Origin of the sequence: Phreatobacter cathodiphilus, assembly GCF_003008515.1 — a bacterium.
In the GTDB taxonomy this organism is placed as follows: domain Bacteria; phylum Pseudomonadota; class Alphaproteobacteria; order Rhizobiales; family Phreatobacteraceae; genus Phreatobacter; species Phreatobacter cathodiphilus.
Genome location: NZ_CP027668.1, coordinates 781,524 through 836,394, shown reverse-complemented (window position 1 = coordinate 836,394; position 54,871 = coordinate 781,524). Strand labels below are relative to the sequence as shown.

At 69.0% G+C, this 54,871-nt stretch carries 55 protein-coding genes, 1 tRNA gene and 1 pseudogene (1 of these 57 running past the window's edge); 27 read left to right on the top strand and 30 right to left on the bottom strand.

Annotated elements, in window-relative coordinates; all coding sequences use genetic code 11:
• Positions 1-150: 150 nt before the first annotated feature.
• The 6 genes from C6569_RS22360 to C6569_RS04110 all read right to left on the bottom strand — a co-directional run bounded on the left by C6569_RS22360 (position 151) and on the right by C6569_RS04110 (position 4,922).
• The gene (locus C6569_RS22360; RefSeq protein WP_281260390.1) at positions 151-282 is read right to left on the bottom strand and encodes a hypothetical protein; all 132 of its coding nucleotides are present in this window, start codon (positions 280-282) and stop codon (positions 151-153) included.
• 9 nt (positions 283-291) lie between these two features.
• Entirely contained in the window at positions 292-813 is a 522-nt protein-coding gene (gene ldtR, locus C6569_RS04130; RefSeq protein ID WP_425440709.1) for a transcriptional regulator LdtR, read from the bottom strand.
• A gap of 468 nt (positions 814-1,281) precedes the next feature.
• Complete coding sequence (gene mmsB / locus C6569_RS04125) at positions 1,282-2,169, bottom strand: 3-hydroxyisobutyrate dehydrogenase (RefSeq protein WP_106747649.1); 888 nt, start codon at positions 2,167-2,169, stop codon at positions 1,282-1,284.
• Positions 2,170-2,213: 44 nt separating this feature from the next.
• Positions 2,214-2,687 carry a DUF6163 family protein gene (locus C6569_RS04120; RefSeq protein WP_106747648.1) on the bottom strand — a complete coding sequence of 158 codons (474 nt, stop codon included), beginning with the start codon at positions 2,685-2,687 and terminating at the stop codon, positions 2,214-2,216.
• Complete coding sequence (locus C6569_RS04115; RefSeq protein WP_106747647.1) at positions 2,684-3,769, bottom strand: enoyl-CoA hydratase/isomerase family protein; 1,086 nt, start codon at positions 3,767-3,769, stop codon at positions 2,684-2,686. The genes C6569_RS04120 and C6569_RS04115 overlap by 4 nt, the downstream gene beginning before the upstream one ends.
• Before the next feature lie 13 nt (positions 3,770-3,782).
• Entirely contained in the window at positions 3,783-4,922 is a 1,140-nt protein-coding gene (locus C6569_RS04110; RefSeq protein ID WP_106747646.1) for an acyl-CoA dehydrogenase family protein, read from the bottom strand.
• A gap of 195 nt (positions 4,923-5,117) precedes the next feature.
• Between C6569_RS04110 and hemB the strand changes: the two genes are divergently transcribed.
• The 4 genes from hemB (at position 5,118) to C6569_RS04090 (ending at position 9,063) form a co-directional block, all read left to right on the top strand.
• Positions 5,118-6,164, top strand: coding sequence for a porphobilinogen synthase (hemB, locus tag C6569_RS04105; protein WP_106747645.1), 1,047 nt, complete (start codon positions 5,118-5,120; stop codon positions 6,162-6,164).
• Entirely contained in the window at positions 6,161-6,574 is a 414-nt protein-coding gene (locus C6569_RS04100) for a hypothetical protein (protein WP_106747644.1), read from the top strand. Before hemB ends, C6569_RS04100 begins: the two co-directional genes overlap by 4 nt.
• A gap of 9 nt (positions 6,575-6,583) precedes the next feature.
• Positions 6,584-7,837 (top strand): threonine ammonia-lyase, encoded by a 1,254-nt coding sequence (locus C6569_RS04095; RefSeq protein ID WP_106747643.1) that lies wholly within the window; start codon positions 6,584-6,586, stop codon positions 7,835-7,837.
• A gap of 467 nt (positions 7,838-8,304) precedes the next feature.
• Complete coding sequence (locus C6569_RS04090; protein WP_106747642.1) at positions 8,305-9,063, top strand: arginyltransferase; 759 nt, start codon at positions 8,305-8,307, stop codon at positions 9,061-9,063.
• Here the strand turns inward: C6569_RS04090 and C6569_RS04085 are convergent.
• The gene (locus tag C6569_RS04085; RefSeq protein ID WP_106747641.1) at positions 9,060-9,587 is read right to left on the bottom strand and encodes a cytochrome P460 family protein; all 528 of its coding nucleotides are present in this window, start codon (positions 9,585-9,587) and stop codon (positions 9,060-9,062) included. The two genes, C6569_RS04090 and C6569_RS04085, sit on opposite strands and share 4 nt — an antisense overlap.
• 191 nt (positions 9,588-9,778) lie before the next feature.
• On the opposite strand from C6569_RS04085, the gene C6569_RS04080 reads away from it, so the two are divergent.
• Positions 9,779-10,750, top strand: coding sequence for a Bug family tripartite tricarboxylate transporter substrate binding protein (locus C6569_RS04080; protein ID WP_106747640.1), 972 nt, complete (start codon positions 9,779-9,781; stop codon positions 10,748-10,750).
• A 4-nt stretch (positions 10,751-10,754) separates the two neighbouring features.
• Here the strand turns inward: C6569_RS04080 and parC are convergent, their stop codons facing one another.
• Together parC and C6569_RS04070 are read right to left on the bottom strand one after the other, a co-directional pair.
• Positions 10,755-13,004: a DNA topoisomerase IV subunit A gene (gene parC, locus C6569_RS04075; RefSeq protein WP_106747639.1), complete on the bottom strand. Its 2,250-nt coding sequence runs from the start codon at positions 13,002-13,004 to the stop codon at positions 10,755-10,757.
• A gap of 189 nt (positions 13,005-13,193) precedes the next feature.
• Complete coding sequence (locus tag C6569_RS04070) at positions 13,194-13,622, bottom strand: VOC family protein (RefSeq protein WP_106747638.1); 429 nt, start codon at positions 13,620-13,622, stop codon at positions 13,194-13,196.
• A 149-nt stretch (positions 13,623-13,771) separates the two neighbouring features.
• Here C6569_RS04070 and C6569_RS04065 point away from each other — a divergent pair, with 149 nt between their 5' ends.
• The 6 genes from C6569_RS04065 to cimA all read left to right on the top strand — a co-directional run bounded on the left by C6569_RS04065 (position 13,772) and on the right by cimA (position 19,088).
• The gene (locus tag C6569_RS04065; protein ID WP_106747637.1) at positions 13,772-14,281 is read left to right on the top strand and encodes a CreA family protein; all 510 of its coding nucleotides are present in this window, start codon (positions 13,772-13,774) and stop codon (positions 14,279-14,281) included.
• Between the two features lie 115 nt (positions 14,282-14,396).
• Complete coding sequence (locus C6569_RS04060) at positions 14,397-14,849, top strand: hypothetical protein (RefSeq protein ID WP_106747636.1); 453 nt, start codon at positions 14,397-14,399, stop codon at positions 14,847-14,849.
• A 179-nt stretch (positions 14,850-15,028) separates the two neighbouring features.
• The gene (gene cysS, locus C6569_RS04055) at positions 15,029-16,414 is read left to right on the top strand and encodes a cysteine--tRNA ligase (protein ID WP_106747635.1); all 1,386 of its coding nucleotides are present in this window, start codon (positions 15,029-15,031) and stop codon (positions 16,412-16,414) included.
• A 457-nt stretch (positions 16,415-16,871) separates the two neighbouring features.
• On the top strand, positions 16,872-17,348 hold the full coding sequence (locus C6569_RS04050; protein ID WP_106747634.1) for a GFA family protein: 477 nt from the start codon (positions 16,872-16,874) through the stop codon (positions 17,346-17,348).
• Positions 17,345-17,479: a hypothetical protein gene (locus tag C6569_RS22355; RefSeq protein WP_281260389.1), complete on the top strand. Its 135-nt coding sequence runs from the start codon at positions 17,345-17,347 to the stop codon at positions 17,477-17,479. The genes C6569_RS04050 and C6569_RS22355 overlap by 4 nt, the downstream gene beginning before the upstream one ends.
• Positions 17,480-17,486: 7 nt before the next feature.
• Entirely contained in the window at positions 17,487-19,088 is a 1,602-nt protein-coding gene (gene cimA / locus C6569_RS04045; protein ID WP_106747633.1) for a citramalate synthase, read from the top strand.
• A gap of 4 nt (positions 19,089-19,092) precedes the next feature.
• Here cimA and C6569_RS04040 read toward each other — a convergent pair whose 3' ends face one another.
• The 3 genes from C6569_RS04040 to C6569_RS04030 are packed head-to-tail and all read right to left on the bottom strand — an operon-like array spanning position 19,093 to position 20,270.
• Positions 19,093-19,380, bottom strand: a complete 288-nt coding sequence (locus C6569_RS04040; protein WP_106747632.1) for a type II toxin-antitoxin system RelE/ParE family toxin — start codon at positions 19,378-19,380, stop codon at positions 19,093-19,095.
• Entirely contained in the window at positions 19,377-19,619 is a 243-nt protein-coding gene (locus C6569_RS04035; protein ID WP_106747631.1) for a type II toxin-antitoxin system ParD family antitoxin, read from the bottom strand. Before C6569_RS04035 ends, C6569_RS04040 begins: the two co-directional genes overlap by 4 nt.
• A gap of 39 nt (positions 19,620-19,658) precedes the next feature.
• Positions 19,659-20,270: an LOG family protein gene (locus C6569_RS04030; protein ID WP_181313902.1), complete on the bottom strand. Its 612-nt coding sequence runs from the start codon at positions 20,268-20,270 to the stop codon at positions 19,659-19,661.
• A 210-nt stretch (positions 20,271-20,480) separates the two neighbouring features.
• Between C6569_RS04030 and C6569_RS04025 the strand changes: the two genes are divergently transcribed.
• Positions 20,481-22,445, top strand: a complete 1,965-nt coding sequence (locus C6569_RS04025) for an ABCB family ABC transporter ATP-binding protein/permease (RefSeq protein ID WP_425440698.1) — start codon at positions 20,481-20,483, stop codon at positions 22,443-22,445.
• Between the two features lie 8 nt (positions 22,446-22,453).
• The gene (locus C6569_RS04020; protein WP_106747629.1) at positions 22,454-23,188 is read left to right on the top strand and encodes a hypothetical protein; all 735 of its coding nucleotides are present in this window, start codon (positions 22,454-22,456) and stop codon (positions 23,186-23,188) included.
• Here the strand turns inward: C6569_RS04020 and C6569_RS22150 are convergent.
• From C6569_RS22150 to C6569_RS04005, 4 genes and pseudogenes are all read right to left on the bottom strand, one after another.
• Positions 23,185-23,445: a DUF2783 domain-containing protein gene (locus C6569_RS22150; protein WP_281260405.1), complete on the bottom strand. Its 261-nt coding sequence runs from the start codon at positions 23,443-23,445 to the stop codon at positions 23,185-23,187. The genes C6569_RS04020 and C6569_RS22150 overlap by 4 nt on opposite strands.
• Positions 23,446-23,460: 15 nt before the next feature.
• Positions 23,461-25,056: pseudogene (locus C6569_RS04015) on the bottom strand (FAD-dependent oxidoreductase); the annotation flags it as partial.
• Positions 25,057-25,132: 76 nt separating this feature from the next.
• Entirely contained in the window at positions 25,133-25,447 is a 315-nt protein-coding gene (locus C6569_RS04010) for a hypothetical protein (protein ID WP_106747628.1), read from the bottom strand.
• 55 nt (positions 25,448-25,502) lie between these two features.
• Positions 25,503-26,858 (bottom strand): DUF2865 domain-containing protein, encoded by a 1,356-nt coding sequence (locus C6569_RS04005; RefSeq protein ID WP_181313900.1) that lies wholly within the window; start codon positions 26,856-26,858, stop codon positions 25,503-25,505.
• A 188-nt stretch (positions 26,859-27,046) separates the two neighbouring features.
• Here C6569_RS04005 and C6569_RS04000 point away from each other — a divergent pair, with 188 nt between their 5' ends.
• The 3 genes from C6569_RS04000 to C6569_RS03990 all read left to right on the top strand — a co-directional run bounded on the left by C6569_RS04000 (position 27,047) and on the right by C6569_RS03990 (position 29,594).
• A complete protein-coding gene (locus tag C6569_RS04000; RefSeq protein WP_106747626.1) occupies positions 27,047-28,378 on the top strand; it encodes an aspartate aminotransferase family protein in 1,332 nt (443 codons plus the stop codon).
• Between the two features lie 20 nt (positions 28,379-28,398).
• On the top strand, positions 28,399-29,436 hold the full coding sequence (locus C6569_RS03995) for an amino acid ABC transporter substrate-binding protein (protein ID WP_106747625.1): 1,038 nt from the start codon (positions 28,399-28,401) through the stop codon (positions 29,434-29,436).
• Positions 29,437-29,519: 83 nt separating this feature from the next.
• A tRNA-Val gene (locus C6569_RS03990) sits at positions 29,520-29,594 on the top strand.
• Between the two features lie 92 nt (positions 29,595-29,686).
• On the opposite strand, the gene C6569_RS03985 is transcribed toward C6569_RS03990, so the two are convergent.
• From C6569_RS03985 to C6569_RS03970, 4 genes are all read right to left on the bottom strand, one after another.
• Positions 29,687-31,228, bottom strand: coding sequence for an amidohydrolase family protein (locus tag C6569_RS03985; RefSeq protein ID WP_106747624.1), 1,542 nt, complete (start codon positions 31,226-31,228; stop codon positions 29,687-29,689).
• Positions 31,229-31,289: 61 nt separating this feature from the next.
• Entirely contained in the window at positions 31,290-32,117 is an 828-nt protein-coding gene (locus tag C6569_RS03980; protein WP_106747623.1) for an ABC transporter ATP-binding protein, read from the bottom strand.
• A complete protein-coding gene (locus C6569_RS03975; RefSeq protein ID WP_106747622.1) occupies positions 32,107-33,051 on the bottom strand; it encodes an ABC transporter permease in 945 nt (314 codons plus the stop codon). The genes C6569_RS03980 and C6569_RS03975 overlap by 11 nt, the downstream gene beginning before the upstream one ends.
• Positions 33,052-33,059: 8 nt before the next feature.
• Positions 33,060-34,112, bottom strand: a complete 1,053-nt coding sequence (locus C6569_RS03970) for an ABC transporter substrate-binding protein (RefSeq protein WP_106747621.1) — start codon at positions 34,110-34,112, stop codon at positions 33,060-33,062.
• A gap of 533 nt (positions 34,113-34,645) precedes the next feature.
• Between C6569_RS03970 and C6569_RS03965 the strand changes: the two genes are divergently transcribed.
• From C6569_RS03965 to C6569_RS03950, 4 genes are all read left to right on the top strand, one after another.
• Complete coding sequence (locus tag C6569_RS03965) at positions 34,646-35,377, top strand: GntR family transcriptional regulator (protein WP_245898225.1); 732 nt, start codon at positions 34,646-34,648, stop codon at positions 35,375-35,377.
• A 92-nt stretch (positions 35,378-35,469) separates the two neighbouring features.
• Complete coding sequence (locus C6569_RS03960; protein ID WP_106747620.1) at positions 35,470-36,471, top strand: sialic acid TRAP transporter substrate-binding protein SiaP; 1,002 nt, start codon at positions 35,470-35,472, stop codon at positions 36,469-36,471.
• A gap of 109 nt (positions 36,472-36,580) precedes the next feature.
• Positions 36,581-37,135, top strand: coding sequence for a TRAP transporter small permease (locus C6569_RS03955; RefSeq protein ID WP_181313899.1), 555 nt, complete (start codon positions 36,581-36,583; stop codon positions 37,133-37,135).
• Between the two features lie 9 nt (positions 37,136-37,144).
• Positions 37,145-38,419 (top strand): TRAP transporter large permease, encoded by a 1,275-nt coding sequence (locus C6569_RS03950; protein ID WP_106747618.1) that lies wholly within the window; start codon positions 37,145-37,147, stop codon positions 38,417-38,419.
• Between the two features lie 77 nt (positions 38,420-38,496).
• On the opposite strand, the gene C6569_RS03945 is transcribed toward C6569_RS03950, so the two are convergent.
• A complete protein-coding gene (locus C6569_RS03945; protein ID WP_146144727.1) occupies positions 38,497-38,700 on the bottom strand; it encodes a hypothetical protein in 204 nt (67 codons plus the stop codon).
• A gap of 133 nt (positions 38,701-38,833) precedes the next feature.
• A complete protein-coding gene (locus tag C6569_RS03940; RefSeq protein ID WP_106747616.1) occupies positions 38,834-39,343 on the bottom strand; it encodes a hypothetical protein in 510 nt (169 codons plus the stop codon).
• A 195-nt stretch (positions 39,344-39,538) separates the two neighbouring features.
• On the opposite strand from C6569_RS03940, the gene C6569_RS03935 reads away from it, so the two are divergent.
• The gene (locus tag C6569_RS03935; RefSeq protein ID WP_106747615.1) at positions 39,539-40,696 is read left to right on the top strand and encodes an OpgC family protein; all 1,158 of its coding nucleotides are present in this window, start codon (positions 39,539-39,541) and stop codon (positions 40,694-40,696) included.
• A 3-nt stretch (positions 40,697-40,699) separates the two neighbouring features.
• Here the strand turns inward: C6569_RS03935 and C6569_RS03930 are convergent, their stop codons facing one another.
• Positions 40,700-42,394, bottom strand: a complete 1,695-nt coding sequence (locus C6569_RS03930; RefSeq protein WP_181313898.1) for a methyl-accepting chemotaxis protein — start codon at positions 42,392-42,394, stop codon at positions 40,700-40,702.
• Between the two features lie 180 nt (positions 42,395-42,574).
• Positions 42,575-43,255 (bottom strand): HAD-IA family hydrolase, encoded by a 681-nt coding sequence (locus C6569_RS03925; RefSeq protein ID WP_106747613.1) that lies wholly within the window; start codon positions 43,253-43,255, stop codon positions 42,575-42,577.
• A gap of 150 nt (positions 43,256-43,405) precedes the next feature.
• Here C6569_RS03925 and C6569_RS03920 point away from each other — a divergent pair, with 150 nt between their 5' ends.
• A complete protein-coding gene (locus tag C6569_RS03920; protein ID WP_106747612.1) occupies positions 43,406-44,878 on the top strand; it encodes an NAD-dependent succinate-semialdehyde dehydrogenase in 1,473 nt (490 codons plus the stop codon).
• Between the two features lie 147 nt (positions 44,879-45,025).
• On the opposite strand, the gene C6569_RS03915 is transcribed toward C6569_RS03920, so the two are convergent.
• From C6569_RS03915 to C6569_RS03905, 3 genes are all read right to left on the bottom strand, one after another.
• Entirely contained in the window at positions 45,026-46,561 is a 1,536-nt protein-coding gene (locus C6569_RS03915) for an ArnT family glycosyltransferase (RefSeq protein ID WP_106747611.1), read from the bottom strand.
• Positions 46,562-46,579: 18 nt separating this feature from the next.
• Positions 46,580-47,212: a LysE family translocator gene (locus C6569_RS03910; RefSeq protein ID WP_106747610.1), complete on the bottom strand. Its 633-nt coding sequence runs from the start codon at positions 47,210-47,212 to the stop codon at positions 46,580-46,582.
• A 223-nt stretch (positions 47,213-47,435) separates the two neighbouring features.
• Positions 47,436-47,837 carry an SH3 domain-containing protein gene (locus tag C6569_RS03905; protein ID WP_106747609.1) on the bottom strand — a complete coding sequence of 134 codons (402 nt, stop codon included), beginning with the start codon at positions 47,835-47,837 and terminating at the stop codon, positions 47,436-47,438.
• Between the two features lie 176 nt (positions 47,838-48,013).
• Here C6569_RS03905 and C6569_RS03900 point away from each other — a divergent pair, with 176 nt between their 5' ends.
• Entirely contained in the window at positions 48,014-48,364 is a 351-nt protein-coding gene (locus tag C6569_RS03900; protein WP_106747608.1) for an antibiotic biosynthesis monooxygenase family protein, read from the top strand.
• 30 nt (positions 48,365-48,394) lie between these two features.
• Here C6569_RS03900 and C6569_RS03895 read toward each other — a convergent pair whose 3' ends face one another.
• The 3 genes from C6569_RS03895 to C6569_RS03885 all read right to left on the bottom strand — a co-directional run bounded on the left by C6569_RS03895 (position 48,395) and on the right by C6569_RS03885 (position 50,944).
• A complete protein-coding gene (locus tag C6569_RS03895; RefSeq protein WP_106747607.1) occupies positions 48,395-49,387 on the bottom strand; it encodes a Bug family tripartite tricarboxylate transporter substrate binding protein in 993 nt (330 codons plus the stop codon).
• Between the two features lie 152 nt (positions 49,388-49,539).
• Positions 49,540-50,520, bottom strand: a complete 981-nt coding sequence (locus tag C6569_RS03890) for a hypothetical protein (RefSeq protein WP_106747606.1) — start codon at positions 50,518-50,520, stop codon at positions 49,540-49,542.
• A 19-nt stretch (positions 50,521-50,539) separates the two neighbouring features.
• A complete protein-coding gene (locus C6569_RS03885) occupies positions 50,540-50,944 on the bottom strand; it encodes a gamma-butyrobetaine hydroxylase family protein (protein ID WP_106747605.1) in 405 nt (134 codons plus the stop codon).
• A 156-nt stretch (positions 50,945-51,100) separates the two neighbouring features.
• On the opposite strand from C6569_RS03885, the gene moaA reads away from it, so the two are divergent.
• The 4 genes from moaA to C6569_RS03865 form a co-directional block, all read left to right on the top strand.
• Entirely contained in the window at positions 51,101-52,126 is a 1,026-nt protein-coding gene (gene moaA / locus C6569_RS03880; RefSeq protein ID WP_106747604.1) for a GTP 3',8-cyclase MoaA, read from the top strand.
• A 234-nt stretch (positions 52,127-52,360) separates the two neighbouring features.
• Positions 52,361-53,017, top strand: coding sequence for a hypothetical protein (locus C6569_RS03875; protein WP_106747603.1), 657 nt, complete (start codon positions 52,361-52,363; stop codon positions 53,015-53,017).
• Positions 53,018-53,114: 97 nt separating this feature from the next.
• On the top strand, positions 53,115-54,260 hold the full coding sequence (solA, locus tag C6569_RS03870) for an N-methyl-L-tryptophan oxidase (protein WP_106747602.1): 1,146 nt from the start codon (positions 53,115-53,117) through the stop codon (positions 54,258-54,260).
• A protein-coding gene (locus C6569_RS03865; protein ID WP_106747601.1) for a DMT family transporter crosses the window boundary here: on the top strand, positions 54,257-54,871 show its 5' portion. The gene runs 321 nt beyond the window's last position; the window shows 615 of its 936 coding nt (coding positions 1-615); it begins with the start codon at positions 54,257-54,259; its stop codon lies off the right edge, out of view. Before solA ends, C6569_RS03865 begins: the two co-directional genes overlap by 4 nt.

Genomic DNA, 54,871 nt, shown 5'->3' with positions numbered 1-54,871 from the left:
GACCAACTCAAGGCATTTCCTGCAGCGGAGCCCTGCGCAGGCGAGAAAGTCAGCCTGAAAGCGGCTGAGACGGGCCGATGTGGCGAAACCGGCGCACTCCAGGGGAGACGCCGGCATCGCAATTCGACAGGATGTGAGGCCTTGGGAAGGTCAGTTCCGCCGGTCGGCGCGGCCCTTCGCCAGCAACAGGGCTCCGGTGACGCCGAGCATGTTCTCGGCGAGCAGAAGAACCATGGCGAGGCCGGCGCCGAGCACCGCCCAGTTGGAGATCGTCGTCGTCATGGCCGTTCCTCAGAGCCGGTAGAGAATCTGGTCGGTCCAGAAGCGCTCCAGGCGGAGCAGCGACTTGTTGAGGGTCTTGAAGTCGTCGAGGGCGATGCCGCCGACCTGCTCGACCGTGCGGACGTGCTTGGCGTAGAGCGCCTTCACGATCTCGGCGATCTCGTGCCCCTTGGGCGTCAGGCTGATGCGGACCGAGCGGCGGTCGATGCGCGAGCGCTGGTGGGAGAGGTAGCCCATCTCGACCAGTTTCTTCAGATTGTAGGAGACGTTCGAGCCGAGATAGTAGCCCTTGGTGCGCAGTTCACCGGCGGTGAGCTCGCGGTCGCCGATGTTGAACAGCAGCAGCGCCTGGACGGCGTTGATGTCGGAGCGGTTGCGGCGGTCGAACTCGTCCTTGATGACGTCGAGCAGCCGGCGGTGGAGGCGCTCGATCAGCGTGAGAGCCTCCATATAGACCGGCGTGATGGCCTCGAAGCGCTCGAGACGTTCGGGTGAAATCGGCGGCGACGCGACGTCGCGCGCCTTGGTCATCATGCTCATGGGACGCCTCTTGTCCTGGTTGGCGCCGGGGCGTTTTTTGACCCTCGGCCGAGCGGCCCTGTTCACCGCTCGTGTGCCCTCAACCTAGACCGGCGAATTTTAAAAGCCCCCGAACAAACAGCGTGAAGGCGGCTTAACCATTACTTCCTCAACACGGGACTGCATTGATATCTCGGCAATATCTCGTTGTCTTTTCATCAACCTGAGCAATGTCGAGCAAGGTTCGGTAAAGGATCGCAAGTACCGAATTCCCGACACTTGGCCGACGATGTTTACATTTGATTCAATCGCGGGAAAGCGCTCGTCAACCATCGCCTGGCGATGGCGTCATTCAACTCGACGCAAGCGGTGAAACGTCCTGTTCAGCATAGGGCGATGACGTGGCGTCAGAGCGCGGTCAGGACCTTCCGCGCCGGGATCACCCCCGGCGCAGGTGACGTAAGGTCACGTCGTCCGGGTTCACTTGCCGCGGAGGAAGTTGACGATGCCGGAGAAGTCGGTACCGGCCTCGCCCTGGGCGGCATAGAGGCCGTAGAGGGCGGCGGCTTCGGCGCCAAGCGGCGTGACGGCGCCGGCGGAGCGCGCGGCGTCCTGGGCGAGCTTGAGGTCCTTCAGCATCATCGCCGCCGTGAAGCCCGCCTGGTAGCCCCGGTTGGCCGGTGAGGTCGGCACCGGGCCGGGGACCGGGCAATAGGTGGTGAGCGACCAGGACTGGCCGGAGGACTTGGAGGCGATGTCGAAGAGCTTCTGGGCGTCGAGGCCGAGCTTCTCGGCCAGCACGAAGGCCTCGGAGGTGGCGATCATGGTGATGCCGAGGATCATGTTGTTGCAGATCTTGGCGGCCTGGCCGTTCCCCGGCCCGCCGGCATGGACGATGGTCTTGCCCATCGCCTCGAGATAGGGCTTGGCCGCGGCGAAAGCCCGGTCCTCGCCGCCGCACATGAAGGTGAGCGTGCCGCCGCTGGCACCGCCGACGCCGCCGGAGACGGGCGCGTCGATCATGGCGAGGCCGCGCTCCGCGGCGGCCTTCGCCGTGGCCCGCGCGGTATCGACGTCGATGGTGGAGGAATCGATCAGCAGGGCGCCCGCCTTGGCGCCGGCGATGATGCCCTTCTCGCCGCCATAGAGGGCGCTCACCTCGCGCCCCGAGGGCAGCATGGTGACGACGACGTCGGCCTCGCGGACAGCCTCGGCGATGGAGGCGGCGCCCGTGCCGCCGGCCGCAACGTGGCGCTCGACGGCGGCGGGGCTGACGTCGGTGCCGACGACCCTGTGGCCGGCCTTGACCAGGTTGGCGGCCATCGGCCCGCCCATGTTGCCGAGCCCGATGAAGGCGATGGTGCTCATGAAGTCCTCCCGTCGTGTCTGGCGCCCGTGCGCAGCCGGGCCTCTCATTCGGTGAAGGCGTCGTCCGCCTGGCGGGCCGCCATCATGGCCGCTCCGGTGTAGAAGAGCAGGAGCACGGCGTCGGCGATGGTCGCCGGCAGCGAGCGCGCGGCGATCTGCACCCAGCCCTGCATGCCGCCGATCATGGCGAGATCGATGCCGATGGCGATGGCCGTGGCCAGGATCCAGACCACGCCGCCCCATGCGGAGGTGAGCCAGAGACCGACGCCGGCGACGAGTTCGATCACCGCGAAGAAGACGATGGAGGCCTGCATGCCCGGCGGCAGGTCCTCGAAGCCGATGCCCTCGGCATTGGGGCCGCCGCAGATCACCATCCACTGCATCAGGCCGCGACCGATGACGAGCACGGCCAGCGCCCGCATGAAGATGCGATAGATGCGGCTCCAGTCGATGCTCCGCTCCTCGGCATCGGCCTGGATCGGCGCGTCGCTGGCGGTGCGGAGCTTGGTCGCGCTCATCGCGGGATGACAGGCGGTACGAGTTCGCCCTCGCCAAGCGGCGCGAAGTGAGCCGCGATCATGGCGGGCGTCACCTCGGCGAGAGTCGAGGGGCGCCAGCGCGGCGCATTGTCCTTGTCGACGATGACGGCGCGCACGCCCTCGTAGAAGTCGTGGCCGCGGCAGATGCGCGAGACGATGCGGAATTCGGTCGTCATCGCGGCCTCGAAGTCGAGCGCGCGGCCGGCCCGCACCTGGGCGAGGGCGATCTTCATCGAGGTCGGCGACTTGGCCGCCATGGTGGCGAGCGTCTGGCCGCACCACTCGTCGCCGGCCGCCTCGGCCGCGGCGAGCGCCTCCATGACCTCCTCCACCGTGTCGAAGCGGAAGCAGGCGTCGATCGCGGCGCGGCGCGCGGTGACGCTCGCCGGCTGTGTGGCGACGTCGGCGAAGCCCTCCAGCACATGGTCGACCGTCTCGCGGCCGCAGAGGGCCTCCAGCACCTCGGTGAAGCGCTCCGAGGCCATGGCGTGGGTGGCGAGCCCGGTGGAGAGGGCATCGCCCTGCCGCATGCGCTCGCCGGTGAGGGCGAAATAGGCGCCGATCTCGCCGGGGATGCGCGGCAGGAAATAGGTGCCGCCGACGTCGGGGAAGAAGCCGATGCCGACCTCGGGCATGGCGAAGACGAACTTCTCGCCGGCCACCACGTGGCTGCCGTTGATGGAGACGCCGACGCCGCCTCCCATGACGATGCCGTCGATGAGCGAGACGTATGGCTTCGGGTAGCACTTGATGAGGATGTTGAGCTCGTATTCCTCGCGCCAGAACTGCAGCGCCTCGTCGTGGCGTCCGGCCTCGCCGAGATCGTGCAGCACGCGGATGTCGCCGCCGGCGCAGAAGGCCCGCCCGCCGGCCCCGGTGACGACGATGCGCGTCACGGCGGGATCGACCGCGAAGGCGTCGAGCGCCCGGCGCATCTCGCGCACCATGCCGAGGGTCAGCGCGTTCAGCGCCTTCGGGCGGTTGAGGATGATGAGGCCGGCCGAGCCGCGGCGCTCGATCAGGACTTCCGGGTCGGCCGGGGCTTGAATCGGTTCGCTCATGCCCTGCCCTCTATCACGCGCCGAGCAGGTCGCGCGAGACGATGACGCGCATGATCTCGTTGGTGCCCTCGAGAATCTGGTGCACGCGAACGTCGCGCAGCACGCGCTCGATGGGATGGTCGTTGAGATAGCCGTAGCCGCCGTGCAGCTGCAAGCAGCCGTTGACCACCTCGAAGCCGACATCGGTGGCGAAGCGCTTGGCCATGGCGGCAAGCGTCGTCGCCCGCGGGTCCTTCTCGCCGACGGCGACGGCGGCGCGGCGCACCATGAGGCGCGCGGCCTCGAGCTCGGTCGCGTAGTCGGCGATGCGGAAGCGCAGCGCCTGAAAATCCTTGATCGCCTGACCGAACTGCTTGCGGTCGCCCATATAGGCGATGGTGCGGTCGAGGCAGAATTGGGCGCCGCCGAGGGAGCAGGCGGCGATGTTCAGCCGGCCCCCGTCCAGGCCGGCCATGGCGATGCGGAAGCCCTGGCCCTCCTCGCCCACCATGTTCTCGGCGGGAACGCGGACATTGTCGAAGTCGACCACGGCGGTCGGTTGGCTCTTCCAGCCGAGCTTCTTCTCCTGGGCGCCGAAGGAGAGGCCGGGCGTGTCCTTGTCGACGACGAAGCAGGAGATGCCGCGCGCGCCCTCCCCGCCGGTGCGGGCCATGACGACATAGACGTCGGAACGGCCGCCGCCGGAGATGAAGGCCTTGGCACCGGTGATGACCCAGGAATTGCCGTCTCGGACGGCGCGGGTGCGCAGCGATGCCGCGTCGGAGCCGGCGCCAGCCTCGGTCAGGCAGTAGCTGGCGAAGGTGTTCATGGCGCAGAGGTCGGGAACGTAGCGACGGCGCAGGTCCTCGTGCCCGTAGGCGTCGATCATCCAGGCGGCCATGTTGTGGATGGAGATATAGGCCGTGGTGGAGACGCAGCCCTGGGCGAGTTCCTCGAAGATCACCGCAGCGTCGAGCCGCGTGAGGCCGGAGCCGCCGACATCCTCGCGCACATAGATGCCGCCGAAGCCGAGCGCGGCGGCGGCCCGCAGCGTCTCCTCGGGGAAGACCGAGCCGGCATCCCAGTCGCGGGCATGCGGCGCCATCTCGGCGACCGCGAAGTCGCGCGCCACCTGGCGGAAGGCTTCCTGGTCTTCGGAGAGGGCGAAATCCATCGGCAGGGGAACCCGGAACAACTGAATGGACCGGTTATGGGGCTTGGCAGCGTCGGGTCAATTCGGCCGGGCGGGGGAGCCCGATCGACCGAGGTCTCGTTGGAAGGAGGTCCGCGTGCGGCGGGACTGTTCCGAATAATTCCAGAGTGATATTCATATGTCATCAGCGGCCGCCCAGAGCCGCGGAGACCGGCCATGACCCTTCGCGCCCTTCACAAGCCCGCCGCGGAAGCCTCCAGCACCGCGTCGAAGCTCGACCTCGCCACGCGGCTGAGACGAAACCGCAAGAGCGAGTGGTCGCGCCGCCTGGTGCGCGAGACCGTGCTCACCACCAACGACCTGATCTGGCCGATCTTCCTGGTCGACGGCAGCGAGCCGCGCACCCCCATCGCCACCATGCCCGGCGTCGACCGCGTCTCCATCGACGAGGCCGTGCGCGAGGCGGAGAAGGCGGCGCGTCTCGGCATCCCCGCCCTCGCCCCCTTCCCCTATGTCGACCCGGCCCTGCGCGACCCCGTCGGGTCCGAGGCGGAGAACCATCGCAACCTCATGTGCCGCGCCATCCGCGCCATCAAGGCGGCGGTGCCGGAGGTCGGCCTGATCACGGATGCGGCGCTCGATCCCTATACCTCGCACGGCCATGACGGCGTGCTGACAGAGTGCGGGCGGGTGCTCAACGACGAGACGGTGGCCATCCTGTGCCGGCAGGCGCTGGCGCTGGCGGAAGCCGGCGCCGACTGCATCGCCCCCTCCGACATGATGGACGGCCGGATCGGCGCGATCCGCGCGGCGCTCGACGCCCGCGGCTTCACCGACGTGCAGATCATGAGCTATGCGGCGAAATACGCCTCGGCCTTCTACGGGCCGTTCCGCGACGCCATCGGCACGAGGAAGACGCTGATCGGCGACAAGCGCACCTACCAGATGGACCCGGCCAATTCCGACGAGGCTCTGCGCGAGGTGGAGATCGACCTCGCCGAGGGCGCCGACATGGTCATGGTCAAGCCCGGCATGCCCTATCTCGACATCTGCCGGCGGGTGAAGGACACGTTCGGCGTGCCGACCTTCGCGTATCAGGTGTCCGGCGAATACGCGATGATCGAGATGGCGGCGCGGGCCGGCGCCATCGACGGCGAGCGCGCCATGCTGGAGAGCCTCATCGCCTTCAAGCGGGCCGGCTGCGACGGCATCCTCACCTATTTCGCGCCGCGGGTGGCCGGGCTGCTCAGCGTCGCGGCGTGAGAAGCGGCATCGCCCTCGCCCTGGCCGCGCTGGCGGCCGGCGGCTGCGCGCCGGTGGTCGAGCCCGATCAGCTTGCGCTCTGCCGCGAGGTGCTTCCCGCCCTGCACGAGGAGGGCACGGTCATCCGCGAGAGCCGCTACGGCCCTCCCGCCGACGGCCCCGGCGTGCGCATCGACTATCTCGCCGAACGCAGAGGCCGTCCGCGCACGGTGCATGTCGCCACCTGCCGCTTCGACGGGCGGGACGGGCGGGGACGGCCGACGCTCGCGGCCCTCGCCACCGAGCGCGGCCCTCTGTCGGAGACGCGGTTCATCATTCTCAAGCGCTGGTGGCTCGAACAGGCGCCAGCCCCGTCGCTATCGGCGGCGAAACATCGCTCGGGCCTCGCGGAAAGCGCCGGGGCGGGCTAGACCTTGGCGATGACCGACGCGCCGGACACCGCCGCCTCCCGCCTCACCCATGCCGACGTGCGCGCGGCGCGCGACATCATCGCCGGCCGGGTCATGCGCACGCCGATGCTGCCGGCGCCGCCGCTCTCGGCCATCACCGGTGCCGAGGTCTTCGTCAAATACGAGAACCTGCAGGTCACCAACTCCTTCAAGGAGCGCGGTGCGCTGGTGAAACTCGCCTCGCTGACGGATGACGAGCGCCGCCGCGGCGTCATCGCCATGTCCGCCGGCAACCACGCACAGGCCGTGGCGCTGCACGCCAGCCGGCTCGGCATTCCCGCCACCATCGTCATGCCGGAGACGACCCCCTTCGTGAAGGTGGCGGCAACGCGCTCCCACGGCGCCACGGTGGTGCTCGACGGCGAGACGCTAGCGGAATCGCAGACGCGCGCCGAGGCAATCCGGACGGCGGAGAACCGCGTCTGGGTGCACCCTTACGACGACCTCGCCGTCATGGCGGGACAGGGGACCATCGCCTGCGAGATGCTGGAGGACGTGCCGGACCTCGACATGCTGGTCATCCCCATCGGCGGCGGCGGCCTGATCGGCGGCAATGCGGTGGCGGCCAAGGCGATCCGCCCGGCCATCGAGATCGTCGGCGTCGAGGCTGCCCTCTATCCCTCCATGTGGAACGCCGTCCACGGCGGCGACCGGCCGGTCGGCGGGCCGACGCTGGCCGAGGGCATCGCGGTGAAGATCGTCGGGCGTTCGACACTGCCGGTGGTGCGGGATCTCGTGTCCGCCATCGTGCTCGTCGGCGAGAGCGACCTCGAGCGCGCCGTCAATCTCTACCTCACCCGGCAGAAGACCATCGCCGAGGGTGCGGGCGCTGCCGGCCTTGCCGCCATGTTGGCCGAGCCGGAGCGCTTCCGCGGCCGCAAGGTCGGGCTGATCCTCTGCGGCGGCAATATCGACCCGCGCATCCTCGCCTCCATCATGGTGCGGGAGCTGGAACGGGAGAGCCGCATCGTCTCGCTGCGCATCACCATTCCCGACCGGCCGGGCGTGCTCGGCACGGTGGCGAGCCTCATCGGCCGTCTCGGCGGCAACATCCTGGAGGTCGAGCACCGGCGGCTGTTCCTCGACACGCCGGCCAAGGGCACGAAGCTGGACGTGACGGTGGAAACGCGCGACGGCAGCCACGCCCACGAGATCCTCGCCGCGCTGGAGGCCGAGGGCCTGCCGGCGGTCCGCATCGAGTCGGGCGGCGGCCGGCTCGGCTGAAAATCAGCGACGCATCTTGCGTGCGATGCAGGCTTCGATCTGCGGCTGCAAGTGACCCGGAAAGCGAGCTCCCGGGCCGCCAGTGAACCCGAACTCCGCCCAGCATTGGCGACGCGCCTGTTGCGGCGTCAGCGTACCGCCCTGCTGACGTGCCTGCATCTCGCGCTGGCCATGCGACGCCGGTATCAGGAGGAGATCTGCAGAAGCAGGAACTATGCCCGCCAATAGTCCGACGACAACCACTGGAGAAGCAATGCGGCGCATGTGACGTCCCTCGTTTCCGCTACGTTAAACTCAGAGAGCGCCCGTTCCATCCGCAAATTTCCGCATGTGGGAAAAGGTTCCGAGCGCACCGGCAGTGACGTGCATGTCACTTGCCCGGCCAGCCGACCGGCCTATCTTTCATGGTGTTCACGGCGAGTCTCGCGCACGGATCCGCCGCTCCTCTCGCTCGATCCCGAGACGTCTTGACCCAGCAACCGCGCGACACGCCCCAGTTCTATCTCACGGCCCCGACGCCGTGCCCCTACCTGCCCGGTCAGTCGGAGCGGAAGGTGTTCACGCATCTGGTCGGGCCGAAGGCGCCGCAGCTCAACGACATCCTGACCCAGGGTGGGTTCCGCCGGTCGCAGTCCATCGCCTACCGGCCGGCCTGCGAGACCTGCCGGGCCTGCGTCTCGGTGCGGGTGCCGGTGGCCGACTTCCGCCCCGGGCGCTCGTTCCGCAAGGTGATGCTGAGGAACGGCGATCTGGTCGGCGAGATGCGCCCGGCCATTCCGACGTCCGAGCAGTATTCGACCTTCCGCGCCTATCTCGACGCCCGCCACCGCGCCGGCGGCATGGCCGACATGACCGTGCTCGACTACGCCATGATGGTGGAGGACAGCCACGTGAAGACGCGGCTGGTGGAATACCGCAAGCGCGACGCCGACACCGCCATCAACGGCCGGTCGAAGGGCGACATCGTCGCCTGCGTGCTCACCGACATCCTCGCCGACGGGCTGTCGCTGGTCTATTCCTTCTACGAGCCGGAGGAGGCTTCGCGTTCGCTCGGCACGCTGGTGATCCTCGACCACATCGCCCGGGCCAAGGCCATGGGGCTCCCTTACGTCTATCTCGGCTACTGGGTCGAGGGCTCCGCCAAGATGGACTACAAGGCGCGGTTCCTGCCGCAGGAGCGGCTGATGCCGGAGGGGTGGGTGCGGGTGGACAGCGCCGGCGACTAGTCGATCGGCCGCGTCAGGGTCGAGAAGGTGTAGTCGCGCGCGCCGTGCGGCTTGTGGCAGGCGAAACAGGCCTCGGTCGGGACTGCACGGCGCTGGCCCGCTCCATCGAAGGCGCCATAGTCCCAATCGGCATTGCGGATCGCCTCGGGAACGAGGTCGCCCCAGCCGTGGCGCTTCTCCATGACGGCGATGGCGGTGATCCGCGCCGTCGGAACGAGGCGCCCGTCCGCCCCGGTCACGACGTTGCCGGCGGCGTCGGTCTCGGCGGCATGGTCCTCCATGACGATGACCGTGCCGTCAGGCAGGGGCCTGCCGGCGTCGCGCAGGCCGGCGGCGTTCGGCGACAGGTAGAGGAAGCGGATGATCTTGCGATCGGGCTTGTCGACCTTGTCGTAGAGCAGGAAGCTCGTGGCGTAGCCGGCGGGAACGGCGACGCGGGTGGTCTGGGCGAACTGGGCGAAGCCCGGCACGGCCAGACCCGCGAGGAGAGCGGCCCCGAGAACCGCAGCGAACCGACGGCGCATGACGTGTCTTCCCAAGGACGTTTGCCTGGATCGGATCACGTAACGTCACCGGCAGCAAGGACTCCGTCACCGGCGGTCTTCACGCTGCGGTGATCCCCCGGAGGGCCGTCCATCCGGCGACGCGGGCCGCGTCACATCGCTGTCAGGGGGGCGCGTTAGCGAAGATCGTCTCCCTCTGCCCGGTGCCCGCCATGCCTTCCCGTCGCCTCGTCCTCGCCGGCCTCTCCAGCCTGGCGCTCGCCACAGCGGCCCGCGCCTTTCCGGAGCGGCCTCTTCGGTTGATCGTGCCTTTCGCGCCGGGCGGCTCCACCGATGTCGCGGCGCGGCTCCTCGCCGAGGCGCTCGGGCCGGTCATCGGCCAATCGGTGATCGTCGAGAACCGCGCCGGCGCGAACGGGGCGGTGGCGTCCGATGCGGTGATCCGCTCCGAGCCGGATGGCCATGTGCTGCTGGTGGCCTCAGCCTCGACCCATGGCGTCAACCCCGCGGTGGCGCGCCGCCTGAGCTTCGATCCCGTAGCCGACTTTGCCCCCGTCACGATGATCGGCACCACGCCGCTGGTGCTGGTGACCTCACCGGCCTTCGGCGTGACCACCCTGGCTGCGTTCATGACGCGCCTTCGCGAGGAGCCAGGCAAGCACAGCTACGCCTCGGCGGGAGCAGGCTCGATCACCCATCTGGCGGGCGAACTCTTCAAGCTGAAGGCGGAGCTACCCGACGTCGTGCACGTGCCCTATCGGGGCGGCGGGCCGGCCATGCAGGCCGTACTGACCGGGGAAGTGGCTTTCACCATCGAGAGCCTCGCCTCGGCCGCCTCGCTGATCGAGGGCAAGCGCGTTTTGGCGCTGGCTGTTGGTTCGCCGACGCGCCAGGCTGTCCTTCGGGACGTGCCGACCTTCGCCGAGGCAGGCCTTCCCGGCGTCGAGCTGGCGACCTGGAACATGCTGCTCGCGCCGAAGGCAACGCCGCCGGAACGGATCGAGAAGCTCGGCCAGGCGGCGCGGACGGCGCTGGCCGGGGAGACGCTGCGGGCCCGGCTCGCCGCCGCCGGCACGACCGCCATCGCGGACGCCTCATCCGAGCAGACCGGCCGCTACCTCGCCGCGCAGATCGAGGGATTCCGCGCCGTGGTGAAGGCGGCGCAGATCGCGCTGGCGGACTGACCCTTCACCCGAACCTGTTGGTCTTCGGGAAGCCCTTCGGCGGCAGGCGGCCGGCCTCGGCACGGTTGCCGATCCACTCGGTGAGGTCGGCCTGCGAGACGGTCCAGGTGCGGTCGGAGGAATCCTTCCAGGTCAGGCCCTCGGCGAGGGTGAAGGTCTTCAGGTCGACCATCCCGCCCTCCTTGTACTTCTGCAGGCGGACGCCCTTGCCGCGGGCCATTTCCGGCACCTGGTTGAGCGGGAAGACGAGAAGCTTGCGGTTGAGGCCGACGATGGCGACGTGGTCGCCCTCGACGAAGCGCACGGCGGCGAGTTCGTCCGGGGTGTCGACCCCCATCACGCCCTTGCCCTTGCGGGTGTTGGCGACGAGTTCGTCCTCGGCCACCACGAAGCCGCGGCCCTCGCGCGAGGCAAGGAGGGCCTTGCGGCCGCCGCGATAGGGCACGACGTCGACGATGTCGTGCTCCTGTTCGAGATCGAACATGAGACGCATGGGTTCACCCGCGCCGCGGCCGCCCGGCAGCTTCGATCCCTCCAGCGTGAAGACCTTGCCGTTGGTGGCGAAGACCAGGAGCTTCGACGTCGTCTCGGCGAAGAAGGAGAGCTTGAGCCGGTCGTCGGTCTTGAAGGTGAGCGTCGACAGATCCTGGACATGGCCCTTGAGGGCGCGGATCCAGCCCTTTTCGGAGACGACGACGGTGATCGGCTCGCGCTCCACCAGCGCCTCGGCGATGGCGTCGATGTCGACCTCGGTGGCTTCCCCGAAGGTGGTGCGGCGCCTGCCGAGCTCCGTCTCCTTGGAGAACTGCTTCTTCACGTTGCCGATCTCCCAGGAGACCGTCTTCCACTGCAGCGCCTCGGATCCCAGCAGCTTCTCGATGCCCTCCTTCTCCTTGGTGAGCTCGGCGTGCTCCTTGCGCAGCTCGATCTCCTCGAGCTTGGCGAGGGAGCGCAGGCGCATGTTGAGGATGGCCTCGACCTGCACCTCGGTGAGGTCGAAGCGGGCGACGAGGGCCTTCTTCGGCTCATCCGCGGTGCGGATGATGTGGATGACCTCGTCGATGTTGAGATAGGCGACGAGGAGGCCGGCCAGCACCTCGAGGCGCTTGTCGATGGCGGCGAGACGATGCTGCGAGCGGCGGATCAGCACCTCGCGGCGGTGGTCCAGCCACTCGCGCAGCACCTCCTTCAGGCCGACGACCTTCGGCACCTTGCCCTTCATGAGCACGTTCATGTTGAGCGGGATGCGGCTCTCCAGCTCGGTGAGCTTGAACAGGCTTTCCATGAGCACGGCCGCGTCGACGTTGCGCGACTTCGGCTCGAAGACGAGGCGGATGTCCTCGGCGCTCTCGTCGCGCATGTCGGCGACGAGCGGCAGCTTCCGCTCGTTGATCAGTTCGGCGATCTTCTCGATGAGGCGGCCCTTGGTGACGCCGAAGGGGATCTCGGTGACGACGACGAGATAGGTGCCGCGGCCGGTGTCCTCCTGGTGCCAGCGGGCGCGCGTGCGGAAGGCGCCGCGGCCGGTCTCGTAGGCCTCCTCGATGGCGGCGCGCCCCTCGATGATGATGCCGCCGGTGGGGAAGTCCGGTCCCGGCACATGAGCGATGAGGTCGCGGGTGGTGCAGTCGGGATGGGCGATGATGTGCAGCGCCGCGTCGCAGATCTCGGCGGCGTTGTGCGGCGGAATGGAGGTCGCCATGCCCACCGCGATGCCCTGGCTGCCGTTGGCGAGGAGATTGGGAAAGGCACCGGGGAGGACGACGGGCTCCTCGTCCTCCTCGTTGTAGGTCTTGCGGAAGTCGACCGCGTCCTCGTCGATGCCGTCGAGGAGGAGGCGCGCGACCTCGGTCATGCGCGCCTCGGTGTACCGATAGGCGGCGGCGTTGTCGCCGTCGATATTGCCGAAATTGCCCTGGCCGTCGACGAGGGGATAGCGCTGCGAGAAGTCCTGGGCGAGGCGCACCAGCGCGTCGTAGACGGACTGGTCGCCGTGCGGGTGGAACTTACCGATGACGTCGCCGACGATGCGGGCGCATTTCTTGAAGGCCGTGCCGGGATCGAGCTTCAGCAGCCGCATGGCGTGGAGGATGCGGCGGTGGACCGGCTTCAGACCGTCGCGGGCGTCGGGCAGCGCCCGGCCCATGATGGTGGAGAGGGCGTAGGCGAGATAGCGCTCCTCCAGCGCGTCGCGCAGGTTGATGGTCTCGATGCCGTCGTCGGAGCCTGACGGCGGATTTATGCGCTCGCCCATGGATCAGGCCTCGCGAATCGGAATGAGGGACATGAACCCTCGATAAGCGGGGCGGAAGGTGCGAACAAGCGGGGAACGGCCGGGCGGCCTGTGGTCAGCGGGGATGGAGACGGCTCTTCGCCCGACCCGGTCCGTGTGATGGATCGCTTGAAGAGTGGCCCCTCCCCCTTGTGCGCGAAGGCCCCTCTCTCAGAATCTGATCTCGACCGACGGGGCGGACCGCACGTGTTCGCCGTGGTACACCGCCTCGATGTTGTTGCCGTCGGGGTCGATCAGGAAGGCCGCGTAATAGCCGGGATGGTATTTGCGCAGGCCCGGCGCGCCGTTGTCGCGCCCGCCGGCGGCGAGGCCTGCCTGGTGGAAGGCGTCCACCATGGCCCGGTCCTTCGCCTGGAAGGCGAGGTGATGGCGGCCGGTGAGCTCGCCGAGCGCCGCCTCGCTGTCGCGGGACGAGATGAACAGCTCGTCCGCCCAGAAATAGCTCTTGTCTTCGCCGCCGATGGGAATGCCGAGCGCGCCGAAGACGGCGCCGTAGAAGCGTCGGGAGGCCGCGAGGTCGGCAACCACGAGCTGGACGTGGTCGATGAGGCGGCCGCGATGCAGTTCCTGGGTTTCCATGGGTGATCTCCGACGAAAAATTCCGCCAATCGCGGATGGTGAGGGAACGGGACGGCCTCCGCCTCGTTCCCACCCGCGCGCAGTCAACGACATCGGCTTGCCAAACCATGGCGGCAGGGTCCCTATGACCGCCTCACCGGAGCCCTTCCATGCGCCGCCTTCTCGCCGCAGCCCTCGCCGCCCTGACCGCCCTTCCTGCCCTGCCGGCGCTCGCCCAGTCGCCGGAGCTGATCTTCCGCCGCTCGACGGTGTTCCGGCTGCTGTCGCCCAACGACAAGCTCGCCACCTACGGCATCGACGACCCGCAGGTGGAGGGCGTCGCCTGCCATTTCACCGTGCCGGAAAAAGGCGGCTGGGCCGGTGCCTTCGGCCTCGCCGAGGAATTTTCCGAAGCCTCCCTCGCCTGCCGGCAGATCGGCCCGATCCGCATCACCGGGCGCTCATCCCAGGGCGACGTGGTGTTCCGCGAGGGCCGCTCCTTCTTCTTCAAGCGCGTGCAGATCGTGCGCGGCTGCGACGCGCGCCGCAACGTGCTGGTCTACATGATCTATTCGGACAAGCTGATCGACGGCTCGCCGCAGAACTCGACCTCCACCGTGCCGATCATGCCCTGGGGCCAGCAGGCCGAGGTGGTCCGCTGCGGCGACTTCATTTCATGACAGGCGACGGCGCGTTTCCTGCGTTTCCGTAACGGCAGGCTGGACGCCGCCGGACGGAAAGGCGGCTGCGGCACAAGGTCGGGCGACGATGTCAGCCCACCTGCCGGAGCCCTCCATGTCGCGCCGCCTTGCCGCTCTCGCCGCCCTCGCCCTCCTGTCGCTGACCCCCGCCCACGCCAGCGGCGGCATTTCCTGCGAGGCCGAGGACCGCTCGGCGAAATTCACCATCGGAAGCCCGATCGGCCGGTCGACCGGTGGCGCCTTCTACCAGTTCGCGGGCGAGCTGGAGCTGCGCATCGCCAACGCCGCCGCCGACTTCCGGAAGGTGACCTTCACCAAGGACCACCTGACCCAGAGCTGGTTCGACGCGCGCGACCTGAAGATGCACGTCCATTTCGAGCGCGAGGGTGAGCCGCACGGCACCATCGACCTCACGGTGGAGGCCCGCGGCAATGCCGACGCCGAGACCTGGCGCGGCCGCTACGTGCTGAGCATCGGCGAAACGGTGAACGGCGAGTTCCGCAGCCGCCGCATCACCGGGCGCGTGTCATGTTCGGTCGAAGGGTGATGCTTGACGGCGGTGTCCCGTTCTGCGCTATCTCTGCCGCATGAACGGTTCGATCATCCTCATCGGGATTATTTGCGGCTGAGCGTCTTCGCTGGCCGGTCGCCGTTCTTTGCCATAATCCCCGAGCGCAAAAGACAACGCACCCGGCCAGCGGCGGATGCGGTCGTGCGGAGACGGCTATGGCGATCAGGCTCTACAACACGCTGACGCGGTCGAAGGACGTTTTCGTCCCGATCGATCCGACGAACGTGCGCATGTATGTCTGCGGCCCGACCGTCTATGACGACGCCCATATCGGCAATGCCCGGCCGGTGATCGTCTTCGACCTCCTGTTCCGGCTGCTGCGCCACGTCTACGGCGAGGCCCACGTCACCTATGCGCGCAACATCACGGACCTCGACGACAAGATCAACAAGCGCGCCCATGAGCGCGGCGTCACCATCCGCGCGCTGACGGAGGGCACCGCCGCCCGCTTCCACGCGGCGGCGGACGCGCTCGGCTGCCTCAGGCCGACGGTCGAGCCGCGGGCGACCGAGCATATCGCGGAAATGAAGGCGCTCTGCGAGAAGCTGGTGGCGGCCGGCCACGCCTATGTGGCCGAGGACCACGTGCTGTTCTCGGTGCCGTCCATGCCGGGTTACGGCGGGCTGTCGAAGCGGCCGCTGGACGACATGATCGCCGGCGCGCGCGTCGACGTCGCGCCCTACAAGCGCTCCGAGATGGACTTCGTGCTGTGGAAGCCCTCGCACGAGGCGCACGAGCCGGGCTGGGAGAGCCCGTGCGGCATCGCGCAAGCCGGGCGCCCCGGCTGGCACATCGAGTGCTCTGCCATGAGCTGGAAGCATCTCGGCGAGACCTTCGATATTCATGGCGGCGGCATCGACCTCGTCTTCCCCCACCACGAGAACGAGGTGGCGCAGACCACCTGCGCCTTCGGCCACCAGGTGATGGCGAACGTCTGGATGCACAACGGCTTCCTGCAGGTCGAGGGCGAGAAGATGTCCAAGAGTCTGGGGAATTTCGTGACGATCCAGGAGCTTCTCGACGGCTGGCAGGGCAAGGCCTGGCCGGGCGAGGTGCTGCGCCTGACCATGCTGAAGACGCACTACCGGCAGCCCATCGACTGGACGGTCAGGGCCATGGAGGAGAGCTGGAAGACGCTGGAGGGATGGTATCGGACGACGGCTGGCATCGCCGCCGGACCGGTGCCCGAGGCGGTCCTCGGGGCGATCGGCGACGACCTCAACACGGCGAAGGCCATCGCGGAATTGCACGCCCTCGACAAGCGGGGCGATCACGCCGGGCTGAAAGCTGCACTGGCGCTGATGGGCTTCGATGAGACGCGGGCGGGTGAGCTGTCGGCCGATGCCGATACGGAATCCGACATGAAGGATACAGCCCGCATCGACGACCTCATCGCCGCCCGCCTCGCTGCCCGCAAGGCGAAAAATTTCGCCGAAAGCGACCGCATCCGCGACGAGCTCGCGGCCATGGGCATCCAGCTCAAGGACGGCAAGGACCCGGCCACCGGCGAGCCGGTGACGACCTGGGAGGTGATGCGGTGAGCGTCCCGATGAGGCAGCACCCGTCACCCCCGGCGAGGCGCGCCAGCGCCGAGGGAAGGGGGTCCAGGGGCCAGAGCCATTGTTTCTGGCGGATCAAACCCGGCGCGCCGGGCGGCCCCGCCCTACGACACCTGGACCCCCTTCCCTCGCCCTTCGGGCTCGCCGGGGGTGACGGGCAGTGGATCGACCGGGTGTCGAAGGCCGACGACCAGATGGGAGAGGCTTCGATGGCTGCACCGGCCAAGTGCGTCCTTCGAGGCTCGGCTGTCGCCTCGCGCCTCAGGATGAGGGGCGTTTGTGACCTACACAACGGTGGCCCGGATAGCGGCCCGGCGCGGCGCCGACGCTGCCTTGCGTCGCGTGTCACACACCGCCCTCCTCATCCTGAGGTGCGAGCGCCAGCGAGCCTCGAAGGACGCACTTCATCGATGCCGGGCTGTTCAGGGAGTGCTTGCTCATGACCTCACCCTTCACCGGCGGATGCCAGTGCGGCGCCGTGCGCTTTTCCTGCGAAAGCCTCGGGCGCGCGTCGATCTGCCATTGCCGCATGTGCCAGAAGGCCTTTGGCAGCTATTTCGCGCCTCTCGCCAGCGCCCATGGCCTCACCTGGACCCGCGGGGCACCAAAGCATTTTCAGAGCTCGAGCGTCGTGCGCCGCGGCTTCTGCGGCGAGTGCGGCACGCCACTGACCTACGAGCACGCCCACGGTGTCGAACTGGCGCTCGGCGCCTTCGACGATCCGGCCGCCCTGCCCCCGATCATCCAGATGGGGCTGGAGGCGCGCATGCCCTTCCTCGCCGATCTCGTAGGGCTGCCGACACGCACGCCCGCGGAAGCGGAGAAGGTCGCCGGCTTCTACGCCTCCGTCGTCTCCTACCAGCACCCGGACCACGACACGGCCACCTGGCCGCCCGCCGGGAGACCCGCGGCGTGAGCGGGGAGACCGGCGGCGTGCCGCCCGACGCAGCGCGCGCCCTGAAGCGCATCGCCTTCTGGGTTGCCGTGAAATTCCTGTTCCTGATCGCGCTGACGCTCGCCGTCCTGCGCTGGAAAGGCCTGATCTGAGCCCGCCATGACCGAACCCCGCGAGCGCCTCTATCTCTTCGACACGACGCTGCGCGACGGCGCGCAGACGACCGGCGTCGATTTCACCCTGGACGACAAGCTGAAGATCGCCGCGCTGCTGGACGATCTCGGGCTCGACTTCGTGGAGGGCGGCTATCCTGGGGCCAACCCCACGGATACGGCGCTGTTCGGCACGAAGCGGCGGCTGAAGGCGACCTTCACCGCCTTCGGCATGACCAAGCGGGCAGGACGCTCGGCGGCGAACGATCCCGGTGTCGCGGCGCTGCTGGAGGCCGAGGCGGACGCCATCTGCTTCGTCGCCAAGGCCTGGGACTACCATGTGCACGTCGCGCTCGGCTGCACGCTGGAGGAAAACCTCGAGGGCATCGCCGACTCGGTGAAGGCGGCGAAGGCACGGGGGCGCGAGGTGCTGGTCGACTGCGAGCACTTCTTCGACGGGTTCAAGGCCAACCGCGACTTTGCCCTCGCCTGCGCCCGCACCGCCTTCGAGAGCGGCGCGCGCTGGGTGGTGCTCTGCGACACCAACGGCGGCACTCTCCCCGAGGAGGTCGAGGCCATCGTGCGCGAGGTCACGGCCGTGGTGCCGGGAGGCAACCTCGGCATCCACGCCCACAACGACACGGAGCAGGCCGTGGCCAATTCGCTGGCGGCGGTACGGGCCGGCTGCCGACAGATCCAGGGCACGCTGAACGGGCTCGGCGAGCGCTGCGGCAATGCCAACCTGACATCGCTCATCCCGACCCTGCTGCTGAAACCCGCCTATGCCGAGCGCTTCGCCATCGGTGTGACGGCGGAGAAGCTCACGCAGCTCACCAAGATCTCGCGCCAGCTCGACGAGCTCATCAATCGGCCGCCGAACCGCCACGCGCCCTATGTGGGCGCGGCGGCCTTCGCGACCAAGGCGGGCATCCACGCATCGGCCGTGCTGAAGGAGCCCGAGACCTACGAGCACGTTCCGCCGGAGACGGTGGGCAACCGCCGCCACGTCCTCGTCTCCGAACAGGCGGGCAAGTCCAACGTGCTGGCGGAACTCGAGCGCGTCGGGCTGACGGTGTCGAAGGACGACCCGCGCGTTGCCCGCATCCTCGACGAGGTGAAGGAGCGCGAGAGCCTAGGCTATGCCTATGAGGGAGCGGACGCCTCGTTCTTCCTCCTCGCCAAGCGCGTCATGGGCGAGGTGCCGGCCTTCTTCGCGGTGGAGCGCTTCAAGGTGAACGTGGAGCGCCGCTACAACGCCGCCGGCGACCTCGTCACCTTCTCGGAGGCGACCGTGAAGGTGAAGGTGGGCGATGAGGTGCTGATCTCGGCGGCCGAGGGCAACGGTCCGGTCAACGCGCTCGACGCGGCGCTGCGCAAGGATCTCGGCCGCTACCAGCGCTTCATCGAGGACCTGGAGCTGGTCGACTTCCGCGTCCGCATCCTCAACGGCGGCACCGGCGCTGTGACGCGTGTTTTGATCGAGAGCCGCGACGGGGCGGGCGACACCTGGACCACGGTGGGGGTCTCGGCCAACATCATCGACGCGAGCTTCCAGGCCCTGACGGATTCCATCACCTACAAGCTGGTGAAGGAGGGGGTGGGGGTGTGAGGCGCTAGAGGCTTTCCTCGACATCCATCCGCTGATGAAGGATGCGGATCACGACGATCGTTTCGGGCTGTAGCCGGTAGATGACGATATGTGATCCCGCCATCAGGATCCGCAGGCCCGACCCGACCGCCTCGGCTGATCGACCCAGTTCTGGAAACCGCAGCAGCCGCTCGATCGCCGCCTGCAGCATCCGCACATAGGCCACGGCACGATCGGTGCCCCAGGTGTCGGCCGAATAGTCGAAGATGTCGGAGAGGTCTTGCTCGGCCGCGGGGGTGAGCGCGAGCTTCATCCGCGCCCGGCCAGCTTGCTGGCGAGAAACGTCTCGAAGTCGAACGGGCGGGCCTCTCCGCTGGCTTCGCCCTCGGCCACCGCCGCCCGCAGCGCGGCAAGCTTCGCCTCGTGCTCCTCGAGCAGCCGCAGCCCCGCCCGAACCACCTCGCTGGCCGAGCTGTACCGTCCCTCGGCGACCCGCTGGTCGATGAAAGTCGCGAAATGATCGCCGAGGCTCACGGAGGTGTTCTTGGGCATAAGCCGACGATACCAAAAACTGGTATCGCTCTCAACGCCTCACATCTTCTCGATGACCACCGGGTCGTGCTCCTTGGCCAGCGCCTCCTGCGGCAGCTTCGCCACCTGCGCCTGGATGGTCGGGATGATGTCCCTGACCTCGTCGACGATGGAGTATTTCACCTGCAGGCCCGGACGGATGAAGCCCTCGTCCTTCATGTGGTCGAGGAGGACGCGCAAGGGGTCCCAGAAGCCGCCGACATTGGCGACGACGACCGGCTTGGCGTGCCGGCCGAGCTGCGCCCAGGTGAGCTGCTCGACCAGTTCCTCCAGCGTGCCGATGCCGCCGGGCAGCGCCACGAAGGCGTCGGCCTCGGTGAACATCCGCATCTTGCGGGTGTGCATGTCGGGAACGGTGACCACGTCGATGACGGCATCGAGCGGCATCTCCTTGCGCTTGAGGAAGTCGGGGATGATGCCCAGCACCTTGCCGCCGTTGTCGACCACGGACTTGGCGAGCGTTCCCATCAGCCCGATGCCGCCGCCGCCATAGACGAGACGAATGCCGGCCTTGGCCATGGCGGCCCCGAGGTCGCGCGCCGCCTTCTCGTGGACGCCGTCATGGCCGGAGCCGGAGCCGCAATAGACGCAGATGGAACGGATGGTCGCCATGGGGCACTCCGGCGGGTCAGGGCTGCCGCACGGGCGCCCGCGAGTCACGACGGCGACCATAGCAGGGGCGGGCCGCCGAGGTCAGCCCGGAACGGCCCCCCTGCCGGGACCAGCCATGCGCATTCGCGCGGCACCGGGGCTTCACCGGAACGGAAAGGAGATTATATCGGTTCCAGAGAATTGCGCCCGCTCCCCCAAGGACAGACCATCGTGACATCCCCTCACGCGCCGGGTGCGCCCGCGCCCGCGCAAAATGCCGTCTCCGCCGAGGGTGGCGCCCTGTCGCGCACGATCCTGCACCTGTGGCCGTTCATCTGGCCGCACGACCGCGCCGACCTGAAGCGGCGCGTCGCCTGGGCCATGGTGCTGCTGGTGATCGCCAAGGTGGTCACCATGGTGGTGCCCTTCACCTTCAAATGGGCGACCGATGCGCTCGCCGCGCCGCAGGCGGCGGATGCGGGCTGGTGGGCGGCGGTGCTGGCCGCGCCGCTCGCCCTCACCCTCGCCTACGGTGCCTCGCGCATCCTGATGGCGCTCGTCACGCAGATGCGCGACGGGTTGTTCGCCAAGGTGTCGATGCATGCGGTGCGACGGCTCGCCCTGCTCACCTTCGAGCACATGCACAGGCTGTCGCTCCGCTTCCACCTGGAGCGCAAGACGGGCGGCCTCACCCGCGTGCTGGAGCGCGGCCGCAACGCCATCGAGACCATCGTCAGGATGATCATCCTGCAGCTCATGCCGACCATCCTGGAGCTGGCGCTGATCGTCGGCATCCTCCTGTGGATGTTCGACTGGCGCTACGTGGTCGTCATCATCGTGACGGTCGCGGCCTATCTCGCCTTCACCTACTACGCCACGGAATGGCGGATCGCGATCCGTCGCGACATGAACGACAGCGACACCAACGCCAACGTCAAGGCGATCGACTCGCTGCTGAACTTCGAGACCGTGAAGTACTTCTCCGCCGAGGCCCGCGAGAAGGCCCGCTACGACGTCTCCATGGCGAAGTACGAGGCGGCCTCCACCAAGGCGCTGACCTCTCTCGCCGTGCTCAACGCCGGACAGGCGGCCATCTTCACCGCCGGCATGACGGTCGCCATGGTGCTCTGCGCCATCGACATCACCCGCGGCCGCAACACGGTCGGCGACTTCGTCATGATCAACGCCATGATGATCCAGCTCTACCAGCCGCTGAACTTCATGGGCATGGTCTATCGCGAGATCAAACAGGCGGTGACCGACATCGAGGCGATGTTCGCTATCCTCGGTCGCAACCCGGAGATCGTCGACCGGCCGGGCGCGCCCGACCTGAAGGTCGCCGGCGGCACGATCCGCTTCGAGGACGTGACCTTCGCCTACGATCCCGCGCGGCCCATCCTCAAGGGCGTGACCTTCGAGGTGCCGGCGGGCAAGTCGGTGGCCATCGTCGGTCCCTCGGGCGCCGGCAAGTCCACCATCTCGCGCCTGCTCTTCCGCTTCTACGACATCAGCGGCGGGCGCATCACGGTGGACGGGCAGGATATCCGCGAGGTCACCCAGGCGTCTCTCCGCCGCGCCATCGGCATGGTCCCGCAGGACACGGTGCTGTTCAACGACACGATCCGCTACAACATCCGCTACGGCCGCTGGGAGGCGAGCGACGCGGAGGTTGAGGAGGCGGCGGGCCTCGCCCAGATCCACGACTTCATCCAGCGCAGCCCCGCGGGCTACGAGACCGAGGTCGGCGAACGGGGCCTCAAGCTTTCCGGCGGCGAGAAGCAGCGCGTCGCCATCGCCCGCGCCATCCTCAAGTCACCGCCGATCCTGGTGCTGGACGAGGCGACTTCGGCGCTGGACAGCCACACGGAGCGGGAGATTCAGGAGGCGCTCGACCGCATCGCCCGAGACCGCACGGCCATCGTCATCGCCCACCGCCTGTCGACGGTGGTCAATGCCGACGAGATCATCGTCCTCGACGACGGCAGGGTGGCCGAGCGCGGCACGCATGGGGAACTGCTTGCCAAGGGCGGCCTCTATGCCGGATTGTGGAACCGTCAGCGCGAGGCGGCCGAAGCCGAGGAGAAGATCGCGGGTCTCGACCGCGGCATGCCGGCCAGATCCCAGGAATCTGCCCCGGTTTCGCCAGACAGTCGTGCTGACGTCTTCGTCAAGCCGCCGCGGGAGGCGGCGGAGTAAACGGCCCTATGGTCGAGACACGCGAGCGGCCCCTGTCGCTGTCCTATCGCCGGCCTGCGGACCGTTCGGAGAAGAACGTGCTGCGGGAGGTGCTGGATGGCCTGCGCCACGACCCGCAATCCGACCTCGCCGAGGTCGGATCGGGCTTCGGCCTGGGGCTCGTCTCCCTGCTCTTCATCGGCCCGGTGGCGCTGCTCGTCGCCTGGGCGCTGCAATTCGCCACCGGCGTCTCCTTCGGCACGGACCAGACCTGGCTTGCCGCCGCGCTCCTGTGGCTCGGCGGCTGGGGCGGGATGAGCGCCCTGCGCGTCGCCGCCCGTCGCGGCCGCACCACCGCCCTCCGCCGGGCCCTGTCGGCCGATCTCGCCGAGGGCGACGTGCAGGAGGAGAGCTGGCGCTTCGTCGAGGCCGTCGGTTTCCAAGAGGCGGAGACCATGCCCCTCCTCTACCTGCTGCGCGCCGACAACGGCTCGGTCGTCGCCTTCGAGGAGACGCGCCTGATCGGCCGGGAGCGCGGCGCCGGCGAACCCTTCGTCTCCGCCGCCCCGTCGGACGCGGTGCTGGTGCGCGGGGCGCGGTCGGGCATTCTCATCAGCGAGAACTATTCCGGGCCGGCCCTGCCGCTGCTCGACGTCCATCCCCTGAAGCTCGCGCGCGAGGACCGGCCGCCCCATGGCGGCGTCGTCGATCGCCCCTGGGCAGCCGTCGGCCCCTGGCTGTCGGGCCGCGGCACGGCGGGTTAGCCCGTCACCCTCGCCAGTTCCACCGCTTCGGCGAGCACGGCCTGATCACCAACCTGGTTGGCGAGGATGAGCGCCAGGCGCGCCTGGAAGGCGGCTGCCTCGGCCTCGGAGAGGCCGCGCTGGGCTGCGGCCAGCAGGCGGTAGGCCGCATCGGGATCGGCCAGGCGACTGGCGAGGGCGAGGCCGGTCGCGGGCTGGTGTTCACGTTCTGATTCAGGTGGCTGAGAGATTGATTCCGATTCATCAGCGCGGCCCAAGTCCTTGACGTGGAATCCCTTTGCCCGGCGGATCGCATCCTCGACCTTCACCGCATCGAAGCAGCGCCAGCGCGCCGTCAGGTGTCCGTCGGGGCGCAGGAGGAAGCAGGCGCCCGGCGTCGCGTCGAAGCGCGTGGCGAAGAGCCCCTTCCCGTCCAGCACGTCCCGGCCGACGACGAGCATGTCGCAGCCGGCGGGCGGAACTCCGACCTCCCCCACCGCGATCAGCAGGAAGCGGCCGGTGGCGAGCGCCGTCAGATGCGTGGCGCCACCGCCGGCCAGGAGCAGCGGCACGTCCGGCACCGGCGCGCCGAGACGGGCCGTGCCGGACCAGGTTTCGCCGTCTGGCGTGGAGAGCGGTGTGTCGTAGGTCGTCGGGGTCGACAGCCGTCCCGAATTGACGAGGCGGCGGGCGAAGGGCGCGGTGCCGGCGAGCGCGAGCACCGCGTCGCGCAGCCGGCGCTCCCCCAGCGAAGGCGGCGCGATGAAGTCGGTGGCGCCGGTAGAGTGGCGAATGTTCTCGTCCGCCGCGGCGCCCCGCTCGGCGTCGTAGGTGGCGAGAAGATCGGGGCCTGCCTCCCCGGTCAGCACCAGCGCCAGCTTCCAGGCGAGGTTCTCCGCGTCCTGAATGCCGGAATTGGCGCCGCGCGCGCCGAAGGGAGAGACCTGGTGGGCCGCGTCGCCGGCGAAGATCACGGGGCCATGGATGAAGCGTGCAAGGCGGCGGCACTGGAAGGTGTAGACCGACACCCATTCGAGGGTGAAGGCGTCATGGCCGAGCATCCGCCGGATGCGGGGCACGACATTCTCCAGCCGCCTCTCGACCTCGGCGTCGGCGTCGCGGCCGAGTTGCAGGTCGATGCGCCAGACGTCGTCCGGCTGCTTGTGCAGCAGGGCGGACTGCCCGCCATGGAACGGCGGCTGAAACCAGAACCAGCGCTCGGTTGGAAAGTCCGCCGTCATCTTGACGTCGGCGATGAGGAAACGGTCGTCGAAGACCTCGCCGGCGAAGTCGAGCCCCATCATCGCGCGGAGGGGCGAGCGGGAGCCGTCGCAGGCGATGACCCGGTCGGCAGCGAGGCGGTAGGGCCCGTCCGGCGTCTCGACGGTGAGGAGGGCGCCGTCGCCCCGGGTTTCCAGCGCGCTGACCCGGTTCGACCAGCGCAGGTCGACCATCGGCGCGAGGTCCATCGCCCGCGCCACCAGCGCGGCCTCGACATGGTACTGCTGGATGTTGATGAAGGCCGGGCGGCGATGCCCCGTCTCCGGCAGGAGGTCGAAGTCGTAAAGCTCGCGCTCGCCGAGGAAAACCCGGCCGCGCTGCCAGGTCACGCCCCTCGCCACGAGGTCCCCGCCGACGCCGAGCCGGTCGAAGATCTCCAGCGTGCGCTTGGCGAAGCAGATGGCGCGGCTGCCCTCCCCGATGCGGTCGGCATCGTCGAGCACCACGGCGGCGACGCCGCGCTGCGCGAGGTCGATGGCGAGCGACAGGCCGACGGGGCCGGCACCGACGATGACGACCGGGCGGCGCGGCGGCGTGGCGGCCGTCTGGTCGGCATGGCGCGAATAGGCGAAGCGCAGCGGCAGCGCGCCCGGCGCGGCGGTGGTCATGCGAGGCCTCCCGATGGTTTCATCCGAAACCTTTTCCCTCTCTTCTGCCCGACCGGCCGCCGCCGAGTCCAGCCGGTCAGCCGGCAGCGCGCATGACCGCCGAGGCGGTCTTGAAGAAGGCGCTGGCGATGCGGAAGACCGAGAAAAAGGCGATGGCCGCCAGCACGAATTCGAGGAGCCGGCCGCGCCGCCAGAGATGGGCCCAGAAGGCCCAGGAGACGAGGGGCCAGCGGGCGCTATAGGGGGCGAGCCCGCGCATCCAGGGGCGCAGCAGCATGTCCTTCTGCGGCAGGCCGAGATCGTCGGCGACCCAGCGCGGCCAGAAAGACAGGAGCCAGGCGCCCGTCCCGATCAGCGCAAGCCAGACGAGACCGTGGAGAAGATGGTCCATGGGGATCTTTCACGGGGTGTGGGCGCGCACCCGAGGGCGCGGCGCCCGCGCGGCGTCATCCGCCGCTCGGAAGGGACGGGGTGTCGGCGCGCGGCGCGTAGAGGGGACCGATGACGCGGACGGGCCGGCGGTCGGGCTCGGGCGGGACCTCGACCGGCGCCGGCGCCGACGGCGAGACGGCCGGCGCCGTGCCGCGGATCTCCACCGGTTCCGGCTCGGAGGCGGCGCGGATGGTGCCGTCGATGCCGATGGTGGGGCGGGGAGCCCCTCCCCGGCCGCGCGAGCGGTCGATGCGCTCCAGCCGCTCCGCCTCGCGGCGGGCGCGCTGCTCGGAGGCGATCTCCTCGCGCACCGCCTGCCGCTGGTCGGCGGGCATGGAGAGGAGCCGGGCCTGTTCGGCCGAGATCACCTGGTCGCCGCTGCGCAGGGTCGGGTCGGCGCGGTCGGAAAAGGCCTGCGCCCAGGAGCCGTTGCGCGGCCGGCAGGTGCAGGCGGCGTCGAAGCGCTGGCGGAAGCGCAGGGCGTTGGGCAGCGCCGTATAGGGCGCGCCGTCCACGGACACGGCGTTCTCGATCTGGTCGTCGCGCATGCGGTAGAGCGCCACCTCGGCGCCCGGACACTGCATCTGGCAGAGCTCCTCCTGGCCGAGCTCGGCTCCCGGCCGCGGCGATGAGGTCATGGGGAAGAACGCGCCGTCGCAAAGGCGCACGCAGACGGCGCGGTGACCGACATTGCGCGGCCGCTCGTCGCCGTCGCCGGGGCGGAGCTGCTCCTCGGGCACCGCGGCGACGTCGTCCTGGAAGCCGGGGTCGCGCCTCGCGCCGAACAGATGTTCGATGAAATTGCCGAAGCCCGGCCGCCGGGGCTCCTCTCCCTCGCGATAGGCCGTCTGAGGCCTGGAGTCGGGGGTGCGGTATTCGCGGGTGACGTCCCGCTCGGGCGCTCCGCCGAAGCCGAAGAAGCCCGGCCGCTGTGCGGCGGCCTCGCGGGTGGCGCCGCAGCCGTTGGCGTCATAGGCAGCGACGAGCTGGGCCCGCTGCTGGAGGCGCTGGGCGGACTGGACGCCGCCACCCCCGGCCTGGGCCTCGAGCTGGGCGAGGTTCGCCTGCATCTGGCGGCGCCGGGCGTCCAGGGCCGAACACTGGGCGCCCTGGAAGAAGCCGCCGCAGCCCGCCGCCTGGTAGGCGCGGGTGATGGTGGCGATCTCGGCGCGCTGGCTGCGGGCGGCCGCGGCGAAGCGGCGGTTGGCCGCCGCGCCGGCGGGCGCCCGGTCGAGCTGGGCGATGCGGGCGCGAATCTGCGCGCAGACGGCCTGGGCCTCGGCCGGCCGCGCCGCATCGACGACGAGGGCCAGGGCCATCGCCGCGAAAGCCAGCATCGCCGCCCGTTTCGTGCCCGAACGAACCTGCACGCATCCCCCTGGTCGGTTGTCCCTCATCCCTGTCGAAGCAGCGATCAAGCACACGAAACTATTTCAATTTCGTGGTCGTCGCCAGAATGTGCGGGGACGCAGCCCAGCCCCGCCGCGCCGCCATTGCCCAGCGCCGCGGCATGCGCCCAAATGGCGCAGTCCTCATTCCCTGCCGCGGGTGCCCGCCGATGACCGCCGTCTTCCACCGGAGCCTTGCCCACGACTATCCCGTTGCCGTGTCCGGCGAGGGCATCGTCATCCGCGACTCGCAGGGCCGCAGCTATATCGACGCCTCCGGCGGGGCGGCGGTCTCCTGCCTCGGCCATTCCCACCCCGACGTGCTGGCGGCCATGCACGCCCAGCTCGACAGCCTCGCCTATGCCCATACGAGCTTCTTCACCACCGAAGTGGCGGAGGAGCTGGCCGAGATGCTCGTGGCCGACGCCCCCGCCGGCATGAGCCACGTCTATTTCCTCTCCGGTGGATCGGAAGCGATCGAGACCGCGCTGAAGCTGGCGCGGCAGTATTTCGTCGAGATCGGGCAGCCGCAGCGGCGCCACATCATCGGGCGACGGCAGAGCTACCACGGCAACACGCTGGGGGCGCTGGCCGTCGGCCACAACGCGGGGCGACGGGTGCAATATGCGCCGCTGCTCATCGAGACGCACCACGTCTCGCCCACCTACGGCTATCGCCACCGCGCCGCCGGCGAGACGCCCGAGGCCTATGGCGCGCGGCTGGCGGCGGAACTCGCGGAGGAGATCGAGCGGCTCGGGCCGGACAGCGTCATCGCCTTCATCGCCGAGACGGTGGGCGGGGCGACCTGCGGCGCCATCACCGCCCCGCCCGGCTATTTCCGCGCCGTGCGCGAGATCTGCGACCAGCACGGCATCCTGCTCATTCTCGACGAGGTGATGTGCGGCATGGGCCGCACCGGCACGCTACACGCCTGCGAGCAGGAGGGCGTCGCGCCCGACCTGATGACCATCGCCAAGGGGCTCGGTGGCGGCTTCGCCCCCATCGGCGCGGTGCTGGTGGCGGACAAGGTGTTCCAGGCCTTCGACCGCGGCTCGAAGCTGTTCCAGCACGGCCATACCTATCTCGGCCATGCGCTGGCCTGCGCCGCCGGTCTCGCCGTGCAGAAGGTGATCCGGCGCGACAATCTGCTCGCCAATGTGCGGGCGCAGGGCGCGCACCTGACACGCCGCCTGGCCGAGCGCTTCGGCAACCACCACCATGTCGGCGACATCCGCGGCCGCGGCCTGTTCCAGGCCATCGAGATCGTCGCCGACCGCGGCACGAAGGAGACCTTCGACCCGGCCCTGAAGTTGCATGCCCGGATCAAGGCGGAGGCCATGGCCCGCGGGCTGATGGTCTATCCGTCGGGCGGCACGGCCGACGGCATCCGCGGCGATCACGTGCTGATCGCCCCGCCCTTCATCGTCGATGCGGGAGACATCGACACCATCGTCGAACGGCTCGCAGAAGCCGTCGACGCCAGCCTGCCGCCGGCCGGTTGACTTCCAGAGGAGAGTCCGACATGAAACTCACCACCCTCGCAGCCCTCGGCGGGCTCGCGCTGACCGGGCTCGCCGCCCTGCCGGCCGAGTCTTTGGCGCAGACCCCCAACGTGATCGAGCGCGCCAGGCAGCGCGGCTTCCTCACCTGCGGCATCCACACCGGCCTGCCCGGCTTCGGCTTCCAGGCGAGCGACGGGGAATGGCGCGGCCTCGACATCGACCTGTGCCGCGCCGTCGCGGCGGCGATCTTCGACGACCCGACCAAGATCCGCTTCGTGCAGACGACGGCGCAGACCCGCTTCATCGTGGTGCAGACGGGCGACGTGGACCTGCTCGCCCGCAACGCCACCTATACGATGAGCCGCGATACGGCGATGGGCATGGTCTGGCCGGCCATCAACTACTTCGACGGCCAGGGCTTCATGGTCCGAAAGGCCTCCGGCGTCACCTCGGTGAAGGGCCTCGACGGCGCCTCGATCTGCGTCACCCAGGGCACCACGACCGAGCTCAATCTCGCCGACTATTTCCGCGCCAACAACCTGCGCTACGAGGTGGTGAGCTTCAAGACCAACGACGAGGGCATCAAGGCCTTCGAGGCCGGCCGCTGCGACAGCTTCACCACCGACGCCTCGGGCCTGGCCGCCGAGCGGCTGCGCTTCGCCAGCCCCGGCGACTTCGTCATCCTGCCCGAGCTGATCTCGCGCGAGCCGCTCGGGCCTGCGGTCCGGCGTGGCGACGAGAACTTCGCCGCACTGGTGCGCTGGACGCACTATGCCATGCTCAACGCCGAGGACCTCGGCGTCACCCGCGCCAATGTCGAGCAGATGCGCGCCGGCACCACCAACCCGGAGATTCGCCGCCTGCTCGGCACCGACGGCAAGTTCGGCGAGACGCTCGGCCTCACCAACGACTGGGCGTACAGGATCATCCGCCACGTCGGGAACTACGGCGAGAGCTTCGAGCGCAATGTCGGCGCCGGCTCCCGCCTCGGACTTCCCCGCGGCACCAACGCGCTGTGGACCAAGGGCGGGCTGCAATACCCCTACCCCATCCGCTGAGCCCCGCGTTTCGGCGCGCGGACATTCTTGACACCGTGCGGGGGGAGCCGCTAGGAACGCGGCTCCTCGCCACTCGACGGCGCGGGCGCGTAGCTCAGCGGGAGAGCACTCCCTTCACACGGGAGGGGTCACAGGTTCAATCCCTGTCGCGCCCACCATCCGGTCCTTCGGTGACCGGCCTGCAGTCCACCGATCCCAAGCCTCCGGCGCCGTACGGCGCGCCGACGCGCGCGCCGGGAAAGGCTCCGCCTCAGACCCTCGAGCTCGGCCGGTAGAAGGGCTCGTGGCGGGAGGGGTCGATATAGTCGGCATAGAAGCGGCGGACGTGCGGCAGCAGCGCCTTGGAGAGGTGACGGCGCTCGACCTCGTCATGGGAGAGGGCCTTGGCGAGGTCGTCGTGCAGCGCCTTGAGGGCGGCGTCCTTGTCGACGCGGGTGAACCGGCCGTCGGCATAGAGGATCTCGCCATCGCACATCACCGCCTTGACGCCTTGCGCCTTGGCCCGCTGGACGAAGGCGTCCAGCACCGGGGTCTCGGCGTCCAGATAGGGATAGGCGATGGCTTTCCAGTCGTGCAGCGACAGGTCGGCGGCCTTGCCGACCTCCAGGCTGCCGATGCCGGTGCCGTAGGGCGTCGTCTTCGCGCCGCCGGTGGTCGCCATGCGCAACACCTGCGCCATGGTCGGCACGTCCGCCTCGACCATGCCCGGCACGCGGTGGGCGCGCAGCACGAGCCGAAGCTCCTGCAGCATGTCGCGGTCGTCGTTGATGCCCGCCTCGTCCAGCCCGATGGCGGTGTTCATGCCCTTGGCCTCGAAGACGTTGAGGGCGGCGACGCCGGAGCGCAGGCGGAAGTTGGACGAGCAGTTGTGGCAGACGCAGCCGCCGGCGCTCGCCAGACGGTCGATGTCGCTCTCGTTGAGCCAAACGCCGTGGCCGAGGGTGAGGCGCTCGTTCACCATGTCGAAGCGGTCGATATATTCGAGCGCCGTGCATTCGCCGCGCCGCCAGGCATATTCCTTCTGGTAGGCCGTCTCGAGCAGGTGCATGTGCATCGGCACGTCGAACTTCTTCGAGGCCTCGGAGAGCCGGGTCAACGCCGCGTCGGAGCACCAGTGGAGATTGGCGGGCGCGAGCTGGATCTTCACCCGGCTCTTGTTCTGGTGCTTGCGGTAGAGCGTCTCGAACAGGCCCATGACCTCGTCGAGACTGGTCTTGAAGCGCTCGAAGTAGCGCTTCATCGGATCGCGCAGCTCGGGGGGCAGGCTGGCGACGAAATCGTCGTCGGCCTGGTAGACGAGCCGGTTCTGGTCGCGCACCGCGTAGCAGTAGGACACCCGCATGCCGATGTCCTCGTAGGCGCGGATGACGTCGGAGCTCTTGGCCTCCACCTCCTGCAGCGTGCCGGGCATCCAGCCGTGGATGTGCTGCACCGTGGTGATGCCGGAACCGATCATCTCGAAGGCGGAATAGAGCGTGTCGAGATAGAGGTTGAGGTTGCGGATCACCAGGCGGGTGATGAACCACAGCTCCAGCGGCATGTCGGGCGAGCCGAGTTGGACCGGCGTCAGGCCGACATGGTGGTGGCCGTTGACGAAGCCGGGCAACACGATCTCCTCGCCGCTGCCGATCACCGGCACGGTGGGATGGCGCGCGTGGAGATCGGCATAGGTGCCGATGGCGGTGATCACCCCGTCCTCCTGCAGGACGGCGCCGTCGTCGATCTGGTTCCAGTTGAAGCGGTCGACGACACCGGTGATCAGCGTGCGGCTGCGGACGAGAGACGTGGCCATGGGCGGGTTCCGGAAGGGATGTGGGACGGAGGGGCGCGCGGCGGAGCCGCCGCGCGTGGCGTCAGGCGGCCGGGGCCAGGCCTTCCTGTTCGGCGAAGGCGCGGTCCACCTCGTCGCGCAGCAGGTCGGTCAAGTGGATGCGCAGGGCCTCGCTCTCGCGGGAGAAGAGGTTGCGCGGCCGTGGCAGCGGGTTGGTGACGATCGTCTTGATGCGGCCCGGACGGGCGGTGAAGACGACGATGCGATCCGACAGCGCCACCGCCTCATCGATGGAATGCGTAACGAACAGCACCGAGGCGCCGCTGTCGCGCCAGACGTCGAGGAGGAAGTCCTGCATCTTCTGGCGCGTCTGGACGTCGAGGGCGGCGAAGGGCTCGTCCATCAACAGGACCTTCGGCCGCATCGACAGGGCCCGCGCCACCGCCACGCGCTGGCGCATGCCCCCCGAGAGTTCGTCCGGCCGTTTGTTGATCGCCTCGGCGAGGCCGACGCGCTGGAGGGCATCGGCGGCGATCGCCTTGCGCTCGGCCTCGGGCACGCCGCGGATGGCATGGCCGAAGGTGACGTTCTGCCAGACGTTGAGCCAGGGGAAGAGCGAGGTCTCCTGGAAGATCAGGCTGCGCTCGGGCGACGGGGTGTCGACGCGGTCGCGGAACGACCAGATCTCCCCCGCGGTGGCCGGTTCCAGGCCGGCGATCAGGTAGAGCAGCGTGGACTTGCCGCAGCCCGAGGGGCCGAGGAAGACCACGAACTCGCCGGGGCTGACGTCGAGGTCGATGTCGCGCAGCGCCTCATGGGCGCGGCGGGTGCCCGCCGCCCAGATCTTCGACACGTTGCGGCAGACCACGCTGTCCTTGGACGAATAGGCTTTGGGCGTCTCAGAGGCCACGCAGAACTCCCGTCGTTTCAGGCACCCAGTAGAGAATCCGCTTCTGGACCATGCGCAGGATCCAGTCCGAGGCAAAGCCGAGGAAGCCGATGAGGGCGATGCAGAAGAAGACCAGCGAGGGGTTGAAGGTGTTGCGCGCCAGCATGATCACCTGTCCGAGGCCGTAGCCGACGCCGGTGGTCTCGGCGATCAGCACCACCATCCAGGCGCCGAACATGTTGAGCCTCAGCACCATCAGCAGGCCGGGCAGGATGGCCGGCACGATGACGCGCAGATAGATCTGGCGCTTCGTCGCCCCCATGGTGCGGGCGACGTTGATGAGGTTGCGATTCACCCCGTCGATCTGCGCCACCGTGCCCAGCACCATGTGGAAGAACAGGGCGATGACGACCATGAAGATGGCCGGCGCGTTGCCGATGCCGAAGATGAAGATGGCGACCGGCAGCCAAGCGATGGGCGAGACCGGCGACAGCAGGGTGATGGTCGGCAGCGTCAGCTTCTCGAAGAGGTGGAAATAGCGGATCAGCACGCCGACCGTGACCGCCAGAACCGAAGCGATGAGGAGCCCGGAGAAGACCCGGCCCATCGTGGCGCCGACGGTGATGAACAGGGCCTGGCGGGGCGTCGGGCCGTCGGCCGGATTGAGGCCGATGGACCAGCGCGTGGCCGTGTTGAAGAACTTGGCCTGGTCGGCGAAGGCGCCCAGGAAGACGTGCGGCGGTGGCAGGAGCTTGGGGTCGGCGACGCCCACCGCCCAGAGCAGTTCCCAGATCCCGGCGAAGAGCCCGACCGAGACCAGCGTCCAGCCGATCCGCGGCGCGGCCTCGGCCAGCTTCTCCTTCAGGCGCGTGCTCCAGGTTTCCGCCGTCCCCTTGGGAACGGCGGAGGCCTTGGGAGCCGGCGGCACGTGATCGGCGATGGCGGCGTCCGTCATGGTCCGCCTCAGGCCGACTTGTATTTCAGCTTGGCGTAGAGATCGGCGTTCTCCGCGATGACCTGCTCGAGCAGGGTCCAGTCGATGGCCTCGCGCGTCGGCTTCTTCTTGATGTAGCCCATCTCGACCAGGCTGTCGGTGCGCTCCAGGATGAACTGGGTCTGCGAGCGGGCATCGACCACCGCCGGCTGCTTGCCCATGGCGAGGACGGCGTTTTCCATCGAGGTCTTGTAATAGGTCCCGACCAGCTTGGTCAGCGTCTCCTGCTGCTGACTCTCGGCCATGGCCTGGGCCTGCATCATCGCCTTGATGATGGCCTTCAGGCCCTTCGGGTTCTCGGCGATGAGGCTGGAGCGGGCCGCGAGCACGCAGTCCGTATAGCCCTTGCCGTAGATGTCAGTGCCGTCCGAGAGCTTGTGCGAACCGGGGACGTCGCGCAGGAGCGCGGTGCCGTAGGGCTCGATGGTGCAAATCCAGTCGATGGCGCCGGCCTTGAAGGCTTCCACAGCCTCGGGGGTCGAGCCCATATAGCGTACGGTCACGTCGCGGAAGCTGATGCCGTTCTTCTTCAGGTAGTCGTAGGGCATGACCTCCAGCGTATCGAGCTGGAAGGTGCCGAGGGTCTTGCCCTTGAGCTTCTGCGGCGTATCGAGGCCCGGCCGCGAGACGATCACGCAGCCCTCGACACCGCCGCCGGCCACCACCTTGACCGGCGCGCCGGCGTCGAAGAGCGCCATGAAGCTCGTATAGGGCATCAGACCCACGTCGACCTGCCCCATGCCGAGGAAGGTGACCTGCTCCGCGAAGGTCGGCGTGTTGACGAACTGGAGGTCGGTCCCCTCGGCCCGCGAGAACTGCATGGCGTGGGCGAGGAAGATGTTGAGGTTGCAGAAGCCGGTGCCGTGGGTCGACTTGATCGGCCGGCCCTGGGCCAGCACCACATCAGGGCCGACGGCCATGGTGATGGCGGCAGCCGCCGCGCCGGCGCGCAGGAAGCCGCGCCGCGAGAAGTTCATGGCCTGGAGGTTCGGCAGGTGCATGCAGCCATGGCGGTCACACATGGGAGACTCCGCTGAGGATCGGGTGATGGGGACAATGCGGATGCGAGAGGGCCGCGCCGTCAGGCGCATGGCTCGGCAGCCGGGCAGGCGTAACCCGTCCGGTCTGCGGCTCTGGACTGCTGTTGTGGGGTCGATCAGCCTTCGCCCGGCTGGCGCATCGCGCGATGGCCGGTTCCTGCCCTAGATCCACGCTCGTTGACATCGGCCGGATGCAGCCGATGAGGTCGAGGATTGCGAACATCGCAATCTCCACAACAACAAGGCGGCACGCCAACCTGAAGTCCTCGCCCTGCGGCGGGGGCTGCGCTGGTCCTCATCAAAGCAAGGGCAATGCCAAGCGCCCTCTCCTGCGGAAAGTGCAGAAATGGCCGGCATCGCCGCAAACCGGGGCGCACACGGCCCCTTCCGCTGCTCCAAAACCCGGCAGTCCTGCAGCCGAATTGATCAGGCGGTGGCGGGCGGCCGCAGCCACACCGAGCTGCTCATTGCCAAGCTGATATATCAGGTGTACCTCTCATATCAGAGGAGCCGAAATGCTGACGGTGATCGGAGGGATGCGGGACAGGCAGGCGGCGCGCGGCCGGACGGCGGCGGCGGCGATCCACGGCCTGTTGCGCGACGATATCCTGTCGCTGCGCCTCGCCCCCGGCTCCCAGCTCAACGAGAAGGACATCGCCGCCCAGCACGGCGTCAGCCGTACGCCGGTGCGGGAGGCGCTGCTGCGCCTCTCCGACGAGGGGCTGGTGGACATCGTCTCGAAGTCCGGCACCTATGTCTCGCGCATCCCGCTGGCCGACCTGCCGGAGGCGATCACGATCCGGCGGATCCTCGAGCAGCACGCGGTGCGGGCCGCCGTCGAGCGGGCGAGCAAGAGCCAGATCATCGAACTCGGCGCCATCGTCGCGCGCATGGCGGAGGCGGCGGAGGCCGCCGACACCGAATCCTTCCACCGGGCGGACGAGGCCTTCCACGAGGCCATCGCGGCGGCCGGGGGCCATCCCGGGGTCTGGACCCTGGTGCGGCACGTGAAGCTGCAGGTCGACCGGTTCCGCCGCCTGACCCTGCCGCTGGCGGGCCGCATGGCCCGCGTGGTGGCCGAGCACGAGGCCGTGCTGAAGGCGATCGAACAGCGCCGGCCGGACGCCGCGGCCGAAGCCCTCGGCCGGCACATCGACGGGCTCAAGCTCGGCGCCGAGGATCTCGAGCGCTTCAACCCCGACTTTTTCCAGGAGGATATCGGGCGCCCCGATCTCAAGCGCGCCTGACGCCATTCCACCGCCGGATCGCGACCGGTCCTGCGGCAACAAGCGGCGGAAAAACCGCCCATCACAGCACCATCGGGTAGGGAGGACACCCCATGACCATCACACGCCGCAACGCCCTGATCGCGGGCGCAGGACTTGCCACGACCGCCTTCGCCGCCACGCCGCTGCGCGCCCAGCAGGTGAAGCTGAAATGGGCTCACGTCTACGAGACGGGCGAGCCCTACCACACGGACGCCCAGTGGGCCGCCGCCGAGATCGCCAAGCGCACCAACGGCAAGTACCAGATCGAGGTCTTCCCGGCCTCGCAGCTCGGTAACGAGAACCAGATCAACGAGGCGCTCGGCCTCGGCACGGTGGACATCATCTACACCGGCGTCGCCTTCGCCGGCTCCATCCACAAGCCGATCGCCATCACCAACGCGCCCTACGTGCTGCGCGACTTCAACCACTGGAAGGCCTATCGCGACTCGCCGCTGTTCCGGCAGATCGCCTCCGGCTACGAGGGCCGCACCCGCCACAAGGTCACCGCCCTCACCTACTACGGCGAGCGCCACGTCACCGCCAACAAGGCGATCACCAAGCCGGAGGACATGCGCGGCATGAAGCTGCGAGTGCCGCCGGCGCCGCTGTTCCTGATGTTCACCAAGTCGGTGGGCGCCAACGCCACGCCGATCGCCTTCGCCGAGGTCTATCTCGCCCTGCAGCAGGGCACGGTGGACGGCCAGGAGAACCCGCTGCCGACGATCATGGCGAAGAAGTTCTACGAGGTGCAGAGCCACATCATGCTCACCGGGCACATCACGGAATCGCTGCTCTCCATCGTCGGCAGCCACGTCTGGGCCCGCCTCAACGACGCGGAGAAGAAGATCTTCTCGGACGTCCTGATGGAAGCCGCCTCGCGCGCCAGCGACAAGATCCGCGAGAGCGAGCAGAAGCTCGCCGAGGAGTTCCGCAAGCTCGGCAAGACGGTGGTGACGCCCGACCGGGCCGCCTTCCGCGCCGCGGCGGTGCCGCTGCACAACGATGCGGCCTCCGGCGCCGGGTGGTCCAAGGCCGAGTACGACGCGCTTCAGGGGCTCGCCTCCTCCAGCTGAGGCGGGGCGGCGCCGCCGCCCTCCTCCCCTTCCAGCGAGACGGTGGCGCCGCGAACCGGCGCCGCCGTCCCGCCGCCGCGCCCCGATACCGCCTTCCGACAGGGTTCCCATGTCAACGCCGCCTCCCACCGCGCCCGGCGCGGACCACCTGATCGTCGTCGAGGATCCGGACGTCGAGATCGAGCACTATCCCGAGGACTGGATTGCCTTCACGCTGTTCTGGCTGATGGCCTTCGTCGTCTTCCTGCAGTTCTTCTCCCGCTACATCCTCAATTCGTCCTTCGCGTGGACGGAGGAGATCGCCCGCTACCTGCTGATGTGGGTGACCTTCGTCGGCGCGGCGGTGGCGATGCGCCGGCGCAGCCACATCGCCGTGGAGGTGCTTCACCAGTTCCTTCCCGAGCCGGCGGTTCGCCTGCTCAACTTCCTCATCGACGTCATCGTCCTCGGCTTCGTCGCCCTGCTCGTCTGGTACGCCTGGCAGGTGACCGAGCGCATGGAAATCCAGCGCATGACGGTCTTCGACCTGTCGATGAGCATCGTCTACGGCGGCATCCTCGTCGGCTGCCTGCTCATGCTCTGGCGAGCGGGCCAGATGTTCATCGCCAATGCCCGCCGCGGCTGGCGTCCCGATCCGGCCCGTCAGGGCCTCATCATCGACTGAGGGCGCGGCATGTTCTGGCTTTTCGGCATCTTCCTCATCCTGCTCGCCCTCGGCACCCCCATCTTCATCGCGCTCGCGGCGGGCTCGCTCGCCTACATCAAGTTCGAGACCATGATCCCGGACTTCGTGGTGCTGCATCGCATGGCCGGCGGCGTCGATTCCTTCCCGCTGCTGGCGGTGCCGTTCTTCATCCTCGCGGGCAACCTGATGAACACGGCCGGCATCACCAACCGGATCTACGACTTCGCCGTCTCGGCTGTCGGCTGGATGAAGGGCGGCCTCGGCCACGTCAACGTGGTGGGCTCGGTGATCTTCGCCGGCATGTCTGGCACGGCGGTGGCCGATGCCGGCGGCCTCGGCACCATCGAGATCAAGGCGATGCGCGACCACGGCTACAAGGACGAGTTCGCCGTCGGCATCACCGCGGCCTCCTCCACCATCGGGCCGATCATCCCGCCCTCGCTGCCCATGGTCATCTTCGGTGTCGTCGGCAACGTCTCCATCGGCCAGCTCTTCGCGGGGGGGCTCATCCCCGGCGTGCTCATGGCCGTGGTCATGATGTTCTACGTCACCTGGTACGCGCACCGGCACGGGATCGGCCGGGACCAGGTCTTCCGCATGAAGGCGCTGGGCGAGACCTTTCTGCGCGCCATTCCGGCGCTGTTCACGCCGGCGCTGATCATCGGCGGCATGTCCCTCGGCATCTTCACGCCGACGGAGGCGGCGATCGCCGCCTGCGCCTGGGCGCTGCTGCTGGGCGCCCTGCTCTACCGGTCCCTGACGCTCAAGCAGTTCTACCGCATCACGCTGGAGACCATCGAGACCACGGCGAGCGTCCTCATCATCGTCGCCGCGGCCTCGCTCTTCGGCTGGGTGCTGACCACCACGCGGGTGACGGAGGCGATCGCCACGGGCCTGCTGTCGGTGACCGACAACCCGCTGCTGATCATGCTGATCATCAACCTGTTCCTGCTGGTGGTCGGCTGCTTCATGGAGACCATCGCCGCCATCTCCATCCTCGTTCCGATCTTCATGCCGATCATCCTCAAGGTCGGCATCGATCCGGTACAGTTCGGGGTGGTGATGGTGCTGAACCTGATGATCGGGCTGCTGACGCCACCCGTCGGCATGGTGCTCTTCGTGCTGTCGAAGGTCGCCAACATCTCGTTCGAGCGGACGGTGGCGGGTGTGACGCCCTTCCTGGTGCCGCTGCTGTTGGTGCTGGTGCTGATCTCGGTGTTTCCGTGGTTCACCACGGCGCTGCCGACGCTCTGGTATCGCTGAGGGGGCGGCGGAAGCGGAAAGCCCGGCGCGTCACGCCGGGCTTTGCGAAGCGGTCTGGAACGGCGAGGGCCCTGCCCTCACCCGTCGTTGGCGGCCTCAGGCCAAGTGGCGGGCGGCTCCTGCGGGCCGCGCCAGGAGAGCATGAGGCCGTTGCCGACGGCCCAGGCGCGCAGGGCGGCGAGCAGGGCGTCGGGGCGGCTGACGTCGGGGACCTCTTCCTCGATGAAGCGGTCCACCGCGGCCAGGAGGTCCGGCGGGATCTGCAGCTTGATGGTGGTCATGCGCGCATCCTCGAACGTGCTCTTGAGCGGCACGATGGCGTCTTTCTCGTACAGGAATGGTTAACGGGCAAGCCCTGGCGTCGGCCAGGGTTGCCCGTTCCTTTCCACCTTCGCGCCAAATGTCCCGACCGGCTCAGGGGCGGTCGCGGTCGAGCATCATCTCGGTCACCCAGGCGGCCATGGCGCCGTAGAGGGCGTGGCCGATCGTGCTCATGATAGTGAGCTGGCCACCCCAGGCGAGAAGCATGAAGGGCAGCCCGGCGAGCGGAGCGAAGATGCCGAGGGCGATGAAGGTGGTGAAGGTGCCCCAGGCCCAGCCGTTCCAGCGCCGCCCGAGCGAAACGCCGTTGCGGGTGAGGAGATAATAGCCGAGCGGATAGCCGACGACGCCGGTGGCGTAGTGCAGCGCCTTGGCGACGACGTCGGAGGGCTCGAACCCGAGACGGGCGGCAAACAGCGCCTTGATGAGGGCGGGCGGCTCCAGCGGCCCGCCGGCGACGATGGCGGTGGGCACGTTGGCCCAGATCTCCCAGATGCCGAGGCCGGCGAAGCCGCCGACCACGAGGGCGATCATCTCGCGCAGGCCGGGCACGGCGATGCCGGCGATGCGGCTGGCGGCGGGTGCGGCGGTGTCGGTCATCATGGTGGAGCCCCCTTTGGTCCTGGTCCGGGGCGATCGTCGCCCGCTGCTGACCATTCGCGGCGGGCACCGCGACGTTACCGTGCGGCACGTTCACCAAAGCGTGAGACGCCGCGGCGGCGGTGCCGCCCGCCAGCGCGTAACGGCCGTCGATGCGTCCGCGTATCCACGACAGTGCCAGCGACCCGCGAGCCCACCATGACCACGCCGCCCAAGCGCCCCCGCGATCCGCGCCTCGACGTCTTCCGCGGCCTGTGCATGCTCATCATCTTCGTCGCCCACATGCCGCAGAACCCATGGCTCGCCTGGATTCCCGCGCGATTCGGATTCTCCTCGGCCACCGAACTCTTCGTCTTCGGATCGGGGTTCGCCAGCGCCATGGCCTTCGGGCGGAGCTATGGGACGGCAGGCTTCGGGCCCGCGAGCCTCAAGATCGTCCAGCGCATCTGGCAGCTCTACTGGGCTCATCTCGCCCTGTTCGTGGCGCTTGCCGGCATCACCGTGCTGCTCGCGCCGGCGGAGAGCCACGCCATGCGCGCCCTCGCCCATGTCTTCGCCGCGCCCGCCCAGGCGCTCGGCGCCCTGGTGACGCTCACCTACGTGCCGATGCTGCTCGACATCCTGCCGCTCTACATGGTCGTGCTGGCGCTGGTGCCGGTCATGATGGCGGCGCGGCGGCTGCATCCCGCGGCGCCCTTCGCCCTGTCCACAGCGCTCTATCTGGCGGCCCTCGTCCTCGGCCTCGCCATGCCCGGCCGTTCGGGGAGCGCCGGGCACTGGTTCTTCAATCCCTTCGCCTGGCAGGTGCTGTTCTTCCTCGGCTTCGCCATCGGGCTCGGCTGGTGGAGGCCGCCGGCGCTGGGGCGGCCGCGGCTTGTCGCAGCCTCCGCCGCCATCGTCCTCGTCTCCGTCCCCTTCAACTTCTGGGGCTTCACCGACGCCTATCCGGCGCTCGTCGACTGGCAGACGGCGCTGCTGCCGCTCAACACCTGGACCAACGTCCATCCGGTACGGATCGTCCATTTCCTGGCTCTGACCTATCTCGTGCTGTCGCTGCTCGAGCGGGCCCGCTGGCTCATGGAGACCCGCGGCGCGGCGGTGCTGACCCTCGTGGGCACGCAGTCGCTGCCGGCCTTCCTCGCCTGCACCGCCCTCGCCTGGACCGGCGGCATCGCGCTCGACGTCTTCGGCGACGCGCCCGGACCCGTGGCGGTGGTGAACCTCGCCGGCCTCGCCGGCATCGTCGCCGCAGCCTGGCTCGCGCGCCTGTTCAAGTCGGAGCCCTGGGCGAAACCTGCCACCGCCAAGGCCCGGCCGGAGGCGCCGGCCCGGACGCTTGCGCCCGAGCGCTGCTGAGGCTCAGAGCCGGTAGGCCATGCGGAGCCCGCCCCAGTGGCGGCCGAAGATGCGGATCGGCGCGTCGATCTCCTTCATGAAGACGGTGACGCCGTTGCCCATGTCGCGGGCGTAGGACTGGATCAGGTAGGGCCGCGAGGAGCGCGCCGCGGAGAGGCCTGCGCGGTCGTCGAAGATGCGCCTGTTGCGGCAGTTGGCGGCGTTCCAGACCGGGTCCCCCGGCTTCTGCGGATGCGAATAGATGCGGTTGTGCACCGGCAGATAGGCATTGCGATCCACGGCGGCGCAGAAGGTCATCTGCTTGTCGACCGCCAGCCAGCGCTCCTGGATGGGCGGCAGGACGTCCTCGAAGACCTTGAGATAGCGCGTGGAGAACTGGACGGGGTCGGTGCCGGGAATGCGGACATAATCGTTGTCGAAGGCATCGTCGCGCGACAGCCGGCCGGATTCGATGGCCTGCTCGACGGCGCGGCTGATCTCCGCGGAGGCCTTCACCACGTGGTCGATGCGCACCGCATCGGCCTCGCGCAGGGCGGCGATCCGTGCCGCCAGCGCGACGCGGGCGGCCTCGTCGGGTGCGACGAATTCGCAATGGGTGCCGAGGGCAGTTCTCGCGACCACCCGGATGCGCAGGCCGGGAATGTTCGCGAGCGAGGCGGTCGCGGTGGCGCCGGCCGGCAACCGATCGGCCTCGCCCGCCGCCAGCAGCATGCCCCCCTCGGAGATGTCGAGCGTCTTGGCGCGCAGCTCACCCTGCGGGCCCGAGAGCTGCACCGCGAGTTCGACGGGCAGACGGTCGTGGCGCCGGCGGTCGCCGACCTCCGACTGGCGCAGGAAGATGGTGAAGCGCGAGCGCAGCTTCTCCGTCAGTGTCTTGGCCTGACGTCCGGCCCTGTCCGCCTCGTCCGAGGTCGTCTCGGCCTCGACGGCGGCCTGGTCGATGGCACCGGCCCCCGCTGCGACATTGGCGATGAAGGCGGCGCTGTCGCCGGCGGAGCGGGAGAGCTCGCCGATGGTGGCGACCTGCTGCTCCACCGCGTCGGCGACGGTGGCGAAGACCGGCCGGATCGCCTCGACGGCGCCGGCGATCTGCTGCACGGCGGCGATGGAGGCCTGGGAATCGGCCTGCAACTGGGCGATGCGGCGGGCGATCTCGTCGGTGGCGCGCTGGGTTTCGAGGCTCAGCCCCTTCACCTCGGTGGCGACGACGGCGAAGCCGCGCCCCGCCTCGCCGGCGCGGGCCGCCTCGATGGTGGCGTTGAGGGCGAGGAGATTGGTCTGGCGGGCGATCTTGGCGATCAGCGCCACCACCTGGTCGATCTCGGTGGAGGAGGCGCGCAGGCCGTCGACGCTGAGCGAAGCGTGGCCGGCCGCCTGGATGGCCTCTTCGGTGAAGCGGGTGGCCTGGCGCACGCGGTCGCCGATCTCGGCGGCGCTCTCGCCGAACTCCTCGGTGGCGGCGGCGAGCTGGCGCGAATTTTCGGAGGCGCCGGCGGCCAGCCGGTCCAGCGCGCGCGAGCGCTCGCGGATGGCGGCGAGCGCCCGGCTGGCGGCCACGGTGCCCTCGTGGACGTCATCGGCGGAATGGGAGACGTCGGCGATGACCTTCATCAGATCGGACTCGACGAGGCCGATCGTGTCGCGGATCTGGGCGATCTCCGCCTTCAGGCGCGCGACCTCGGCAGCCGGATCCGGCACGCCATCCGGCGGCGGCTCCGCGGACGCAGCCGCCGCCGGATGGCGCGCTTTGCGCGTCAGGCCAAAGTCCATCGGCGTTCCCTCTTGTTCCGCGTCTATTGACGGGACGATTGCGGGAATTATCGCGAAACAGAGTAAACGGCCGCTTAACCGTATCGGCGGGCGGGACGCCGCGCCTCCTTAGACCTTCGGAGAAGAGAGCAGGCGGCCGACCGTCTCCGGCAGGACGTCGTAGTGGTCGATGATGACGTCGGGGTCGAGGCTCGCCAACGGAATGGCGGTGTAGCCACCGGAATAGGCGACGACCGGCACGCCGGCCCCCTGCGCGGCGCGGATGTCGGTGTCGGAATCCCCCACCATGACCGCGCGGGCCGGGTCGCCGCCGGCGTCCCTGAGCGTCATCAGCAGGTGGCCTGGATCGGGCTTGCGGACGCCGTAGGTGTCGGCGCCGGCGATGACGGCGAAGCGGCGCGACATGTCGAGTTCGTCCAGCAGCTTCTTCGCCAGACGCTCGACCTTGTTGGTGCAGACCGCCAGCGTCATACCCTGGTCGGCGAGCCGGTCGAGGGCGTCGAGCATGCCGGGAAAGGGACGGCTCTCGCGGGTGAGGCGCGTCTCGTAGACCGCGATGTAGCGGGCGAAGACGGCGTCCACCTCCGCCTTGTCGAAGCCCCTGCCCTTCAGCTTCAGCGCATTCTCCACCATCGGCCGCATGCCGTGGCCGATGAGCTTCTTGGCCGCCTCGAGGTCGATGGCGTCGAGCCCCTCCTCCTCCAGCAGCCAGGAGAGCGTGCCGATGAGGTCGGGATGGGTGTCGACGAGCGTGCCGTCGAGATCGAAGACGATGGTGGCGGCGGCCATGCCGGGCTCTCCCTGTGCGTGCGGCAGGTCATGCCGAAGTTGGGCGGGAAAGTCACCTGACGTTTGGCTGCCGTGCCGGCGCGCGGGGTGCATGGCCGGCGGGCCGGTGATAGAAAGCCCGCCTCCCCATCACGAGCCCCGGAGGCCCCGATGAACGCGCCCCTGAAGACCACGCCGCTGCCGCTCAAGGACCCGACGCTCCTGAAGTCGCAGTGCTACGTCAACGGCGAATGGGTCGGCACGCCCACCGATCCCGTCATCAACCCGGCCACCGGCCAGACCATCGGCCACGTGCCGCGTTTCGGCGCGAAGGAAGCCGCCGAGGCGGTGGAGCACGCCGGCAAGGCCTTCAAGCTCTGGTCGAAGAAAACCGCCAAGGAGCGCTCGAACATCCTGCGCAAATGGTTCGACCTGATGATCGCCAACACCGACGATCTCGGCCTGATCATGACCGCCGAACAGGGCAAGCCGCTGGCGGAGGCCAAGGGCGAGGTGGCCTATGCCGCCTCCTTCGTCGAGTTCTTCGCCGAGGAGGCGCGCCGCGTCTACGGCGACATCATCCCGCAGCACCGGCCCGACCACCGCATCCTCGTGCAGAAGCAGCCGATCGGCGTCTGCGCCGCCATCACGCCGTGGAACTTCCCGGCGGCGATGATCACCCGCAAATGCTCGCCGGCCATCGCGGTCGGCTGCACCATGGTGGTGAAGCCGGCCCCCGAGACGCCGCTGACCGCGCTGGCGCTCGCCGAGCTCGCGCATCGCGCCGGCATTCCAGCCGGTGTGCTCAACATCATCACCGGCGACGCCGCCCCCATCGGCAAGGTCTGGTGCGAGCACCCGACGGTGCGCTTCATCGGCTTCACAGGCTCGACGCCGGTCGGCAAGCTGCTGATGGCGCAGGCGGCCTCCACCGTGAAGCGGGTCGGCCTCGAGCTCGGCGGCAATGCGCCCTTCATCGTGTTCGATGACGCCGACGTGGACGCGGCGGTCGAGGGCGCCATGGTCTCGAAGTACCGGAACATGGGCCAGACCTGCGTCTGCGCCAACCGCATCTTCGTGCAGGACGCTGTACATGACGAGTTCGTCGCCAAGTTCACCGCCAAGGTGAAGGCGCTGAAGGTCGGCAACGGCGTCGAGGCCGGCATCGACCAGGGTCCGCTGATCAAGCCTGCCGCCGTCGACAAGGTCGAGGCGCACGTCAAGGACGCGATCGCCAAGGGCGGCAAGGTCGAGACCGGCGGCAAGCGCTCCGACCTCGGCCAGACCTTCTTCGAGCCGACGGTCATTTCCGGCGTCACCACCGACATGATGGTGACGCACGAGGAGACCTTCGGCCCGCTGGCGCCGATCTACCGGTTCAAGACCGAGGAGGAGGCGGTGGAGCTCGCCAACGCCACCCAGTTCGGTCTCGCCAGCTACTTCTACGGCCGCGATATCGGCCGCATCTTCCGCGTCGCCGAGGCGCTGGAATACGGCATGGTCGGCATCAACACCGGCCTCGTCGGCACCGACGTGGCGCCCTTCGGCGGCGTCAAGGAATCGGGGCTGGGGCGCGAGGGCTCGCACTACGGCCTCGACGAGTTCGTCGAGATCAAGCTGATGATGCTCGGCGGCATCCAGTAAGCCGGTTCATCCGGGGTTCGACAGGGGGCGGCGTCGCGAGGCGCCGCCCCTTTGTTTGTCCCGAGACCCGGATGGCCCTACCCGCACCCTACCCTCGCACCCGCGAGGAGAGGGTGCGGGTGGGGCATGCGACATCACGAGAGCCCTTCAGCGCGCCGCAAGGCTCACTGGCGCCAGCGATTTCAGCCCGCGGGCGGGGACGATGACGAGGTCGATTTCCGGACGGCCGCCACGGCCGATGGACAGGCGCTCAGGCTCACCGATGACGGCGAACTGGCCCTGCAGCGCCGCCTGCTGGCGCGCCCAGGTGCCCGCCAGGGCGACGATGAGGACATCCGCCCCCTGATAGGCGCGCCGCACCTGCCGGAAGGCGAAGCCGCGCGGGTCCGGGCCGATCACCATGACATCGGCGGCGTCGCCCACGGCGAGGTCGATCTTGCCGCCCTCGTTCCAGGTGAGGCCGACGACCACCGGCCCGCTGCCGCGGGCAACGCCCCGCGCGGCGAGGATCGGGCGCAGCGCGGTCCAGTCGAAGGCGTCGAGGGTGGGGTCGGCGCGGGACGGCACGCCGAGACGCGTCAGGAGCCCCGTCGCGCCGAGCGTCCCGATGCCGAGGGCGAGGACGACCGCCAGCGCCGTGCTCCAGCGCGCCCAGGCGTGCGGCGAGGGGCTGGCGGCGGGGTTCGCCACCATCCAGGCGCCGAGCAGCGGGAAGGCGAAGAACCAGCCGGGCATGGGCCAGTGCGGCAGCGCCCAGCCGGACCAGAGCGACTGCAGCGTGAAATAGAGGATGGTGGGCGCCGCCAGGGCCATGAGGAACAGGCGGCGCTCGTCCTTGAGGCGGGCGAGGTTCTGCGCCGCGATGGTGGCGAGCGGCACGGCGATCCAGGGGGCCAGCCAGACGAACTGTCCCGCGAGCATCTGCGCGAAGGCGGAAAGGGTTAGACCGCGGCCGCCGCCCCGGCCCGCCTGGAAGCGCAGGGAGACCCAGTCGTTGGCGATGTTCCAGACGATGACGGGCGAGATCGCCAAAACCGCGACGAGCGCCCCCGCATAGGGGGCGGGATGGGCGAGCCAGCGCCGGTGCGGGGTGGCGAAAAGAAAGATCGCCAGCCCCGCCACGACGAAGACGGCGGAGTATTTGGACAGGCCGGCGAACCCGAAGCAGAAGCCGGCGAGTGTCCAGGCGATCCAGGCGGAAGGCGTCTCCCCCTCCCAGGGGAAGAACAGCCGCGCCAGGGCCGCCATGCCCGCTGTGAGAAAGAACAGCAACGGCCCGTCGGGGACGATCCAGGTGCCGGGGGAGGCGAGGAAGAACAGCGAGGCGTTGAGCGCCAGCACCGCCCACACCCCCTCCCAGCCGCCGAAGAGCCGGCGCGTCAGAGCAAAGAGCAGCCAGGACGTGCCGGCGAACAGGAGGATGAACGGCAAGCGTACCGCCCATGTCGTGCCGAAGACCGCCATGGAGGCATGGGCGAGCCAGAGATGCAGCGGCGGGTGGTCGAAATAGGAGAGAGCGAGGCGCCGTGCCTGTCCCAGCGTGTAGCTTTCGTCGACGCCGAAGCCGAGCAGCGCGGCGAAGGCGACACGTAGCAGGGTGAAGCCGAGGACGAGCGCCAGCGCGGCCCGCGCGGGATCATCGGGAAGGAAGGAGAAGGGCTTGTCGCCGGGCGCTGCCGTCATGGCCGCGGGATTAGCCGATCAGGCGCGCTGGCGATAGCTCTGCACCGCATCGGAGACCGACTTGGCGCCGAAGAGCACGAAGGTGAGGCCGACGAGGCGGGTGACGACGAGGCCGTGGGTCATGAAGAAGCGGCGCACGGCGGGCAGGCCCGCCACCGCCACGAGCACAATGTCGGCGAGGACGAAGCCGAAGAAGGCGACCAGCATGACCAGAGGCGCGAGGTCCCAGGTGAGAAGGCCGGAATAGTGGCCGACCAGCACGGTGAACATGGCGACGGAGACGGGATAGGCCTTGGGGTTGGTGACGCCGAAGACGAGCCCGGCGAGGAGGGGATGGCGGCTGCCGATGACGGCAGTGCCGGCGGCCTCCCTCGCCACCAGGGCCTTCACGCCGAGGACGATGAGGTAGGCACCGCAGAGGAGGCCGAGGATCTCGAAGAGCAGCGGCCCGAGCTGGTTGACGCCGACGATGGCGGCGAGCGCCAGCGTTCCCCACAGCACGTCGCCGACGAGATGGCCGGTGACGAACCAGGTGCCGGAGAGCCGCCCCTCCTTCGCCGCCAGAGCGAAGAGCGCGAGGAAGGCGGGCCCGGGCGTGAGCACGTAGATCATCGCCGCGACGAGGGTAGCGAAGAAGAGGCCGATGGTCATGGGGCGACTCGCGCGGAGAGCAGGCGCCGTCAGCGGAGCACGCGCAGCGGCGGGGCTCAAGCGAAAGGCCCGCCGCCCTCCTCTGCGGAGAGCGGCGGGCCGCCTGCCGGGAACGGGTTAGATGCCACGCATGCCTATGCGTTGCTGCCGCGGACAGAAACCGGCAAAATCATCCGCGTCCATCGTCCCCGTTATGGCCGGTTGTCACCCGGCAGGGATCGCGTCAGTAGCGCCAGCCGCCGATATGGACGCCGGGGGTGCCGAAACTGAAGCCAATCCCGCCGCCGTGGACGTAGGGATCATCATAGTAGCCGTCACGCCAGACCGGGTCGTAGGCCATGGGACCGGCATAAGGCGCGCGGCGCTGGGGGCGCATCGCGCCGCCGCGGACGGGCTGCAGGTAGGACGCGCTGGCATAGCCGCCGAGCTCAGGCACGTAGCACCACCCGTCGCCGCAACCCCGCACATCGACAACGGTTCCCTCCGGCAATACGCTGATGACCGGGTGGCTCGTGCCCTGGCCGGCGCGCACGTTGAGATCGGTCTCCACCATGGCCGGCCTGGCGAGCGCAGGCGCAACGCCGAGGGCGGCGACCATGGCGGCGGCAGTGAGTGTCGTTTTCATCGTGATCTCCTTTCCGCGAGCCCCTGCCCCGAAAAAATATCCTGCCTCACCAACACAGCGCGGGATGCGGGGTTCCCGCGACAGTGTGGCGCGACGCGCCGGAACGGCCGCCGACGCGCCTGACAGGAGAGGCGAACTGCCTTAAGCACCCCTGGGACAGAAACGGGAGACAGGCCATGATCGCGGTGATCTTCGAGGTGACACCGGTCGAGGGGGCCCTGCCCGGTTATCTCGACCACGCGGCGCGCCTGCGCCCGCAGTTGGAAGCCATGGACGGTTTCATCTCGGTGGAGAGGTTCCAGAGCATCACCAATCCCGCCAAGCTGCTGTCGCTGTCGTTCTGGCGCGACGAGGAGGCGGTGAAAGCCTGGCGTAACCACGCCATGCACCGGGCGACGCAGGCGGCGGGGCGGGACGGGATGTTCGCGGGATATCGCCTGCGGGTCGCGGCGGTGCTGCGCGACTACGGCATGACGGAGAACAGGGACCAGGCGCCGGATGACAGCCGGGAGCGCCACCGCGCCTGAGCGCGGTGGCGGCCTTCCGCCGACAGGCGGTCAGTTCTGCAGCTTGATGTTGCCCTTGTCGATGATCGTCTTGAATTTGGCGATCTCGGCGACGGCCTTCTGGCGCATCTCGGCGCCGGTGGAGGGGATGGATGCAGCGCCCATCTCCTCGAAGCGCTTGATGACGGCCGGATCCTTCAGCGCCTCCATCTGCGCCTTCTCCAGCGCCTCGACGATCTCCTTCGGCGTGCCCTTCGGCGCGACGAAACCGTTCCAGGACGTGATGTCGAAGCCAGGCAGGGTGTCGTTCAGCGGCGGAATTTCGGGGGCGATGGCAGCCCGCGTCGCCGAGGTGACGGCGATGCCGCGGATGGCCCCGGCCTTGTAATGCGGGAAGGGCGAGGTGAAATTGTCGAAGGACAGTTTGACCTCGCCGGTGATGAGCCCCTGCACGAGGGCCGCCGACGAGCGGAAGGGCACATGCGTCATTCGCGTGCCGGTGAGCTGCATGAAGAGCTCGGCCGACAGGTGGATCGAGGTGCCGATGCCGGAGGACCCGAAGTTCTCCTTGCCCGGATTGGCCTTCAGGTAGGCGATGAGCTCGGCCAGGTTGTTGGCCGGGATCGACGGGTGGATGCAGAGGAAGTTGGGCTGCGACGAGGACAGGCCGATGAACTCGAAATCGTCCATGGGCTTGAACGGCAGGCGCTCGCCGAACAGGTTCGGGTTGATGCCGTGGGTCGAGATGGTCGTCATGCCGATCGTGTAGCCGTCCGGCTGGGCGCGGGCGATCGCCGCGACACCCACGTTGCCGCCGGCTCCGGCGCGGTTCTCGATGACGAAGCTCTGCCCGAATTTCTGGGTGAGCTTCTCGCAGACGATGCGTCCGATGACGTCCGTCGAGCCGCCGGCGCCGAAAGGCACGATGCAGGTGACGGGGCGGGCCGGATAGCTTTGGGCGAAGCCCTTGGTGCCGATGAAGGGGACGGCCAGCGTTCCTGCCGCGATTCCAAGCGCAGTACGCCTGTCGATAGCCTTGGTCATAAGTCCTCCTGAATTGAATGCGCGGGCTCGCCCCGTCTTTTGACGGGACCCTAGCACGGCATCGCCGGTGCGCAACCGCCAAGGCTGCCGCAGGGGAGGACGGGTGGCGGGGCACGGCGAGGGACCGGAAACGGTCCCGCCGCGGCGCGCCTTCAGGGCATGGGCTTCAGTTGGCGCGGCAGGGCTGCGAGATCCGCCTCCAGTTCGCCGATGCGCGCGCGCAGGGCCGATTCGGCCTCGGTGCGGTTGGTGAACTCGGCGCCGTCGACGACGAACTTCTCGCCGCGCAGGAAGCCGGACTTCTTCACCTTGACGCCGTTGGTCTTGAGGTCGTCGAGGACGGCCTGGGCGGCGGTGATCTTGGCGTTCACGGCGGCGTTGTGCTCGAGAGCGACGGCGCGGTCACGCTCCCGCTGGGCACCCGCGAGGCGGGCGTTGCGGGCGTCGATGCGGCTGCGATAGTCGGAGGCTTCCAGCCACTCGGTGCGCTGGCAGACGACGAGCAGCGAGGCGGTGGTGCCGGCGGCCCAGCCGAGGCCGAAGGCGCCGAGCACGGCTTCCGGCTCGCGGCGGTTGCCGGCGCGCACCACCTTCTGGTGCTCGTGATAGGTCAGGCTCTTGTCGAGCGGGACCACCATCTTGATCTCCCACTGGTCCTCGTTGAGCGAGGCGATCAGCTGGTCGAGGCGTGAGGTGATCTCGGGGACGTCCACCGTCACCGCGCCGAGGCTCCACTCCTTGTCGCCCTCCGTCTTGGTCCAGTTGGGGAAGAGATCGACGGTGAACTGCTTGGTTTCGATCCAGGGGACCATGGCGGTGGAACTCGTGGGCAGGGAGGAAGCGGGAACGGGAACGGGAGGCGGCGGGGGAACGATCGCGGGGGCGGTGTCGGCAAGGACGGGGTCCGGGGCGGGAACCGGCTCGGCCGGTGCCGGGGCCTCGGGCGCGGCGTCGGCGGAGGGCGGGAGAGGCGCGGCGACCGGATCGGGTGCGTCGGAGGGCGTGGGCACCACGAGAGGCTCGAGCACCACGGGCGCGGCGGCCGCCGCCTCCTTGCCGGGCGCGGCGAAGGGCGGATCCGGGCGGTCGAGGGTAAAGCCCTCCAGCGCGGCGGAGAGCTCGTCCAGCTTCACCCGGTCGTCCGCGGCCAGCTCAACGGCCGGGGCGTTCGCGGGAGGCGCCGGCGGCGGCGAGGCCGTCGAGGTAGCGGGTCCAGGTCGCGTCGTGGTCTCGTCCGAGCTCATACAGGTAGTCCCATGAATAGATGCCGGAGGAATGCATGTCGTCGAAGGTCAGGCGGACCGCATAGTGCCCGACCCGATCGATGCCGATCAGCTGGACGTCCTTCTTCCCCCCGACGAACTTGCGTTCCGACGGCGAATGCCCCTGCACTTCGGCGGAGGGGCTCTCCACCCGGAGATATTCGGCGTCGAGGGCGAAAATGTGCCCGTCGTCGAAACTGACCGTCAGCCTCCGCCGGTCGGCGGAGAGCCGGAGTTCGGTCGGCCAGGCGTGGTGCCGGCCGGTCGCGCTCTCAACGGCGCTGATGTCCGTCATCCGGACCTCCTGGTCTGAGACGTGTCGCAGGACGGTCCGGAGAGGTAGACTGTTCCGTCGCCATCTTCAACGCCGCAGGGGTGACGGCCGGCGGTTTGGCGCCTAAATAGATGGATGAGACGACGCCTTCCCTGGGCGCGCGTCCCGGAGAAGCGCATGTTCGACAGTGCCGCGACGACGAAACCGCTGCCGATGATCGATCCCTTCGGGCGCTCGATCGACTATCTGCGCGTCTCCGTCACCGACCGCTGTGATTTCCGCTGCGTCTACTGCATGTCGGAGAACATGGCCTTCCTGCCGAAGAAGGACCTCCTCACCCTGGAGGAGCTCGACCGGCTGTGCTCGGCCTTCATCGCCAAGGGCGTGCGCAAGCTGCGCCTCACCGGCGGAGAGCCCCTCGTCCGCAAGGATGTGATGACGCTGTTCCGGTCGCTGTCGCGCCATCTCGACCGCGGCGCCCTCGACGAGCTGACCGTCACCACCAACGGGTCGCAGCTCGCCCGCCACGCGGCCGACCTCGCGGCCTGCGGCGTCCGGCGCATCAACGTCTCGCTCGACACGCTCGATCCCGCGAAATTCCGTGCCGTCACCCGATGGGGCGATCTCGACGCGGTGTTGCGCGGCATCGACGCGGCGCTGGCGGCCGGCATCCACGTCAAGATCAACGCCGTGGCGCTGCGCGGCGTCAACGAGGCGGAGATCGAGGGCCTCGTCGCCTGGGCGCACGGCAAGGGCATGGACATTTCGTTCATCGAGGTCATGCCGCTCGGCGACATCGAGCCTTCGCGCCTCGAGCAGTACCTGCCGCTGTCGCTGGTGCGCGCCCGCCTCGCCGAGCGTTGGACACTCAGCGAGAGCGAGCATCGCACCGGCGGCCCGGCCCGCTACGTTGAGGTGGCCGAGACAGGCGGGCGCATCGGCTTCATCACGCCGATGACCCACAATTTCTGCGAGAGCTGCAACAGGGTGCGCATCACCTGCACCGGCACGCTCTACATGTGCCTCGGCCAGGACGACGCCGCGGACCTGCGGGCGCCGCTTCGGGCCTCGGAGGCGGACGACCTCCTGTCCGATGCCATCGACCGCGCCATCGCCCGCAAGCCGCGCGGCCACGACTTCGTCATCGACCGCCGCACCCGCCAGCCCGCCGTCTCCCGCCACATGAGCATGACCGGCGGGTGAAAGATCATGTCGTTCGCCTACGAACGACCGCAAGATTCTGACTTCATTGCAAAAAATACCCTTGGCGTTACGTGACGTTGCGGAATACGCCGCTTTTCAGCCGCATTCCTCCCGCTTAAGCCCTGTTTCGGGCGGATCGCATTGGCGGATCATATTGCGGCGGGCCCGTTCATCTCCGATCACCGTCGTGCGGCGTTACCGAGCGCCCGTACGCTCTGTCCTGAGGCATCCGCGATGACATCCGCATCTTCGCCGCAGCCCGACCCCGCTTTCGTGCGGGAGGCCCTGCGCCGGATCACCGATTCCTCCTTCGTCCCCGCCGGCTCTGTTCCAGCGACCATCCTCACCTATGTGGTCGAGCGCACGCTGGCCGGCGACGACCGCTCGATCAAGGCTTACACGATCGCCGTGGAGGCGCTCGGGCGGCCGCCCGAGTTCAATCCGGACCGCGATTCGACGGTGCGGGTGGCGGCGATGCGGCTGCGCAACGCGCTCGATCTCTATTATGCCGGGCCGGGCGCCGCCGATCCGCTGAGGATCCGGATGGCTCCCGGCAGCTACCGGCCGAGCTTCGAGGCGCAGGATCCGAGGTCCGCAGCCGCGGCGCAGGGCGACACCGAGCCGCCGGCGGCGGCGGAGCCGCAGCGTCGGCGGAGCTTCCTGTCGCCGGCTCACTGGATCATCGTGCTCGGCGCCATCCTGGCGGTGGATCTCGCCATGACGGTGTCGCTCATGGCCGTCCAGATGCGCGGCGACACGGCACCTTACGAGATGCAGCCCAAGCCGGCGCAGAAGCAGGTGCGCGCCGCCGAGAAACCCGCCTCCAGCACCATCGTGCTCGAACGGATCCGCCAGGACGTCCAGCGCAGCTACCACCAGGCGGTGGAGTGACCCGGCCCTCGCGGGGCTGGTGCGACGAAGCGGCTCTCGACCGCCACGCCGGCGGGGGGTAGCAGGGGCGAAGGGACGAAACGACCGGAGCGCCGAAGTGGCCCACTATGACGTGATCGTCGCCGGCGTCGGCGCGATGGGTTCGGCCGCGACCTATCAGCTCGCGCGGCGCGGCCGCCGGGTCCTCGGGCTGGAGCGCTTCGACATCCCTCACGCCATGGGCTCGTCCCACGGCGTCAACCGCATCATCCGCCTCGCCTATTTCGAGCATCCGCTCTACGTGCCGCTGCTGCGCCGGGCCTATGAGCTCTGGCGCGAGACGGAGACGGCCTTCGGCGAGCAGCTTCTCCACGTCACGGGCGGGCTCGACGCCGGTCCCCCCGACGGACGAGTCGTGAGCGGCTCGCTCGCGGCCTGCCGGGAGCACGGCCTCGCGCACGAACTCATGGACGCGGGCGAGACGGCGCGCCGCTTTCCGGCCTATCGCCTCGCCGAGGGGCACGTCGCCAATTTCCAGGCCGATGCCGGCTTCGTCATGAGCGAGCGCGCCATCGTCGCCCATGTCGCCATGGCGCTGGCGGCAGGAGCGGAAATCCACGGCCGCGAGGCGCTCACGGGCTGGGAGCCGACGGCCGGCGGCGGCGTGCGCGTCACCACCACCCGCGGCACCTACGAGGCGGAGCGGCTGATCCTCTCGACCGGCGCCTGGATCGGCGACCACGTGCCGGAACTGGCCCGCCTCGCCGTGCCGGAGCGCCAGGTGCTCGGCTGGTTCCAGCCTTTGAAACCGGCGCCCTTTGCGCTCGGGGCCTTTCCCGTCTCCATCGTCGAGACGCGGCTCGGCTCCTGCTACCAATTCCCGGTCTTCGGCGTGCCGGGCTTCAAGATCGGCCTCTACAACCACCTGAAGGAGAGCGGCCACGCCGACGCCCTGTCGCGCGAGCCCACGCGCGCCGACGAGGCCGCCCTGCGGGCCGTCGTCCGCGAGGTCTTTCCCGAAGCCGACGGCCCGACCCTGGCGCTGCGCTGCTGCCTCTTCACCAACACGCCGGACGAGCATTTCGTCGTCGACACCCTGCCGGGCCTGCCGCAGGTGATCGTCGCCTCACCCTGTTCGGGCCACGGCTTCAAGTTCGCCAGCGTCATGGGCGAGGTGCTCGCCGACCTCGCCACCACGGGACACAGCATGCACGACCTGTCGCTGTTCCGCCTCGCCCGCTTCGCGAATGGAGGTGCAGGGTGACCCCCCTCGCCTCCCCAGCGGTCGAGAGCGGCGCCAACCGCCGCGGCATCATCGCCATGTGCACGGCCATGGCCTGTTTCATGACCAACGACACGCTGGTGAAGCTGGTGGCGGCCGACCTGCCCTCGGGCGAGATCATCGCCATCCGCGGCGGCTTCGCCACGATCATGGTCTTCGCCTGGCTGGTGGCTGCCGGCCACCTGAACGCCATCGGCAAGGTGACCTCGCCCCTGGTTGCCGCGCGGGCGGGGCTCGAGGCGGTCGTCGCGTTCCTCTTCATCACCGCCATCGCCTCCATCCCGATCGCCGACATCACCGCGATCTTCCTCATCACGCCGCTGCTCATCACCGCGCTGTCGGGACCGCTGCTGAAGGAACAGGTGGGATGGCGGCGCTGGTCGGCGGTCGCCGCCGGCTTCCTCGGCATGCTGCTGGTGGTGAAGCCCGGCGGGGCGGGCTTCGTCGCCGGCTCGGCGACCGCCATGGCCCTCGCGAGTGTCGTCTTCTGCGCCGTCCGCGACATGGTCACGCGCTTCATCGATCCACGCATCCCGACCATCGTCATCACGCTGACCACATGCGTCACCGTCGCGGCCTTCGGGGCGGCGATG

Excerpts from the sequence above, each read along its gene's own strand:
- mmsB (WP_106747649.1), bottom strand. The coding sequence starts at position 2,169 with ATGAGCACCATCGCCTTCATCGGGCTCGGCAACATGGGCGGGCCGATG.
- C6569_RS04120 (WP_106747648.1), bottom strand. The coding sequence starts at position 2,687 with ATGAGCGCGACCAAGCTCCGCACCGCCAGCGACGCGCCGATCCAGGCC.
- moaA (WP_106747604.1), top strand. The coding sequence starts at position 51,101 with ATGTTCGACAGTGCCGCGACGACGAAACCGCTGCCGATGATCGATCCC.
- C6569_RS03940 (WP_106747616.1), bottom strand. The coding sequence starts at position 39,343 with ATGATGACCGACACCGCCGCACCCGCCGCCAGCCGCATCGCCGGCATC.
- C6569_RS04040 (WP_106747632.1), bottom strand. The coding sequence starts at position 19,380 with ATGAAGCTCGCGCTCACCCCCGCGGCCGAGCAAGACCTCTCCGACATC.
- C6569_RS03895 (WP_106747607.1), bottom strand. The coding sequence starts at position 49,387 with ATGACCAAGGCTATCGACAGGCGTACTGCGCTTGGAATCGCGGCAGGA.
- C6569_RS04060 (WP_106747636.1), top strand. The coding sequence starts at position 14,397 with ATGTCGCGCCGCCTTGCCGCTCTCGCCGCCCTCGCCCTCCTGTCGCTG.
- C6569_RS04070 (WP_106747638.1), bottom strand. The coding sequence starts at position 13,622 with ATGGAAACCCAGGAACTGCATCGCGGCCGCCTCATCGACCACGTCCAG.
- cimA (WP_106747633.1), top strand. The coding sequence starts at position 17,487 with ATGACCGAACCCCGCGAGCGCCTCTATCTCTTCGACACGACGCTGCGC.
- C6569_RS04085 (WP_106747641.1), bottom strand. The coding sequence starts at position 9,587 with ATGCGCCGTCGGTTCGCTGCGGTTCTCGGGGCCGCTCTCCTCGCGGGT.
- C6569_RS03885 (WP_106747605.1), bottom strand. The coding sequence starts at position 50,944 with ATGACGGACATCAGCGCCGTTGAGAGCGCGACCGGCCGGCACCACGCC.
- C6569_RS03950 (WP_106747618.1), top strand. The coding sequence starts at position 37,145 with ATGTTCTGGCTTTTCGGCATCTTCCTCATCCTGCTCGCCCTCGGCACC.
- ldtR (WP_425440709.1), bottom strand. The coding sequence starts at position 813 with ATGACCAAGGCGCGCGACGTCGCGTCGCCGCCGATTTCACCCGAACGT.
- C6569_RS04080 (WP_106747640.1), top strand. The coding sequence starts at position 9,779 with ATGCCTTCCCGTCGCCTCGTCCTCGCCGGCCTCTCCAGCCTGGCGCTC.
- C6569_RS03920 (WP_106747612.1), top strand. The coding sequence starts at position 43,406 with ATGAACGCGCCCCTGAAGACCACGCCGCTGCCGCTCAAGGACCCGACG.
- C6569_RS03965 (WP_245898225.1), top strand. The coding sequence starts at position 34,646 with ATGCTGACGGTGATCGGAGGGATGCGGGACAGGCAGGCGGCGCGCGGC.
- C6569_RS03955 (WP_181313899.1), top strand. The coding sequence starts at position 36,581 with ATGTCAACGCCGCCTCCCACCGCGCCCGGCGCGGACCACCTGATCGTC.
- C6569_RS04065 (WP_106747637.1), top strand. The coding sequence starts at position 13,772 with ATGCGCCGCCTTCTCGCCGCAGCCCTCGCCGCCCTGACCGCCCTTCCT.
- C6569_RS04000 (WP_106747626.1), top strand. The coding sequence starts at position 27,047 with ATGACCGCCGTCTTCCACCGGAGCCTTGCCCACGACTATCCCGTTGCC.
- C6569_RS03995 (WP_106747625.1), top strand. The coding sequence starts at position 28,399 with ATGAAACTCACCACCCTCGCAGCCCTCGGCGGGCTCGCGCTGACCGGG.
- C6569_RS04115 (WP_106747647.1), bottom strand. The coding sequence starts at position 3,769 with ATGAGCGAACCGATTCAAGCCCCGGCCGACCCGGAAGTCCTGATCGAG.
- C6569_RS03975 (WP_106747622.1), bottom strand. The coding sequence starts at position 33,051 with ATGACGGACGCCGCCATCGCCGATCACGTGCCGCCGGCTCCCAAGGCC.
- C6569_RS03985 (WP_106747624.1), bottom strand. The coding sequence starts at position 31,228 with ATGGCCACGTCTCTCGTCCGCAGCCGCACGCTGATCACCGGTGTCGTC.
- C6569_RS04050 (WP_106747634.1), top strand. The coding sequence starts at position 16,872 with ATGACCTCACCCTTCACCGGCGGATGCCAGTGCGGCGCCGTGCGCTTT.
- cysS (WP_106747635.1), top strand. The coding sequence starts at position 15,029 with ATGGCGATCAGGCTCTACAACACGCTGACGCGGTCGAAGGACGTTTTC.
- C6569_RS03925 (WP_106747613.1), bottom strand. The coding sequence starts at position 43,255 with ATGGCCGCCGCCACCATCGTCTTCGATCTCGACGGCACGCTCGTCGAC.
- C6569_RS04095 (WP_106747643.1), top strand. The coding sequence starts at position 6,584 with ATGACCGACGCGCCGGACACCGCCGCCTCCCGCCTCACCCATGCCGAC.
- C6569_RS03915 (WP_106747611.1), bottom strand. The coding sequence starts at position 46,561 with ATGACGGCAGCGCCCGGCGACAAGCCCTTCTCCTTCCTTCCCGATGAT.
- C6569_RS03900 (WP_106747608.1), top strand. The coding sequence starts at position 48,014 with ATGATCGCGGTGATCTTCGAGGTGACACCGGTCGAGGGGGCCCTGCCC.
- C6569_RS04020 (WP_106747629.1), top strand. The coding sequence starts at position 22,454 with ATGGTCGAGACACGCGAGCGGCCCCTGTCGCTGTCCTATCGCCGGCCT.
- C6569_RS04110 (WP_106747646.1), bottom strand. The coding sequence starts at position 4,922 with ATGGATTTCGCCCTCTCCGAAGACCAGGAAGCCTTCCGCCAGGTGGCG.
- C6569_RS04010 (WP_106747628.1), bottom strand. The coding sequence starts at position 25,447 with ATGGACCATCTTCTCCACGGTCTCGTCTGGCTTGCGCTGATCGGGACG.
- C6569_RS04030 (WP_181313902.1), bottom strand. The coding sequence starts at position 20,270 with ATGGCGACCATCCGTTCCATCTGCGTCTATTGCGGCTCCGGCTCCGGC.
- hemB (WP_106747645.1), top strand. The coding sequence starts at position 5,118 with ATGACCCTTCGCGCCCTTCACAAGCCCGCCGCGGAAGCCTCCAGCACC.
- C6569_RS03910 (WP_106747610.1), bottom strand. The coding sequence starts at position 47,212 with ATGACCATCGGCCTCTTCTTCGCTACCCTCGTCGCGGCGATGATCTAC.
- C6569_RS03905 (WP_106747609.1), bottom strand. The coding sequence starts at position 47,837 with ATGAAAACGACACTCACTGCCGCCGCCATGGTCGCCGCCCTCGGCGTT.
- C6569_RS03875 (WP_106747603.1), top strand. The coding sequence starts at position 52,361 with ATGACATCCGCATCTTCGCCGCAGCCCGACCCCGCTTTCGTGCGGGAG.
- C6569_RS04035 (WP_106747631.1), bottom strand. The coding sequence starts at position 19,619 with ATGCCCAAGAACACCTCCGTGAGCCTCGGCGATCATTTCGCGACTTTC.
- C6569_RS03970 (WP_106747621.1), bottom strand. The coding sequence starts at position 34,112 with ATGTGTGACCGCCATGGCTGCATGCACCTGCCGAACCTCCAGGCCATG.
- C6569_RS03935 (WP_106747615.1), top strand. The coding sequence starts at position 39,539 with ATGACCACGCCGCCCAAGCGCCCCCGCGATCCGCGCCTCGACGTCTTC.
- C6569_RS03960 (WP_106747620.1), top strand. The coding sequence starts at position 35,470 with ATGACCATCACACGCCGCAACGCCCTGATCGCGGGCGCAGGACTTGCC.
- C6569_RS22360 (WP_281260390.1), bottom strand. The coding sequence starts at position 282 with ATGACGACGACGATCTCCAACTGGGCGGTGCTCGGCGCCGGCCTCGCC.
- C6569_RS03945 (WP_146144727.1), bottom strand. The coding sequence starts at position 38,700 with ATGACCACCATCAAGCTGCAGATCCCGCCGGACCTCCTGGCCGCGGTG.
- parC (WP_106747639.1), bottom strand. The coding sequence starts at position 13,004 with ATGGGCGAGCGCATAAATCCGCCGTCAGGCTCCGACGACGGCATCGAG.